Below are 57,528 nucleotides of genomic sequence, written 5' to 3'. Positions count from 1 at the left end.
CCGGCTGGGCCAGCGGTGAGGTGTGCAGGCTGACCACGGCCAGCCGGCGCACCTGCGGAACTCCCATGCCCGCACGGTACCCATCCGGCGCGCGGTCACCGACGCCCGAGGGGTCGGCGGCCGGCGTCACATCGCCGAGCGGGACTTCCACTCCTCGGCGCTGAAGATCCAGTCGTAGAGGGCATCGCCCTCGCCCATGGCCGGGCCGCCGGTGTTGCTGACCACCACCGGGTCGCCGTACATCGCCGAGTTGTAGTAGTTCTGCGCGTCCGGCTCGTTCATGTTCACGCAGCCGTGCGAGACGTTCTCCTTGCCGAAAGCAGCCTTGGCGGCGAGGTTCTGGTGGATGAACTCACCGTTGTTGTTGATCCGGACCGCCCATTTCTGCAGCGAGTTGCAGTAGTCGAACTGCTGGTTGCACATCTTGTACTCGGGGTGCTTGGCGGTCACCACGTGCACGCCGGTGACCGTGGCGCGGCCGGGTACGGAGTCCTTGCCGTAGGAGACGGCGTAGTTCTTCTGGATCTGCCCGTTGACCATGACCAGCAGGTGGAAGGTGGAAGCGTCGGCCAGCACGATCTGCTGGTCCTTGCGGATCTTGAAGTTCTTGATCAGGTCGCTCTGGCCCCACAGGTTGCCGCCGTAGTTGACACCCTTGAGCTTGAGGTCGACCCGGACCACGGTGCCCGCCGGCCAGTACGGCACGCCCTCGTAGGCGCCGGTGGACTTGGTCGGCCGCCAGTGCACCTGCGACTGCAGGCTGCCGAGCTTCTGGAAGTCCTCGTCCTGCACCCAGGCCCAGTTGCCCTCGACCTTGTCGCCGGCCGAGGTGGTCACCTGCAGCGCGGCCTCGACGTCGGCCTTGTTGGTGACCTGGCCGAGGAAGGTCACGATGATCGGCGCCGCGATGCCGACCTCGCCGCCGTTGGGGATGTTGACCTGCACGCCGAGCTTGCCCGCCGGGATCACCGTGGCGAAGCTGCTGCTGACCTGGGCGGCGCTGCCGTCCAGGTTCGAGGTGGCGATGGCGTCGATCGTGTAGGTGGTGCCGAACTCCAGCCGCTCGTTCGAGGTCCAGGTGGTCTTGTCCTCGTTCAGCGCGCCGGTGATCGTGGACCCGTCGTCGCCCGTCAGCGCCAGCTCGGTGATCTTGGCGGCGAACACGCTGATCACCACCGGCTCGTTGGGGCCGATGCCCTTGGCCTTGTCCAGCGGCTTGAGCGTCCACTTCACCGCCGACCCGGTGGCGGTCGGGGTGGTCACCTCACCCGAGGGCGAGGGATCCGAGGAGGAGACGACCGGAGCCGACGTGGTCGGGGTGTCCAGCCCAGGTACACCCACCTGCGTCGTCGCCGGGGCGTTCTGCGCCGGCACCGTGACGGTGACGACCTCCTGGTCCGCCTCGGTCGACGCACCACAGGCGCTGACCACCAGCGACAGCACCGCCACCGCACCCAGCCACCGCGACGCCCGGCCGATCCGTCCGCTGCTCAACACTCGCACCCTCATGACTCCTTCACCCGCTGACACCGCCCCCGCGCACCGTGCACCTGCTCGACGGCGGCGCGGCGGAGATCCCGCCGTTCACCGGCAGGACACCGCATCAAAGGTAAGGCCTACCGGTGAAGTCGGTGTTCCGCGCCGGACACGACGCGGTCTCGAAGCGTGCGGTCAGCCGGCCCCGAAGCCGATCAGAGAGTGACGCCGACCAGGATCGGCTCGGGGTGCAGCTCGACGCCGAACGCGGCGAGCACGCCGTCCCGGATCTCCCGGGCCAGCACGAGCAGATCGGCGGTGGAGCCGGCGCCGCGGTTGGTCAGCGCGAGCGTGTGCTTGCCGGACACCGCGACCCGGCCACCCGGGCCTTCAAACCCCTTGTGGAACCCGGCCCTCTCGATCAGCCAGGCCGCGGACAGCTTGACCAGCTCGCCGTCCTCGCCCGCCGGGTACCGCGGGTAGCTCGTGTCCGGGCCGCAGCGGTCCCGGATCCGGGCGTCCACCTGCCCGGCGGCGGCCGGATCCAGGATGGGGTTGGTGAAGAACGAACCGGCACTGCGGGTGTCGGCATCGGTGGGGTCGAGCACCATGCCCTTGGACCGGCGCAGCTCCAGCACGGCCGTCCGCACCTCAGCCTCCGGCGCGGTCTCCCCGACCTGCACGCCCAGCACCCGGGCCAGCTCGGCGTACCGGACCGGTTGCGGATCCGCGGGCAGCCGGAAGGTCACCGCGGTCACCACGTGCCGGGCGCTGCCGCGGAGCACCGAGGTGCGGTAGCCGAGGCCCAGCTGTGCCGCCGGCACGGCGGTGATCGCGCCGGTGACCCGGTCGAACAGCGTCACCTCGTGCAGCAGGTCGCCGACCTCGGTGCCGTAGGCGCCGACGTTCTGCACCGGGGTGGCGCCGGTGGACCCGGGGATCCCGGAGAGCGGGCCGAGGCCGCAGCGGCCGGCCGCCACCAGTTCAGCGACGGCGGTGTCCCAGTCCACGCCGGCGCCGATGGTCACCAGGTCGCCGTCGATCCGCAGCCCGGGGATCGCGATGCGCACCACGGTGAGGTCGACACCCGCGTCGGCGATCACCAGGTTCGAACCGCCGCCCAGCACCAGCAGGTCGTCCCGGCCGACGATCGCGGCCAGGTCCGCCGGCGACTGCACGGTGATCAGGCCGCGGCAGGGTCCGCCCAGCCCGAGCGTGGTGAACCCGGACAGGTCCGGACCGGTGGTCGGGGGCAGGTGCGGCACCGGGCAAGGGTAGAGGCTCGGTAGGTTGGGGCTGTCCCGATCGCCGTCCGAAGGAGAAGCCCCCGTGCCCAGTCCGCTGAAGGTCAGCCACTCCCTGCCGGGTGCGCCCGCCGCGGTGTACGCCCTGCTGACCGACCGGGATTTCCAGGAGGGCCGGCTGACCGAGACCGGTGGCAACGACCCGCAGGTGGTCGACCTGAGCACCACCGACGGGAAGACCACGATCGTCACCCGGCAGTCGATCCCGGCCTCGGTGCTGCCGTCGATGGTGGCGTCGATGATCCCGGGCGACCCGGTCACCGAGCGCACCGAGGTGTGGGCGGCCGACGGCGACGGCTATACCGCCACGTTCTCCGTGGTGGTCAAGGGTGCCCCGGCCTCGCTGAAGGGCACGATGACGCTGAGCGCCGACGGCGAGGGCTCGACGCTGGCCGTCGACGGCTCCGCCGTCGTGCCGATCCCGCTGTTCGGCAGCAAGGTCGAGGCGATCATCGTCGAGCAGGTCGGCGCACTGCTGGACAGCGAGGCGGCCTACACCGCCGCGCGTCTCTGACTCCGACACCAACGAATCACCCGGCGTCCGGGCAGGAGGGGCAGTGGCCGAACGGCAGTACGTGCTGACCCTGGCCTGCCCGGACAGCACCGGGATCGTGGCCCGGATCTCCACCTTCCTGGCGGACCTGGGCGGCTGGATCCTGGAGGCCGGCTACCACTCGGAGACCGCGACCGGCCGCTTCTACACCCGGCAGGCGGTCCGGGCCTCGTCGCTGACCATCGGCATCGACGAGCTGCGCGAGCGGTTCGGGGTGATCGCCGGTGAGCTGGCCGCCGAGCGGTGGGCGTTGACCGACACCGCGGTGCCCAAGCGTGCGGTACTGCTCGTCTCCACCGAAGGCCACTGCCTCTACGAACTGCTCTCCCGCTGGCACGCCGGGATGCTCGGTGCCGACGTCACGACGGTGATCGGCAACCATCCGGTGCTGGCGCCGGTCGCCGAGATGTACGGCATCCCGTTCGTGCACGTCCCGGTGCCGGCCGGTGACCCGGCGGGGAAGTCTGCGGCCTTCGAGCGGATCCGCGAGCTGGTGGACGCGCAGGAACCGGACGCGATCGTGCTGGCCCGGTTCATGCAGGTGGTGCCGCCGAAGCTATGCGAGCGGTGGACCGGACGGCTGCTCAACATCCATCACGGGTTCCTGCCGTCGTTCAAGGGCGCCAGGCCCTACCACCAGGCCTACGACCGCGGCGTGAAGATGGTCGGTGCCACCTGTCACTACGTCACACCGGACCTGGACGACGGCCCGATCATCGAGCAGGACGTGGTCCGGATCGACCACACCAGCTCCGCCGCCGATCTGGCGATGCGCGGCCGGGACATCGAGAAGGCCGTGCTGGCAAGGGGTCTGCAGTACCACCTGCAGGACCGGGTGCTGCTGGACGGTCACCGCACCGTCGTCTTCGCCTGAGCCCGATCAGCGGCGCCTGCACCCGGCCACCCCGGGGACGGCGGAAAGTTCGGCGATCGCGGAATGCGACGATGGGACCGGATGGTTGACCCCGAGGATGGAGGTGGCGGAATGACTGCCGAACCCGGCGACCTGTACGAGCTGCACCTCGAGGTCCCGCAGCTCGACGAACTGAACGAGCCGGTGCTCGTGCACGCCCTGGACGGGTATGTGGACGCGGGCTCGGGCGTGTCCCTGGCCGTGGCGCACCTGCTGGAGAAGCTGCCGCACACGGTGATCGCGACGTTCGACGTCGACCAGCTGCTGGACTACCGGTCGCGCCGCCCCACGCTCACCTTCAGCCGCAACGCCTTCACCGACTACGAGACCCCGCAGCTGGTGATCCACCACGTCACCGACGAGGCCGGTGTCCCGTTCCTGCTGCTCACCGGCCCGGAGCCGGACGTGCTGTGGGAGCGGTTCGTCAGCGCGGTCGGGCAGATCGTCGACCGGTTCGCCGTGCGGCTGACCGTCGGCCTGATGGCGATCCCGATGGCCGTCCCGCACACCCGGCCCACCGGGATGTCGGTCCACGCCACCCGCTCCGACCTGTTGCCGCCGGACCAGCAGGACTGGGTCGGCACGGTGCAGGTCCCCGGGCACGCGACCGGGCTGCTGGAGTTCCGCTTCGGCCAGGAGGGCCGGGATGCGATCGGCTTCGCCGCCCATGTGCCGCACTACGTCGCCCGCTCCGAGTTCCCGGAGACCGCCCGGCAGCTGATCCAGGCGCTGTCCGACACCTCCGGCCTGCTGCTGCCGACCGCGGGCCTGGACGAGGAGGCCGCGAAGGTGCAGCTGCAGCTGGCCGAGCAGCTGCGCGACAACCCCGAGGTGGCGCAGGTCGTCGAGGCGCTGGAGCAGCAGTACGACACCTTCGTCTCGGCCACCGGCCGCGGCCTGCTGGCCCGTTCCGCCCCGCTGCCCACCGCCGACGAGCTCGGCGCGCAGTTCGAGGCGTTCCTGGCCGAGCGGGACACCCGCGGCTGAGTCACGTCCGGGCCACGGCCCGGCCCGCAGAAGTGCGCCGGGTGATCTGCGGCGTCCTGGTAGGTGACCGGCCCACCGCTGGGTAGTCTGCCGCTTTGTGACGCAGAACGTCGGGCGCATCATCTTCCCGGAACGCGACCGCGGTCCGGTGCGGGCGATCAGCATCCGGATCGCGATCGCGCTGCTGTGCGTGGTGGTGACGGCGACCGTCGTCTACATCGAGCGGGACGGCTACCGCGATGTCGAGGACACGGTCGACACCTGGCTGGACGCCTTCTACTACGCGACCGTCACCCTCTCCACCACCGGCTACGGCGACATCACCCCGCTGTCCGACTCCGCCCGGCTGACGAACATCCTGCTCATCACGCCGCTCCGGTTCCTCTTCCTGATCGTGCTGGTCGGCACCACCATCGAGGTGCTGACCGAGCGCAGCCGGCAGCAGTTCCGCTACCACCGCTGGAAGGCACGCGTGAAGAAGCACACCGTCGTCATCGGTTTCGGCACCAAGGGCCGCTCGGCGGCGCAGGCGCTCATCGACCAGGGCTACCCCGCCGACCACATCATCGTCGTCGACACCAACGGCGGGAACGTGAAGACCGCGACCGCGATGGGCTGCATCGGGGTGCTCGGCGACGCCCGGCGTGAGGAGGTGCTGCGGCAGGCCGCGGTGCCCGGTGCGCAGCGGGTGGTCGTGGCCGCCGACCGGGACGACACCAACGTGCTGGTCACCCTGACCGCCCGCCGGCTGGCCCCGCACGCCACGATCGCCGCGGCGGCCCGCGAGGAGCAGAACATCGGGGTGCTCCGGCAGGGCGGCGCCGACGTGGTCATCCCGACCGCGGAGTCGGCGGGCCGGCTGCTCGGGCTGTCGATCGCCGCGCCCAACGCCGGCGAGCTGATCGAGGACCTGCTCGAGCCGGTCGCCGGCCTGCAGATCACCGAGCGGGTGGTCCGGCCGGAGGACGTCGGCCTCTCCCCCGCCCGGCTCACCGCGCAGGGCGAGATCGTACTGACAGTGATCCGCAACGGCGTCTCGCACCGCTTCGACTCCGGCGGGGTCAAGGTGTTCCAGCCCGGCGACGTCATCGTGGTGATCTCGTCGAAGGACCAGAAGTAGGGCTGTGAGCCGCCGTCGTCGACGGCCAAGTCGCTCCGGGGCCGGCGAACGGGCTGAGCCGCCGGACCACTGAGTAGCGGTCCCTGGAGCTACACGGAGCGTCGCTGGAAGGACCGGGAAGGTTCAGGGCCCTGACCCGGCCGCCGGGCGCTGATCGAACGAACGGTCCCGGTCCTTGTACCTACAAGGAGCGTCGGTGGAAGGACCCGGAACGTCCGGGCACCTGACCTGGCCGCCCGGGGGCCGATCGAGCGGACGCCCCGCGCTCAGGCGGCGGGCATCAGTCGGATCGAGCGCAGCATGTCGGCGAGCACCGGCAGGTCGTCGTCCCGGCCGGGGGCCGTGCTCGCGGAGACCGCGAAGAGCCGGCGGGCGGAGGCGCTGATCCAGGCGCGCACCTGGGACACCGACGGCTCGTCGCCGCAGTAGGTCAGCGCGGTGACCGCGGTGTCGTCGTGCAGATCGAAGTCCTCGCGGCCGATCTCGCGGTAGCCGGGCACCGCACCGGCCAGCAGCTCGACCTCGCGGCCGAGGAACCGCCGGTGCCAGCTGATCCCGTCGGCCGCCTCGGACGTCACGGTGAAGGTGGTGCGGCGGCCCCGCGGGTCCGGCGGGCCGATCAGCCGCAGCGACTCGGGGCTGCGGTGCACGGCCCATCCGGCCGGCGCGACGAGGCTGACGCCGAGCTCGCGGTCGCCGAAGAACACCGGGCGCGCGGTGCGGCCGCGGCGGTCGTGCCCGCGGCTGGTGAGGAACCGGGCGGAGTCCAGCGCCCGGTGGAACTCGGGCAGCTGCTCGTGGACGTGCTCGTCGCCGGAGAGGAACGCCAGCGTGTGCACGGCACCGCCGAACGTCACCGCCGCCAGCACGATCACCGCGCCGGGGCCGGACACCTCGTCGGCCGGCAGCGCATCGGCGGGGTCCGGCAGGCCGTCCGGGTACCGCAGGTGCACACCGGTCACCACGGCACCGTCGATCACCCGCTCGAAGGGCTCGAACGGCTCGCCGCCCATCGCGGCCAGCGTGCGCAGCACCGAGCCGGCGGCGCCGGCCTCGTGCTCGGCGGGCACCTTCGCAACCCGGTCGATCTCCAGTCGTGCGGTCACCGCACCGTCGACGCCGTACCGCACATAGCCGGCGGCGGCGAGTTCCTGGCCGGGCAGCTGGTCGGCGCCCAACGGCAGCTCCACGAACCCGGTCGGCAGCTCCAGCTGCACGCCCACGGCCAGGGCGTGGAACAGCATCGGTCGGTCGGTCGCGGTGGTCATCGCGACCTCCGGGGTGCCGGCGCGGGGGCGACGGTCCGTGGGGTCGTGCGGGACACGGATACCTCACTTCGCAGGGTCTCTGCGTTGCGCTGCGACGAGGGCAGGAGCACGGCAGTTCGGGTGGTGCGCTTCTCGCCGGACGGGGTCCGGATGGTGCGTGAACTCCGGGTACATCCGACTGCATGGACCCGGACCTCCATGGTAAGCACGTGACCCGGCGTGACGGGGTCGACCGATCGGTGATGGATCGGCACCCTTTCCGGTGGTCCTGCACGGCCGGATCGCGCCGTCGGAGTGCCGATCGGACACTTGCGGTAGCGAATTCGCCGGATTCGGCCGGATCGACGTCCCGGACGGGTGATGCCCGCGGCCGTCCGGGTTCTGCCGGAGGGGCGTGCGACTCCGTCTGGCGGGCAGGCGATCCCGGCCCGTTGATGATCAACAGGATGCACTCGCGCGCGTTCCGGTGCTGGGCCTCCCGGAGTCCACGCCACCCCAAAGGGTGTCGGCGGCGGTGGCTGGTGACGGGAGAACCACGGTGCGTCACCGGGTTCCGGTGCGCCATCGGTGTCGCAGCGTAGGTCCGGACGGATGTTCCGTCCCGCGGAGACCTGCAAGGGAGCCCGATGGCACCGTCCCGGCCCGGCTGCCCCGGCCCGACTGTCCTACCCGGCGACCTGGGCGGCCCTCCGGGGTCGTCGCCGCTGCGACCGTCAGCCGCGCACCGCGATCGTCAGCCGCCCGCTGCGACCGTCACACGTCCGCGCGGTCCGGCGCGGCCAGCGCGTCGAGCTCGCCGCCACCGCGGGACAGCACCTCGCGGATCCACGGCGACCACCGCTCGTGCGCGGACTGCCGGGACACCCCCGCCGCCCGGCCGACCAGCTCCCAGGTGACCCCCCAGCGACGCAGCGCCAGCACGTCCCACCGCGCGTCCAGCCCGGCCTGCAGGGTGAGGCGCAGCGCCAGCAGCTGCCGGGCCCGCTCGTACCGGCCACCGTCGTCGGCGACCGCCTCGTGCTCCGGGGTGCCGGGCACCGGCCGCGGCCCGAGCAGGGCGTCAACCTGCCGGTTCACCTCGGCCAGCGCGACCGCCTGCACCTCGCCGGCGCCGTCGCCCACACCGACGGTCAGGGCACGTTCGATCAGCTTGTCCATACCCGTCAGGATCACCCTGACACGTCACCTTGTCAAGGTAACCCTGACAAGCCCGGTGACTGCCCGCGGTGGGAGGATCAGGCACCACGCACCCGCGCCAGGAGGACCAGTGCCGTCAACATCCCGCACCCTCGTGCTGCTCCGCCACGGCAAGTCCGGCTATCCGCCGGGGGTTCCCGACCACGACCGCCCACTGGCCCTGCGGGGCGAGCGGGAGGCCGCCCTGGCCGGTGCGTGGATCGCCGCGGAGCTCGACCCGGTGCAGGCGGTGATCTGCTCGACGGCCGTGCGGACCAGGCAGACCCTGGAGCGCACCGGACTGGCCGTCGCCCCGGACCGCATCGACGTCTCGTCCCGGGTCTACGAGGCCGATCCGGAGGATGTGCTGGCGGAGATCCGGCTCACGGCAGCGGATGTCGCCGTGCTGCTGGTGGTCGGACACGCACCCGGGTTGCCCGGCCTGACCGAGCAGCTGGCCGGGCCGGGCAGCGATCCGGCGGCCCTGCGAGCGGCCACCGAGCACTTCCCCACCTCCGCGATGGCGGTGTTCGCCGTCGACGGCGACTGGGCGGATCTGGGCCCCGGTGGCGCTGCCCTGCAGCACTTCGAGGTCGCCCGGGCGTGAGCGGCTTTCTCTTCCGCGTCGGGGTGACCACCGCGGCGACGGCGGTCGAGGGCGCCGCCGGCCGGTCCGCGACCATCTGGGACGTGGTGGCCGCGGCGCCCGGCCGGATCGTCGACGGCAGCGCGGGACCGGCGGCCGCCGACCATCTCTCGCGACGGACCGAGGACCTGGCCCTGCTGGCCGGTGCCGGCGTGCAGGCGCTCCGGTTCACCCTGTCCTGGGCCCGGTCGCTGCCCGGCGAACCGGGCGACGGTCTCGACCCGGCCGGGTTGGATGCCGCCGACCGGTGGGTGGACGACCTGCTGGCCGCCGGCATCGAACCGTGGCCGGTGCTCTACGACACCGAGCTGCCGCTGGCCCTGATGCTGACCGGCGGTTGGCTGGACCGCGACACCGCCTCCTGGTTCGGCGATTTCGCCGCTGCCTGCGGTGAGCGGCTGGCCGATCGCGCGGCCGGCTGGACCACCCTCGCCGACCCGTTCCAGCACCTGGCGTTCGGCCATGCCGCGGGCGTCGACGCCCCGGGGCTGACCCTGCTGGACGAGGCGTTCCCGGTCACCCACCACCTGCTGCTGGGCCACGCGGTCGCACGGGACGCGTTGCACGACAACGGTGCCCGCGTCGTGGGGATCTCGAACCAGCACTCCCCGGTCCGACCGGCCACCGACTCCGCCGCAAACCGGCGGGCGGCGCTGCAGTTCCGGATCTACCGCTCCGACCAGTTCGCCCAGCCGGTGCTGCGCGGCCGGTACCCGCGGGCGATGCAGGAGGCGGTGGCCGAGTCCGGAGTGGTGCTGGACGGCGACCTGCAGCGGATCCACGGCCGGCTCGACTTCTACGGCGTGGAGCACCCGCACCCGATCACCGTGGCCGCCGCCCCGGACAACACCCGGGTGCCGTTCAGCACCGTGGAAGCGGTGCCGGACGGTCCGGCCACGGAAGGCGGCTGGGAGGTGGATCCGGCCGGCCTCGCGGACACTCTCCACGCGCTCGCCCGGCGGTACCCGGACCTGCCACCGCTGGTGGTCACCGAGAACGGTGCGGCCTACGACCCGACCACGGACGCCGGCGATGCCGCTCGGATCGCCCACCTCACCGCACATCTCGAGGCGGTGCGCGCGGTGGCGGAGGCCGGGGTCCCGGTGCTGGCGCACTTCCACCGGTCGCTGATCGACGGCTGGGAGGGCTCCGACGGCTTCACCCGGCACCACGGCCTGGTCGCCGTCGACCCGGTCACCGGCGACCGCACCGCCCGCCCGTCCCTGGCAGCACTGGCCCGCCTGCTGGACAGCTGAGCGGAGCGGAAGACCGTCAGCGACGCAGCAGTCGGCTGATCACCATCCGCTGGATCTGGTTGGTGCCCTCGAAGATCTGCATGATCTTCGCCTCCCGCATGTACCGCTCGACCGGGAAGTCGTGGGTGTAGCCGTACCCGCCGTAGACCTGCACCGCGTCGGTGGTGACCTTCATGGCGTTGTCGGTGGCCACCAGCTTGGCGACGCTGGCCTGCTTGCCGAACTTCATCCCGGCGTCCCGGCGCCGGGCGGCGTCCAGGTAGGTGGCCCGGGCGGAGACGGTGGCGGCGTCCATGTCGGCCAGCAGGAAGCCCAGCCCCTGGTGGTCGATGATGGCGGCGCCGAACGCGGTCCGCTCCTTGGCCCAGCCGACCGCCGCGTCCACCGCCGACTGGGCGAGACCGGTGGCCACCGCTGCGATCCCGAGCCGCCCGGAGTCCAGCGCGGACAGCGCGATGGCCAGCCCCTGACCCGGGGCGCCGATCAGCCGGTCGGCCGGCACCCGGACGGCGTCGAGGTAGAGCGCGGCGGTGGTGGAGCCGGTGAGGCCCATCTTGCGCTCCGGGGCGCCGAAGGACAGACCCGGTGTGCGGCCGTCGATGTGGAAGCAGCTGATGCCCTCCGGCAGTCGCGCGAACACCGTGTAGAAGTCGGCCTCCCCGCCGTGCGTCACCCAGGCCTTGCTCCCGGTCAGCTCGAACGAGCCGTCGTCCAACCGGACCGCGCGGGTGCGCATCGCCGCCGGATCGCTGCCGGCATGCGCCTCGGACAGGCTGTACGCGCCCAGCAGTTCGCCGCCCAGCATCTCCGGCAGCATGGTCTCCCGCTGCTGCGCCGACCCGAAGGCGGCGATCGGGTAGCAGGACATCACGTGGACGCTGACCCCGACACCGACGCTCGCCCAGCGGGCGGCGATCTCCTCCAGGCACTGCAGGTAGGTCTGGTAGTCCAGCCCGCTGCCGCCCCACTGTTCGGGGTAGGGCAGGCCGAGAACCCCGGCGGCGCCGAGGATCCGCATCACCTCGCGGGGGAAGTCACCGGCCTCCTCCGCCTTGGCCGCGCGTGGCGCCAGTTCCCGGTCGCAGATCTCCCGGACCAGCTCGAGCAGTGCGACCTCGTCCTCACCGGACAGCAGACGCTCCACCGTCATCCCGCCGACTCCTGTTCTCTCGTACCCGTTCCGCTCCGACCGATCGGGCGCACCGACCGACCGCACACCGGCGTCGTCCCAGCAGGTGGGATCATCCTCCGTCCCGCCGGGGAACGCACCCCTGCTCCGGCCCGCGCGTGTCGGTCCGGACGTCGCACACCCCGGATCAGTACTTCCGGACCGCCTCCACCGCGTCCAGCAACCGGTCGACCCCGGGCAGCCAGTCCTGCTCCAGACGGCTTGCCGGGTAGGGGGTGTCGTAACCGGTGACCCGGAGCACCGGCGCCTGCAGATGGTAGAACGCCTCCTGCTGCACCCGGGCTGCGATCTCCGCGCCGATGCCGTGCGAGCGGGACGCCTCGTGCGCCACCACCAGCCGCCCGGTGCGCCGGACCGACTCCACCACGGTGTCCGAGTCCAGTGGCGAGATGCTGCGCAGGTCGATCACCTCGACGCTGGTGCCCTCGTCCGCGGCGATGCCGGCGGCCGAGAGTGCCGTGGCCACCAGCGGTCCGTAGGCGACCACGGTGACATCGGTGCCGGCGCGGACGATCCGGGCGCGGTGCAGCCCGTCGGTGGCGAGCGGTCCGGCGGCGACGCCCGACCCCGCCACCGGGGTGACCGGGCCCTTGGTCCAGTAGCGGTGCTTGGGCTCCAGGAAGATCACCGGATCGGGCGACCCGATCGCCTGCCGGAGCATCGTGTACGCGTCCTGCGGCGAGCCCGGGGTCACCACCTTGATGCCGGCGGTGTGCGCGAAATAGGCCTCGGGCGACTCGGAGTGGTGCTCGATCGCGCCGATCCCGCCGCCGTAGGGGATGCGGATGACGACCGGCATGGCGGTGCGGCCGGCGCTGCGGTGCCGGATCTTGGCGAGCTGGGTGACGATCTGGTTCACCGCGGGGAAGACGAACCCGTCGAACTGGATCTCGCACACCGGCCGGTAGCCGGCCATCGCGAGACCGACGGCGGTGCCGACGATCCCGGCCTCGCCCAACGGCGTGTCGACCACCCGGTCGGACCCGAAGTCCTTCTGCAGCCCGTCGGTCACCCGGAACACGCCGCCCAGCCGCCCGACGTCCTCGCCGAGCAGCAGCACCTTCGGGTCGCGCTCGAGCTCGTGCCGCAGGCCCAGGTTCAGCGCGCCGACCATCGTCGTGTCCGTCACGGGGTCACCTCCAACGACGCGACGAAGGCCAGGTGTTCGGCCCGCTGCCGCTCCAGCTCCGGGGTGATCTCGGCGAAGGTGTGGTCGAACGGCGCCGCCGGATCGGGCTCCGGCAGGGCGCGGCAGCCGGCCCGGAGCCGGGCCGCCACCTGCTCGCACTCCTGCTCCACCTCGGCCAGCAGCGCCGCCCGGCCGTCACCGGTCTCCATCCCGTCCAGGGCCAGGGCCAGCGGGTCCCGCGCCGCCCAGCGGTCGTTCTCGGCACCGCTGCGGTAGCGGCCGTCGTCGTCGGAGGTGGTGTGCGGGTTGCGCCGGTAGGTCAGCGCCTCGACCAGGGTCGGACCGCCGCCGGCCCGGGCCCGCTCCAGCGCCTCCCGGGTGGCGTCCAGCACGGCGTGCACGTCGTTGCCGTCGACCCGGATCCCGGGGAAGCCGAACCCGTCGGCCCGCCGGGCCACCGGCACCCGGCTCTGCACGCTGAACGGCGCGGAGATGGCCCACTGGTTGTTCTGGCAGAGGAAGACCACCGGCAGGTCCTGCGCGGCCGCCCAGACGAAGGCCTCGTTGGTCTCGCCCTCGCTGATCGATCCGTCGCCGAGGAACGCCAGCACGGCGCGGTCCCGGCCCGGCTCGCCGGTGCCCACGTCGCCGTCCCGCACGATCCCCATCGCATAGCCCACCGCGTGCAGCAGCTGGGCGCCGATGACCAGGGTGTAGGTGTTCATCCGGTGCTGCTGCGGGTCCCACCCGCCGAGCGTGGTGCCGCGGAACAGGCCCAGCAGCTCGACCGGGTCGATACCGCGCACCCAGGCCACCCCGTGCTCGCGGTAGGTCGGGAAGACCATGTCCTGCGGCTGCAGCGCGTGGGCGGCGCCGACCTGGGCGGCCTCCTGTCCCAGCAGGGACGGCCAGAGCCCGAGCTCACCCTGCCGCTGCAGGGCGATGGCCTCGGTGTCGATGCGCCGGGTGATCGCCATGTCGCGGTACAGCCGTGCCGGGTCCACCGGCTCCGGGGGCGCGGTGGGATGGTCCGGTCCGGGGGCGTCGGCGATGACGGGCATGACCCCATGGTGCCCGGAGTGCGCCGAGCGCTCCGGCACCCGCCCCCCGGGCAGCCGCCCGGACACCGTCTCCGCCATGCACCGACCCCTGTCCTACCCGATCCGGCCCGCATCGGGCGTGTCCGCGGGCCCGTCGTCGGGCGCCCGTACGACCCTCCCGCACCGCCGGGGCGGACACAAACATCTCGCACGATCCGAGAGCAGCGCGCAGCTTTCTCGCGTCCTGCTCCCGAATGGCGCGGAATCACTGCGCCCTGTCGGCGGTGTTCGCGAGACCACCCCGTACCGTTGGTCGGCATGACCGCCCCGGAGGAACTCGATGCCGTCGACCACGCCATCCTCGATCTGCTGGTGGAGAACGCCCGCCGCAGCGCCTCCGACATCGCGCAGCGGGTGAACCTCACGCCCTCGCCGGTGATCCGCCGGATCGAGCGGCTGGAGCGGCTCGGGGTGATCACCGGTTACACCGCGACCCTGGACCACGGGAAGCTCGGCGCCGGGCTGGAGGCGTTCGCCGAGCTGCGCTTCGCCGGCAACACCAAGGTCGAGGACATCACCCGGACCGCCGCGGACCTGCCGGAGGTGGTCGAGGTGCTGACCGTCGCCGGCGACCCGGACGCGCTGGTGCGGTTCCGGGTCACCGGGGTGCAGCACCTGGCCGACGTGGTGGACCGGCTGCGCCGGGACGGCAACGTGATCGGCACGAAAACCCTGATGGTGCTGGGCTCCTGGCGCCGCACCGGGCACTGACACACCGGAGAACGCACCGAGGCACCGGAGGACACCGCAGAGACACCGACGGGCCGCGGGCAGGACGCCCGCGGCCCGTCGGCCGGTCGTGCAGCTGGTGTCAGCCGTCGTCACCGCCTCAGCGGCGGACGACCACCGGGACGGTGTTCGACACCGAACCCGCCACGTTCGGCGAGGACGGCACGAAGGTCACGGTGAACCGGTAGGTGCCCACCGGGGTGTTCGCCGGCAGCTTGTAGGACAGCAGCCCGCCGGTGGTGGCGGCGCGCGCCACCTCGGTGCCGTTGGCCTTGAGCACCAGGGTGCCCGCGACCGGGTTGAACGGCACCAGGGTGCCGCCGGACAGCGTCACCTGGGAGGTCCCGTACTTCTGGACCAACCGGTTGGTGAGCAGCAGGGTCGCCGACGGCGCCTTCTGCACGGTCAGCGTCACCGGTGCCGACTCCGACGCCTGCAACGCCTCGGTGCCCGCGTAGACCGCGGTCACCGGCGCCGAGCCGGCCGGGGTGCTCGCCGGCAGGGTGAACCGGGCGACCCCGCCGCTGATCGGTGCGGAGCCGAGTACCAGGTCACCGGCGCGGAACTCGACGCTGCCCGGGACGACGGAGCCGTCACCGGCCACCACGGTGGCGGTCAGGGTGATCCGCACCGGGTAGCCGTACACCTGGCTGGTGCGGTTGGCCGACAGGGTGGTGGTGGTCTCCACCGTCGAGGCGGCGGCCGCGATCTGCAGCGGCACCAGCACCACCGTGCCGGTCGTCGTGCCGGTCACCGTCAGCACCTGGGCGCCGGCCTCGGTGCCCGCGGGCACCTCGAAGGTGACCGATGCCTTGCCGTTCTCGTCGAAGACGTCGGTACCGATGGTGTTGTCCACCGTTGCCGTGCCGACGACCGTGCCACCCAGCGACAGCTCGACCGAGGTGTCCTTGCGGTCGGCCGCCGTGGTGTAGGCCAGCGAGCTGAGCGAGAACGAGACCGTCTGTCCCGCTTCGTACTCCGCCGGGGCGTCGGCCGGGAAGCTGACGCCGACGGCGCGCTGGGTGTAGTCGACCGGGAGCGGGGTGTTGGCCGCCATGTAGTCGACCATCGCCTGCAGGTCGGTCTTGCCGGTGTCCCGCTTGTCCGTCCCGCCGGACAGCGCGGTGAAGTTGTCACCGCCGGAGGACAGGAACGAGTTGACGGTCACCGAGTACGCCGTGGCATCGGCGATCGGCTCCCCGTCCAGCCACATACCGGTGATCCGGCTGCCGGCCGCCTTCGCGGGATCGTAGGTGTAGGTGAAGCCCTCGGAGATGCCCAGCTTCAGGAACGGCCGCGACGCGCCGGCCGGCTGCCACTGCTGCTCCAGCACCTGCTTGATCTGCGCACCGGTCAGGTCCATGTTGACCAGGGTGTTGGCGAACGGCTGCACCGTCGCCGCCTGCTTGTAGGTCAGCGCAGCGGGGTAGGTGCCCGCGGCACCGGCGTTGCCGACCATGTCGGCACGCAGGCCGCCCGGGTTCATGAAGGCGATCTGCGCGGCGCCGGACTCCGGCGCCGTGGTCGCCCACCGCTGCACCTCGGCCACCAGGTTGCCGAGAGTGGACTCGCCACCCCGGTTCTCGCTGGTGCCGTTGGCCAGCTTGGCCCGGTTGAACGGCCCCTCGATCTGACCCAGCTCCTGCGCCCCGAGCACGTCCGCCTCGGCGACCGCCGCCGCGACGATCGGCGTGACCTCCGGGTCGGCCGGGTAGTTCGGGGTGTAGGTGGTGGTGCTGGTGCCGTCCGGGTTCTGGGTGACCGTGGTGGTCACCAGCGGCAGGGTGTTCGACTCGACCCCGGTGACATCGCCGGTGGCGTTGTCCACGGTGAACAGCAGCTGGTCCAGGTTGTACCCGTACTGCCCGGCCGAGACGACCGGACGGGTGGTCACCGCGCGACCCTCGTCGATCCAGGACTGCACCGGGATCTGGTGGTTGTAGGTCAGGTGGGTGTGACCGGAGACGATCGCATCGATGTCCTCGCTCGCACCGGTGACGATGCGGCCGAAGTCGGTCGACGGGTCGGTGGCCGCGGACAGCGCGGTGGTCGCCGCACCCTCGTGCACCAGCATCACCACGATGTCGGCGCCCTCGGCCTTCAGCTCGGCCGCGGTCCGGTTGGCCGCCAGCACCGGCGCCTCGATCTCCAGGCCCTCGATGCCGGCCGGGGAGACCAGCTCGTCCAGGTGGTCGGTGACCACGCCGACGAAACCGACCTGCACGGAGCCGAAGTCCTGCACCCAGGACTCGGGCAGTGCGGCGGAGTGGTCGTCCTCGTGACGCACGTTGGCGCCCAGGTACTCCCATTCGGCGCCGCCGTAGGGGTTGGTCACCGGGTCGTACGGCGCCATGATCCGCTCGGTGAGATCCTCGTAGCCCTGGTCGAACTCGTGGTTGCCCACGGCCGACACCTCCAGGCCCGCGGCGTTGAGCGCATCGATGGTCGGCTTGTCCTTGGCGATGAACGACTCGAAGGTCGAGGCACCCACCAGGTCGCCGGCGGCGGCGAAGACGGTGCTGGGGTACTCGGCCCGCAGCTGGTCGACCGCACCGGACAGCACCGCGGCGCCGGCCTCGGTCTGGTTCGCCTGGATCCGGCCGTGGAAGTCGTTGATGCCCAGCACCTGCACCGTGGTGGAGGTGGAGACCGCACCTGCGGTGAGGCCGACGACGACCGGGTCGTGGTCGGAGGCCGCGAACGGCGTGGCCGGGTCCCAGAACAACGTGCCGTGGTAGTTGTACCGGCTGTAGTTCAGCGCGATGGACTCCGCGGCGTTGATGTTCCAGATGTCCGCACCGGTGGTGCGGTCGAGTGCCGCCGAGTTCACGAACACGTGGTCCAGCGAGCCGGACAGGCCGCTGAAGGAGTACGAGTACTCCCGCTCGCCGGTCTCCGCGGCGACGTGCGCCTCGACGTCGACGTAACCGGCGTCGGTGAGGACCTTGACCGGGTCCTCCTGGCCGTAGGAGTTGTAGTCGCCGACCATCACGACCGCCTGGGTGGCGGTGTCGTCGAGCACGGTCGGGATCCAGGCCACCAGCGCGGCCGCCTGCCGCTTGCGCGACTCGTTCGAGGCGCCCTGGCCGTCGCCGGCATCGGCGTCACCGGCGAACGGTCCGGCCGAGCCCTTGGACTTGAAGTGGTTGACCACGAAGAAGAACGACTCGCCGCCACCGACCGGGGTGAAGACCTGGCCGACCGGCTCGCGGGCGTTGGCGAACGCACCGGAGTCGGCACCGTTGTCGGCGCTCTCGGTGCCCAGCGCGCGGGACTCGCCGGTGCGGGTGACCGCGGCCGGCTTGTAGATGATGGCGCTGGTGATGACGTCCATCGTGTCGGCGGCCGGCAGCTCGGTGGAGGACGGGACGTAGGCCCAGACCTCGGAGCCGGCGTCGGCGTTCAGCGCGTCGACCAGGGTGGCCAGCGCGCTGTCGGCGGGCTTGCCCAGGGTGACCGAGTTCTCGATCTCCTCGAGACCGGCGACGTCGGCGCCGGAGTCGTTGATGGCCCGGACGATCTTGGCCTGCTGCCGCTCCAGGTTGGTGGCGTCCCAGGCACCGCGCGGGCCGTTGCCCGGGCAGGTGTTCACGGTGATCGGGGTGCCGGTGCGGTCCTTGTAGGACGAGCAGCCGGCGACGTCCGCGCCGAGGGTGGTGAAGTAGTTCTGCACGTTGAAGGAGCTGACCTTGAGGTCCGCGGCACCGATCTTGGCGGTGTCCGGGGTGGCCTGCCGGGTGTTGCCGAAGGTCGCCGGGTAGGCGGCGGTGTCGGCCGGGGTCACCTGGGACACCGGCTGGAAGCGCCAGTCACCGAACTGGTAGTCGACGACCACCGGCGAGGCGAAGGTCGCCGGCGCGCCGACGCGCACCGGAGCGGTGAGCGACAGGTACGGCGGGGTCTGCGACGAGTTCGCCGCGGACAGGAAGTTGGTGGACGCCCCGTCGTCGAGAACCACGGCACGGGAGGCGTTGTCGGCGGTGACCGCGGCGGCCTCGGTGCTGCCCGGGCGGGCCACGTCGGTCGGCTGGATCAGCGGGGTGGTGCCGGAGGCCAGGCCGACCTCGCCGTACTGGTTGGTGCTGTAGACGTCGCTGACGGTGAAGTCACCGGTCGGCAGGTAGAGCATCGACTCGAGCGCCTCGCGCTGCGCGTCGGTGGTCGGCCAGCCGTCGGTGGTGGTCGGGGTGACCGGCGCGGCCTCCTCCGCCAGCACGGTCAGGCCGCCGGCGGCCACCGACAGCTCGGTCCGGCCGGAGAACTCGCCCACCGTGCCGGTGACCTCGACGTGGTCGCCGATGGCGACGTCCGCGACCGTGGCGGCGGAGAAGACGAACAGGCCCTGCGAGGCGACCGCGGCACCGCTGACATCGAGCGGTCCGCCGGTGCCCGGGGTCTGGATGGTGTAGGCGTTGAACCCGCCGACCGGGTAGGCGGCGGTGACGATGCCACGGGTGGTGGCCGACTGCCCGGCCAGCGGGCTGGCGGCACCGGTGCCCTGGATCTCGGCGATGGTCACCGTGCCGGCGGCCGGCGGCTCCTCCTCGCCCGGGGTGGGCTCACCGGGAGTCGGTGCGCCGGCGGTGAAGTCGTCGGCGTTCTCGCCGGTGTTGGTCGAGTCGGCATCCCGGAAGACGGAAGTCGTGTTCGACGGGGCGGGCGTGGGGGCGTCGCCCGCATGGCTGGCGGCGGTGCTGCCGTAGCCCACGAAGTCGACAACCTCGGCAGCCTCCGGGCAGGCGTTCCCGCAGGTGAGCCCGGTGGTACCGGAGGACACCAGGGCGACCTTGCCGGCGGTGCCGCTCATCGCGATGGTGCCGGTGACGTCGCCGGTGACCGGGACGGTGCCGCCGGCGCCCTGGGCCTCGACGACCACGTAGTACTGGCCCGGGGCGATCGAGCCGGTCAGCGCGGTGCGCTGCCAGCTGGTGCCGGCTGCGGAGGCGTACTGCACCGACCAGCCGGTGAGATCCACGGCGGCGTCGGTGGTGTTGTAGAGCTCGATGAAGTCGTGCTGCAGGGTGGCACCGCTGTTGCCGCCACCGCCGTAGACCTCGTTGATGACGACCGCGGCAGCCGGGTCGACGGCCGCGGAGGCGGCGGGTGCCAGGGTGACCGATCCGGTCAGCAGCACGGCGGTGAGGGCGGTGGCCCCCACGCTCCGTGCGCGTGTGCGTCGGGGTGTGCGCACCGGTGCTCCGTTTTCTCTTCGGGCACACGCCCCGATGGGCGCGGCCGGGTTCTCCGGCCACAACAGCAGCGACCGCGGAACGAGCGTGTGTGAGTCGTGTGAACCTAAGCCACGGTCGCGGTGAACGTCCAGTGAGGACGGAAGGAATGTCCGTGGTGCCTGCGCCGGAAATCGGCCACCGTTCGGGGCGATCCACCGGAATTCTGTCGCTCCGAGCAGCGACGGCCGGAACAGCTGCACAGCAACAGATTCCGTACGGGTGACAGCCGGCAGGCGCACCATTGGGCCGATCGTGGGGCAACGCCGTGATGCATCGAAGAACTCACACCCGATGGTTCAACGACACGTCAAGGACGATCCTCCGAAATGCCATCCATCGTCATGAAAGGTGCAATCAAGAATTATCGGGCGATTCGGGCGATCGCCGCCGCGGCTGTCCCCGGACGTCAGAGCGCCCGGTGCACGTCCTCCAGTGCGGCGGAGATCCAGGTGTGCACGTCCGGCCCGGCGACGAGCCAGCCGGTCTCGGCGCCGGTGAGGCCGATCGGTGTCATCAGGGCACCGGCCTCGCGGGCGATCAGCCCGCCGGCGGCGACATCCCAGTGCTGCACGCCCTCCTCGTAGAAGGCGTCGATCCGGCCAGCCGCGACGGCACACAGGTCCAGGGCCGCGGAGCCGATCCGGCGGATGTCCCGGATGCTGGGCAGCAGCCCGGCGACCAGCGCCCCCTGGGCCGCCCGGCGCTCCGGGCTGTAGCCGAAACCAGTGGACAGCAGTACCTTCTCGAGAGATGCGGGTGCACTGACCTGCAGCGGGGTCCCGTCCAGGAAGGCGCCACCGCCGCGCACGGCGGTGAAGGTGATGTCCCGCCGCGGGTCGTGCACCACGCCGACCAGCCCGCCGTCGGCGTCCTCGGCGGCGATGCTCACCGAGAAGTTGTCCAGCTCGTAGAGGTAGTTCACGGTGCCGTCGAGGGGGTCGATGACCCAGGTGATGCCGGTCCCGGACGGCCGGTCCGCACCCTCCTCGCCGATCATCCCGTCGTCCGGCCGCTCGGCCAGCAGCTCCCGGACGATGAGCGCCTCGGCGGCCCGGTCGGCGTCCGAGACCGGGTCGGTGGCCGACGACTTCGTGTCCAGTCCCTCGACGTGACCGTAGCGCCGCAGCAGCTCGGCGCCGGCGGCGCGCGCGACCCGGATCGCCAGGTCCAGCAACGGGAGCGGGTCCACCCCGCCGGCGGTCGGGACGGCAGGATCGGGGGTCTCGGTCATGGGGAGCATTCTCCCCGACCGGCGCCGTCACCCCGGTGGTGGGTCCCGCCGGGGCGGGACCCACCGGAGGAGTCGGTCAGGCCTGCTCGGCCAGCACCGGGGACGGCTTGATCCCCACCGTGACGGGCAGACCGACGCTGAGGTCGGCGATCTCGTGCGTGCCCATCTGCGCGATGACCACGTCGCCGGCACCGAACCGCACCTGCACCCGGCCCATCGACCCGAGGAAGCTGGTGGCCGCGACCACGGCCGAGGCCGGTCCGGACACGGCGTCACCGGCCGGCGCCAGGGTGATGGCCTCCGGCCGGACCAGGGCGGTGATCGCCCCGGAGGTGGGTGATCCGGGCAGCAGCGGCACGGTGGATTCCAGCACCCGGGCCGAGCTGCCGTCGGCCGTGCCGGCCAGCCGGTTGGTCAGGCCGATGAAGCTCGCCACGAACGGCGTCACCGGCCGCGAGTAGATGACCTCAGGTGCATCGATCTGCTCGATACGGCCCGACCGCATGACGCCGACCCGGTCGGCGACCGCCAGGGCCTCCTCCTGGTCGTGCGTGACGAACAGCGTGGTGATCCCGAGTTCCAGCTGGATGCGCCGGATCTCGTCCCGCAGCTGCACCCGGACCTTGGCGTCCAGCGCGGACAGCGGCTCGTCCAGCAGCAGCACCTGCGGCTGGATCGCCAGCGCCCGGGCCAGCGCGACCCGCTGCTGCTGGCCGCCGGACATCTGGTGCGCGTACCGGTCGGCCTGGGTGCCCAGCCCGACGAGATCCAGGTACTCACCGGCGATCCGGTTCCGCTCGGCGGTGCCCTTGCCCCGCAGCTGCAGGCCGAAGGCGACGTTCTGCCGGGCCGTCATGTGCGGGAAGAGCGAGTAGGCCTGGAACACCATGCCCATGTCGCGCTTGTTGGTCGGCACGCTGGACAGGTCCTTCCCCCCGACCACAACGGCGCCGGAGTCGGCGTCCTCCAGGCCCGCCAGCACCCGGAGTGCGGTGGTCTTGCCGCAGCCGGAGGGGCCGAGCAGCACGACCATCTCGCCCGGCGCGATGTCCAGGCTCATGCCGTCCAGGGCGTGCACGTCGCCGAACGACCGGCGCAGGTCCTGGAGCTGCACCCGGACGCCGGCCCGGGTGGTCTCGATACCGATGGCTGTAGCGGTCACTGGATCCCTCTCATGACAGTCCTACTCACGACGGCGAGGTCTCGGGCTGCAGGGCGGCGATCCCGCCCGGGGTGGTGGGGGTGGAACGCTTGCGTGTGCGGCGCTTGCCGTTGCCGACGAAGGTCAGCAGGAACATGAAGACGAACGCCAGCACCAGCACGATCATCGACATCGCCGTGGCGAAGCGGGGATCGGCCGCATTGAGCGCGACCAGCGAGACCTGCAGGTTGTCCTTGAGCAGCAGCGCGGCGAGGGTGTACTCGCCGAGCACCAGGGCCACCGCCAGGAAGCTGGCGCCGGCCACCGCGGTCTTGATGTTGGGCAGCACGATCCGCCACATCACCCCGGCCCAGGAGCTGCCCAGGCTGCGGGCCGCCTCGGACAGGGTCTTCACGTCGATGGCCCGGAGGCCCGCGTCGATCGCCCGGTAGGCATAGGGCAGCACCAGCACCACGTAGGCCAGGCAGAGCCAGACCGAGTTGGTGCCGAACTCGCCGAACGTGGTGCCGAGGAAGCGGTAGATCGGGTAGTAGCCGACCACCAGCACGATGGCCGGGATGGTCAACGGCAGCAGACAGATGAACTCGACCAGTCCGTTCACCTTCTGCACCCGCAGCCGCACCCAGGTCATGGTCGGCACCAGCAGCACGATGGTGATCACCACGGTGAGCACCATCAGCACCAGCGAGGCGACCAGGCCGTCGGTGAGCTTGTCCCGGGCGTCCGGATCGAGCTTGCCGAAGTCGATGATCTTCTCCCAGGCGACCCAGATCCGTTTGCCGGCAAGGTTCCTGGTGGAGAAGTCGAACATCGACAGCAGCGGGATGATGAAGAAGGCCATCACCATGACGACGACCACCCAGCGGGTGATCGCCTGCTGCCGCCGGCGGGCGGCCCGCAGCTGACGCGGGACCTTGGTGCCGGCCGGGGTTCTCGGTCCGCCCGGCTCGGCGACGGCGGTACCGGTGCTCATCTCGACCATCGGGACGCCCTCCGCTGCAGCCAGTAGTAGAGCACCATCAGGATGGCCACCACGAGCACCATCAACAGGGCCAGCGCCTTGGCGACGTTCGGTGCGCCCAGCCCGGTCTCGGCGATCAGCTTGCCGCGCACCTGCAGTGCGATCAGCGGGTTGTACTGGCTGATCAGCGCCGCGGCCGTGGCGTACGCGGAGAAGGCGTTCGCGAACAGCAGCAGCAGCGAGCCCAGGAACGAGGGCATCAGCAGCGGGAAACCGATCTTGCGCCAGTACACCCAGGTGGACCCGCCCAGGGTCTCCGCCGCTTCCCGCCACTGCGGCCGCAGGCCATCGACGGCGGGGAGGAACACGATGACCATCAGCGGGATCTGGAAGTAGAGGTAGACCGGGATCAGGCCGCTGAGGGTGGACAGCAGGTCGGGGGCGACCTTGGTGCCGAGGGAGTCCTCGAGGAACCGGCTGATCAGGCCGTTGGCGCCGATGGTGGCGATGAACGCGAAGGCCAGCAGGGCCCCGCCGAACTGGGCCAGCACGGAGCAGGCCGCGGTCACCAGCCGGCGCATCGCCCCGGTGGGCGAGGTGGTGGTCAGCACGTAGGCCAGCACGCCGCCGACCACGGCGCCGATGACCGCGGTGACCAGGGACAGCACGACCGAGTTCCACAGCGCGTCCAGCACGCTGGCATCGCCCAGTTCGGCGATGTTCTCGAAGCTGAATCCCCCGTCCTTGTCCTGAAAGGCGCCGATCACCACGATGGCGGTCGGCAGCAGCAGGAAGAGCGCGGTGTAGAGGAAGAACGGCACCGTCCCGAGGAACGGGCCCGCAGCCCGCAGGCCCCGGCGCTGCGCCGGGGCCTGCGGGATGGTCGCGGTGGTCATGACCGTGAGCCGGTGTGTCGGCTCAGCTGCCGACGGCCTTCGACCAGTTGTCGGCCAGGTAGGTGTTGACCGCCTTGGCCTGGTCCTGGCTGAGCTGCACGACCGCGGAGTCGATGGTCGGCAGGTTGGCCTCGGACGCGGCGTCGACCGTGCCGGAGGCCTTCATCGCCTCGTAGAGCACCGGCGAGGCACCGCCGCTCATCCAGATGTTCTGCGCCTCGGACGAGAACAGGTACTCCTGCCACAGCCGCGCGGCGGCCGGGTGCGGGGCGTCCTTGTTGATCGCCTGGTTGTAGAACGAGCCCAGGGCGACGCCGGACGGGGTGAAGGTCTTCCAGGTCACGCCCTCCGCCTCGAGCTGCTTGGTGACGCCGAGCTGGTTGTAGGACCAGTCGAAGACCACACCGACCTGGCCGGAGGTGATGGTGGCCGGGGTCGGGTCGACCGACGACAGGGTGCCGGCGTCCTTCAGTCCCTTGAAGTAGTCGACACCGGCGGAGATGTCGTCCAGCGATCCGCCGTTGGCCAGCGCGGCGAAGACGACACCGTTGAGGGCGGCGTTCGCCTCGGTCGGGTTGCCGTTCAGCGCGACCGCACCCTGGAACTTGGCGTCGGTGAGCTGGTCCAGCGAGGTGATCTCGCCGTACTCGTCGGAGTTGTAGCCGACGGTCATGACGCCGGTGTAGTCGTTCACCCAGAGGCCGGTCTCCTCCTTGTTGCCCTCGGGGATCGCGTCCCAGGTGGTGACCTTGTACGGGGCGAAGTAGTCCAGCGACTCCAGCGCGACGGCGGTGCCGACGTCGAACACGTCGGGGGCATCGGTGGTGCCCTTGGCGGCCTCGGCGGCCTGGATCTCCTGCGCGGACGAGGCGTCCGGCTGCTGGGAGTTGACCGTGATCTCCGGGTACTTCTTCCTGAACGTGTCGATGACGGTGCCGTAGTTGGCCCAGTCCGGCGGCAGCGCGATGACGTTCAGCGCGCCCTCGGCCTTGGCCGCGGCGATGAGACCGCAGATGCCGCCGAGGTCCTCGGCAGAGGTGGCGGTCTTGGCGTCACCGGAGGCCGGGTCGGAGCAGTCCGCGCTGTTCGGCAGGGCGGCCTCGACGGTCGCGCCGGAGCCGCCGCTCGTGGAGGTGGAGGCCTCGCCGGAGGTGGAGGACGCACCACCCGAGGTGGGGGCGGAGCTGGAGTTCGCCGAGCTGGCGGCCGAGGTGGCAGGTGTGGTGGCGGCAGCGGTCGTGCTGGTGGTGCTGCCGCTGTCCGAGCCGCACGCGCTGGCCGCGAGCGCGACGACCGCGAGCCCGGCGAGCAGGCCCTTGCGCCGCAGTGCAGCGGTGGTGGGAACGAGACGCACTTCTTCCTCCTTGGTCAACGGAACGGCAGGAGCGTCACGGGCGCGCATGTCACTGGCGGGATGGAGCGGCGTCCGCGGGGTGAACCGCAGCTGAACGTAGCAATGCAATCCACAGGTCGGAACGCCCCGAATGTTTCGATTGCGCAACGGGATGCGCGATGCGCAACAGTTCACGGGCCGTTGGTGCGGCGTTGTCCGGTTGGTCGTCAGGGCCACCCTGACGTCGATCGGGTGCATCCGGTGAACAGCAGGCGCCCGGAGGACGCCGGTGCGGACGGGCCTACTGTGGGCGATCATGGATCTGCGCATCTTCACCGAACCCCAGCAGGGCGCCTCGCACCCCGATCAGCTCGCCGCCGCGAGAGCGACCAGGGAGCACGGTTTCTCCGCCTATTTCCGCTCGGACCACCTGATGGCCATGGGATCCCGCAGCGGGCTGCCCGGACCTTCCGACGCGATGGTCTCGCTGGCCGCGCTGGCCGCCCAGGTGCCCGACATCAGGTTCGGCACCCTGGTCACCTCGGCCACCTTCCGCCATCCGGGCATGCTCGCCGTGGCCGCCGCCAACATCGACGACATCTCAGACGGACGGCTGGATCTCGGCATGGGTGCCGGCTGGTTCGAGGTCGAGCACACCGCCTACGGCATTCCGTTCGGCAACTCGTTCGGCGACCGCTTCGACCGGCTGACCGAGCAGCTGGAGATCCTCACCGGACTGTGGGCGACGCCGGAGGGCGAGCGGTTCTCCTACTCGGGACGGCACTGGACGCTGACCGACTCCCCCGCTCTGCCGAAGCCGGTGCAGCGGGCGGCCGACGGCACCCCGCGGATCCCGCTGGTCATCGGCGGACACGGCCCGAAGCGCACCCCAGCACTCGCCGCCCGGTTCGCCGCCGACTTCAACGTGGCCTTCTCCGACCTGGCGGTCACCACCGCGCAGTTCGCCCGGGTCCGCGCGGCCTGCGAGGCGATCGGCCGGGACCCGGCGGAGATCGTCTACTCCGCGGCCCAGGTGGTCTGTGTCGGCGCGGACGAGGCGGAGTACGAGCGCCGGGCCGCGGCGATCGGCCGGGAACCTGCCGAGCTGCGGGAGACCGGGATCGCCGGCACGCCGGACCAGGCGCTCGCCAGGATCCGCGAGTGGGCGGACGCCGGTGTGCAGCGGCTGTACCTCCAGGTGCTGGACCTGTCCGACCTGGACCACATCGCCCTGCTCGGCAGCGACGTCCGCGCCGCGCTGTAGTCGCAGGTCAGGACAGGGCCACAGGCAGGTCAGGGCGCGACCGGGCGGGCCAGCTCCTCGATCACCTCGGCCCGCGGGAGCTTCGCGAGATCGGCGCCGTCGATCAGCACCTTCGCCCCGCGGATCCCGGCCCCGATGATGACCGGTCCGGCGGCGGCGACCGCGGCGTCGATGAGCACCGGCCACTCGGCGGGCAGCCCGACCGGGGTGATCCCGCCGTACTCCATGGCACTGCGGGCGACCGCGTCCTCCTGAGCGGCGAAGGAGATCTTGCGGACGTCGACCCGGCGGCGCACCGCGCCGTTGACGTCGGCACGGGTGGTGGCGAGCACCACAGCGGCGGCCCAGCGCTCGACGCCCTCCCGCTTCCCGGTGACCACCACGCAGTTGGCGGACGCGGCCATCGGTACGTCGTAGGCCTCGCAGAACGCCGCGGTGTCGGCCAGCCCGGCATCGATCGGGGCGACCCAGACCGGTAGGTCGGCCGGGAGCAGCGCCAGCGCGGCGGTGACCGGTGGTGCCAGCAGCTCCGGGTGCTCGCGGGCGGGCAGGAACGTCAGGGACCCGAAGGTGGTGCTCTCGCTCACCCGGTCGACTCTTCCACAGCGCCTGCCGCAGGTACCCGGACGGGCGGCGGTGGGTCGCCGCAGACCGCGGACCGGCCGGGATGCGGGACAATGACCGGGTGAGCACCACCCTCGACCACCCCACAGGCACCGCGCCGACAGCACCGGCCGCACCGCCGGCAGCGGCACCGCTGATGTTCGGCCCGCACCAGGTCTGGCCGCCCGTCGTGCTGGCGCCGATGGCCGGCATCACCAATGCATCGTTCCGCGGACTGTGCCGGGAGTCCGGGGAGGCCGGCCGGGATGCGGCACTGGCCGCGGGCGCGGTGCCGCCGCCCGGGGGTGCGGCCGCGACGACGAGTGCCGGGCTGTACGTCTGCGAGATGATCACCACCCGCGCGCTGGTCGCCCGGGACCGCAAGACCATGGAGATGATCCGGTTCGGCGAGCAGGAGCGGCCGCGGTCGCTGCAGCTGTACGGGGTCGATCCGGAGGTGGTCGGCGCCGCGGTCCGGATGATCGTCGACGAGGACCTGGCCGACCACATCGACCTGAACTTCGGCTGCCCGGTCCCGAAGGTGACCCGCAAGGGCGGCGGGTCGGCCCTGCCCTACAAGCGCAAGCTGTTCACCTCGATCCTGCGCACCGCCGTGCGGGAGGCGGGCCCGGTGCCGGTGACCATCAAGATGCGGATCGGCATCGACCCGGAGCACATCACCTACCTCGACGCCGGCCGGATCGCGCAGGACGAGGGGGTCGTCGCCGTCGCGCTGCACGGGCGCACCGCGATCCAGCACTACTCCGGCACCGCCGACTGGTCGGCGATCGCCCGGCTCAAGGAGACGGTCACCGATATCCCGGTGCTGGGCAACGGCGACATCTTCGCCGCCTCCGACGCACTCGACATGGTGCGCGAGACCGGTTGCGACGGCGTTGTTGTCGGCCGCGGCTGCCAGGGCCGACCGTGGCTGTTCGCCGAGTTGGCGGCGGCCTTCGCCGGAACCCCGGCACCGGTCCCGCCGACCCTGGGCGAAGTGGCCGCGGTGCTGCGCCGGCATGCGGAGCTGCTCTGCGAGGAGATGGGCGCCGACCGCGGCATCCGCGACCTGCGCAAGCACATCGCCTGGTACCTCAAGGGTTTCGCCGCCGGGTCCGATCTGCGCCGGGAGCTCGGCATGGTCCACTCGCTGGACCAGTTGGACGAGCTGCTGGCCCGGCTGGACCACGACCAGGAGTTCCCGCCGGGGGCCGAGGGCCCGCGCGGCCGGCAGGGTTCGCCGCAGCGCAAGGTGGTGCTGCCCTACGGCTGGCTGGACGACCCGGACGAGGACGTCGTGCCGGACGCCGATGCGGAACTCGACACCAGCGGCGGGTGAACCCCGGTGCGTGCTGACCGGCGGTCCGGAACCGTCCTCATCGGGCTGCTGCTGACCGGGCTCGCCGGATGCACCCCGTCCGGGCCCGCGGATACCGGATCGGCCGCCGTCCCTGCGGAAGTGCGCACCGCACTGGAAGCGACGATCGCGGCGATCAACGCCACGGCGAACGGCCCGGTCGCCGGTCAGCGGGCGGTGCTCGACGACCGCGCCGACCCCGGGCAGGCCGCGCTCCAGTCGTCCTGCGGCGCCGCGACCAGCACGCTCTCCTTCGAGCCGGTGTGGACCGACCTGCAGGCCGCCGACTTCGCCCCCACATCCGGCACCCTCACCGGGCCGGTCTACTCACTGCCCACGCTGATCCGGATCCACCGCGGCGGCCGGATCGTCGGCACCGATGTGGCCGAACTGCACCTCACCGCCGTCGACGGAGTCGGCCGCACGACGGCGCTGTGCGTGGGCTGATGCCGCCGCACGCGTCCGGACATGTTCGTCGGCACATGTTCGTCGGCAGCGCAGGGCCTGGGCCGACGGCGTGGCGGACGGTGACCCCGCACGGCTGCGCGCCCACGCCCCCGTCACATCGCCCGTGATCCGGCTCGTGGTCGCACGTCCGGCGCAGTGACTGTAGAGGAGCAACGCGGTCAAACAGCCCTGGAACCACATCGAAGATTGCGCCGAACGGGCGCTTCGATACGCGTGTCGTACAGGACGTGAGGCACGATGAAGGTGTAGTGCGGGCAACCCGCGGGGACAGGTGTGCGTCCTTGCGGGTGCCGGGCGTGCGCGTCGACCGGAGGGATCCGGTCGGGTGATACGTCCCACCCGACCCATCCGCCACACGGGTGCTCATTCGTACGATGAGCCACGCAGACCTTCGGCCCCACGCCGCAGGTCGATGGCGGGCGCGTCGGGGTACTCGCCGGCAGATGTCCGGCGAGTGCGAGAGAAGAGGAGGTCGCGTGAGCGACGAGCCACGTGACGATGCCGCGAACGGCGCCGGAGCAGGTGCCGACGAACCCGGTGTCACCGCTCCCTGGGAGCGCCCCCGCCGCTGGCGGGAGGAGCGCCTCGAGGCGACCCGCGTGGACGACCTGCTCGCCCGGCTGGGCGCCGCCGACGACGAGACCCCGCGGCGCCGCCGCCGGCGGGATCGCGACGACGAGGCCGCGGCCACCGTCTCCGCCGGCGAGCTGATCGCCTCCCTCGGCGACTCCTCCAGCGCGCCCAGCACCCATGCCGTGGAGCCGACCGGTGCGGTCGTCCCCGCGGACGCACCGGAACCGGCCACACCCGAGCAGACCGGGCCGACCGCGCCGGGGTTCACCGCGACGGAGCCCGCCGTTCCCGTGGCCACCCCGACCGACGACGCCACCACTGTCCTCCCCCCGGAGCGGTCCGGGTGGGTCCCGGCGACCGACACCCCCGAGCCCGTCGTCGCGCTGGCGGTCCCCGAGCAGCCCACTGCCGAGCCGCCCGCTGCCGAGCCGGCACCCGGCGACGAGGCGACCACTCTGCTGCCGGAGCCGTCCAGATGGACGCCCACCGACGTTGACGCCACACCCGTTGCGGCAGCAGCGGTTCCGGCCGCGTCGGCCTCCCCGGTCAACGACGACGCCACGCGCGCCCTGACACCCGACGAGCTCGCCGCCGTCCGGGAGCAGCAGACCCCACCTGCAGCGCCGGACACCCCCGCGGCTCCGGCGGCACCGGTGGCGGCCGCCGTCGCAGCGCCCGCAGTCGCCTCACCCGCCGCCACCACTCCCGAGGACGCCACCCGCGCCCTCACCCCGGACGAGCTCGCCGCTGCCCGCGGGGCACAGACCCCGGCCGCGGTCGACCCCGAGGACCACACCGTCCTGCTCACCCACGGCCTGGTGGCCGAGGCGCGGGCCACCGAGGACGGCGCCACCGAGATCATCCCGAAGATCGTCGTCGGTCCCGGCGACTACGAGGCGCAGTCGATCCGTGAGCAGCTGGCCCGGGACAACGGCGGCACCCCGCCGCCCCCGGTCGGACCCGGCGTGCCGGGCGGATCCGGCGGTGGCGGCGACGACCACCGGCGGCGGAAGAGCTGGCTCTACGCCGGCCGGTCGGCGATCGCCGTGGTGTCCGTGGTGACGGTCGCGATCATGGCCGTGGCCTGGACCATCCGGGTGCGCGCCGATGCCGCGATCACCAGCAATCAGACCTCGGCGGTGGCTACCGCCGACCCGAACATCAAGACGGCGACGAGCACCACCTTGCCGACCGGCACCACCACGACCACCAACGGCGTGAAGGTGTACGCCCCTGAGAACATCCTGCTGCTCGGCTCGGACACCCGGGCCGGCCAGGTCAGCGAGGAGTACGGCGGGACCGGCGAGGACTCGGCGAACTCCGACACGCTGATGATCGCGCACCTGTCGGCGGACCGGCAGCACGTCAGCATCCTGTCCATCCCGCGGGACACGATCATCGAGGCCCCGGACAACTGCCACAGCTGGGACTACCTGACCGGCAACGTGTCCGACTCGGTGTACGACGTGCCGGAGGGCCAGACCTGGTCCATCAACTCGGCCTACGCCGTCGGCGGGCCGGCCTGCACCGTGCTGGCCGTGCAGAAGTTCACCGGGATCCGGATCGACCGGGTGATCGGCATCGATTTCAGCGGTTTCAAGGCGATGGTGGACGCCCTCGGCGGCATCACCGTCAACGTCTGCGGCCGGATCGACGACGCTGAACTCGGCCTTGTGGTCGCCGAGGGCGGCACCCAGTTGATCCAGGGCGACCAGGCGCTGTCCCTGGTCCGCGCCCGCAAGGTGTTGACCGACAACGGCCTGTCCGACCCGGCCCGGATCAAGCGCCAGCAGCTGGTGCTGTCGGCCATCCTGCGCCAGGTGACCGATGCCGGCACCCTGCTCAACCCGGTCAAGCTGGACGCGTTCCTGCAGGCCTTCGCCACCAACACCTTCACCGACAACGTGAGCCTCGAGGACCTGATCACCCTGGCGGGTTCACTCGGCGACCTGACCCCGGGCAAGGTCACGTTCTACACGCTGCCGACCGTCCCGTCGGAGTACCAGGACGGCAAGCTCGACCCGGACCCCACCAAGGACGAGGCGATCTTCAGCGCGTTCATCAACGACACCCTGCTGCCCGGCCAGACGGCCGTCACGACCAGCAGCTCGGCGTCGGCAAGCGCGTCGTCGGCCACCCCCACGACCCCGACCACCACCGCCCCGCCGGCCCCGGAGACGCTCACCGTCTCCCCGGCCGACGTGGACCTGCGGATCTACAACGTGGCCGGCCGCAGCGGTGTCGCCGGCGAGGCGCAGGCCGCGCTGACCGGCGACGGCTTCCAGGTGACGGAGGACGACCTGGTCCGGCTCGACGACCAGGTGCAGGACAACCTGTCCGTGCAGTACTCCGAGGGCAACCGGGAGGCCGCGCTGACCGTGGCCAGCGCCGTCCCGGGCACCACCCTGGAGGTCGTCGACGGACTGGGCACCGAGGTGCGGCTGATGCTCGGCACCAGCTGGGACGGCGACACCGCCCCGGTGTCGATCGGCCAGTCGGTGGCCTCGTCCCTGGCCACCGCCGGCACCGGCTCGGCAGCCACCTCCACCCCGGACAACGGCAACGGCAACGGCAACGGCAACGGCAACGGCAACGGCGAGGTCACGACGCCCTCGGCGCCGGCCACGACCCTGCAGTCCACCGATGTCGAGCAGGTCAACGCCGGCCAGGAGGCCTGCGTCTGATCCTCGGATCGGACGCGCAGTCACCCGCCGGTCGCCGACCGGTCGGGTGACCGCCGTCACGCCGATCGTCGCCCCGGCGGCGATCCCGGCCTGCGCGGCAGCGGGTGCCGACACCTGGTGGACCACCGGATGGTTTGCATTCACCCGCAGTTCATTGCGCGGTCCGGTGAGGTGGTCGTGCCGCGACTATCCTGACGCCGTGCGACAGGCCTATCAGATCCAGCTCAACGACCTCGGCGACCACGGTGCACGCATGTGCAAGGTCGCCAGCGACGCGCTGCGCGATGCCACCAAGTCCCTGCTCACCGCGGACCTGAGCCTCGCGGAGCAGGTGATCGCCACCGACGTCGTGCTCGACGAGATGCGGGCCAGCGCGGAGACCGCAGCACTCGAGCTGCTGGCCCTGCAGGCCCCGGTCGCCGGCGACCTGCGCGCCGTGGTGTCGGCCCTGTGGATCGTCGCCGACCTGCAGCGCATGGGTGCGCTGGCAATCCACGTGGCCAAGGCAGCCCGCCGCCGGCACCCGGCGCAGGTCATCCCGATGGAGATCCGGCCGATCATCGAGCGCATGGGCCGGGTCGGCGTGCACCTGGCCGATCAGGCCGCGATCGTGCTGCGGGACCGGGACACCACGCTGGCCCGGACGCTGGAGACCGAGGACGACCTGATGGACGACCTCCACCAGGAGATGTTCGCCGCGCTGCTCTCCCCCAGCTGGACCCACGGCGTCGCGCCTGCGGTTGACATCTCGCTGCTCGGGCGCTTCTTCGAACGGTTCGCCGACCACGCGGTGGCCGTCGCCCGGCGGGTCATCTTCCTGGTCACCGGCGAGAACGTCGGTGGCGACACCACACCCGCCTTCTCGCCCCCGGAGCGCTGAGAACCGCCCAGCTGCAAGGGATCAGCACAGCCTCGACGCGGGATCATTGCCGGACCGGAGGCCTCCGCCGGGAGGCCGGCAGCAGGTACATGGCGAGGGCGGCCACCGCAACGGTGACGATCGGTGTCAGCACGAGAAACAGTTCCATGGGCCAACGCTGCGCCTGGATCTTGTGAAATCGCTGATCAGCGGCCCGTACCGGGATGTGGGCGGGTCGCAGGCGCCCACTGTCACCCGGGCAGGTGACAATCGCTCCCGTGGACTTCTTCTACTCCCCGGGCTTCGGCGGTGCCTGCGCGCTGCTGGCGGCGGTGATCGCCTTTTTCGCCGCCCAGTCGTCCACCCGGCAGCGTCGCCGTTCCGACGAGGCGACCCTGCTGGAGGCGGCGCGGCTCCGGCAGAACGCGGAGCGCGCCGAAGCGGTGCAGCGCAATTGGGACCGGTTCACCTGGCTCGTCGATCGGGCCGGTGAGATCGACCCGGCGTTGACCGTCGGCCTGCTGGCCCGGGTCACCGATACCGCCGAGGCGCTCGGCGACCGTGACCTGGTCGAGTTCTCCCGGGAGTTCGCCGCGGACCTGTTCGAGGGCCTGGAACTGGAGGACGACGCGGTGGACGCTACCGAATCCTGGACACCTCCCGGCGGCCGGGCGGATACTGGGGACGAAGCAGGTCCCGACAGCACGGCACACGAGGAGGCACGACCATGACGGCTTCGACCAGGGACGGTGCCCTGCAGTCCGCGATCGCCGACATGCCGGACGCCAAGCGCGAGCGCACGCGGCTGCGGCTGGCCCGCCTCATCGAGCGGCAGAGCGACATCCTGGACAGCCCGGTGCCCGAGCAGGTGGCCGAGTTCCTGAGCCGGCACGACCGCCGCCGCCCCGCCTGAACCAGGCCCCACGCACCGGGCCGGCAGGCACCGCACAAGCACGAAGGGCCGCCCACCCGGAGGTGGACGGCCCTCATGCGATCAGGAACGGATCAGCCGAAGCGACCGGAGATGTAGTCCTCGGTGGCCTTCTGCGACGGGTTCGAGAAGATCTTCGGGGTCTCGTCGTACTCGACCAGACGGCCCGGCTGACCGACGCCGGCCAGGTTGAAGAAGGCGGTCCGGTCGGAGACGCGGGCGGCCTGCTGCATGTTGTGGGTGACGATCACGATGGTGTAGCTCGCCTTGAGCTCGCTGATCAGGTCCTCGATCGCCAGGGTGGAGATCGGGTCCAGGGCCGAGCAGGGCTCGTCCATCAGCAGCACCTCGGGCTCGACCGCGATGGCGCGGGCGATGCAGAGCCGCTGCTGCTGACCACCGGACAGGCCCGCACCCGGCCGGTTCAGCCGCTGCTTGACCTCTTCCCACAGGTTCGCGCCACGCAGCGACCGCTCCACGATGTCGTCGAAGTCGTTCTTCGACTTCCGCGTCCCGGCGATCTTGTAGCCGGCGATCACGTTGTCGTAGATCGACATGGTGGGGAACGGGTTCGCCTTCTGGAACACCATCCCGACGGTCCGGCGCACGTTCACCGGGTCGACCCCGGGGCCGTACAGGTCCTCGCCGTCCAGCTCCACCTTGCCGGTGACGCGGCCGCCGGGGATGACCTCGTGCATGCGGTTGAGCGTCCGCAGGAAGGTCGACTTGCCGCAGCCGGACGGGCCGATGAAGGCCGTCACGGTCAGCGGGGCGATGTTGAGGGCGGCACCCTCGACCGCGAGGAAGTCACCGTAGTAGACGTTGAGGTCCTCGACGTCGATACGCTTGGCCATATCAGTTTCCTTGTCCGCTACCGGGTCTCGGTGATCACTTGGTCTTGGGCTTGGCGAGCCGGGCGAGCAGCCGGGCCACCACGTTGAGCAGGAGCACGAGCAGCACCAGGGCCAGCGCCGCGCCCCAGGCACGGGCCTCGCCGAACTCGCCGCTGCTACCGGTGCGCTTGCCGAGCTGATCCCAGATGAACATCGGCAGCGTGGCCTGCGGGCCGTCGAAGGGGTTCTCGTTGATCCGCGAGGTGTAGCCGACCAGCAGGATCAGCGGGGCCGTCTCGCCGGCCACCCGGGCCACGGCCAGCAGGCCGGAGGTGATGAGGCCGGAGAGCGCCGTCGGCAGCACGATCTTCAGGATCGTCCGCCACTTCGGCACACCGAGCGCGTAGGACGCCTCGCGCAGGTCGCGCGGCACCAGCCGGAGCATCTCCTCCGAGGACCGGACGACCACCGGGATCATCAGGATCGCCAGCGCCACGGACCCGGCGGCACCGAACGGCCGCATGCCGAAGCCGAGCAGCAGGAAGGTGTAGACGAACAGGCCGGCGACGATCGACGGCACACCGGTCATCACGTCGACGAAGAAGGTCACCGAGCGGGCGAACCTGCCCTTGCCGTACTCCACCAGGTAGATCGAGGTGAAGATGCCGACCGGCAGCGCGACCAGGGCGGCCAGGCCGACCTGCTCCAGGGTGCCGAGCAGCGCGGCGTAGATGCCGCCGCCCTCCTGGGACGCGCTGACCCCGTTCATCGAGTGGGTCAGGAAGTCCATCGACAGCGCCGGCGCGCCCTGCACGATGATGTAGCCGATGATCAGCACCAGCGGCACCATCGCGGCGACGAAGCAGGAGTAGATCAGCGTCGAGGCGAGCCGGTCCTTGGCCCGGCGCTTGCCCTCGACGGAGAACGACCAGCCGGTCAGCACCACGTTGAACAGCAGCGCCGCGGTGAAGAACGAGGTCAGCCAGCCGGTCCAGCCGAGCAGGAATTTCAGCACCAGGGCGAGCACGATGCCGGCCGCGGCCGCCATGATCGGCGCACCCTTGGGCAGACGGGCGCCGACCAGGGCCGACGGCGCCGGCGACGGTCGCTTGGTGAGGGTGGTCGTCACGCCGAGAACTCCTTCTTGCGGGCCACGACGGCACGGGCGATCGAGTTGACGATCAGCGTGATGGCGAACAGGCACAGGCCGGCGAAGATCAGCGCCGGGATGCCGTTCTTGGAGCCGCTGGCCTCACCGAACTTGAGCGCGATGGTGGAGGCGAAGGTGTCGCCACCGGGTTCGGTGAGGTGCCAGTTGATGGTGAAACCCGAGTTGAGGACCAGTGCCACGGCGATGGTCTCGCCCAGTGCCCGGCCCAGGCCGAGCATCGACGCCGAGATCATGCCGGCGCGGCCGAACGGCAGCACCGCGGTGCGGACCATCTCCCACTTGGTGGCGCCGAGGGCCCAGGCGGCGTCCATCGTGTCCTTGGGGACCTGGAGGAAGACCTCACGGGTGACCGCGGAGATGGTCGGGATGATCATGATCGACAGCACGATGCCGGCCATCAGCAGGCTCTGCCCGAACTGGGCGGCGCTGGTGGCGTTCCGGTTGTCGAAGAGCGGGATCCAGCCGAAGTACTCGGACAGCCAGCTCTGGAAACCGCGGGTCTGCGGGATCAGGAAGTACAGGCCCCACATGCCGAAGATCAGCGACGGGACCGCGGCGAGCAGGTCGACCAGGCCGCCGAGCACGGTGGCCAGCCGGCGCTGCGCGTAGTGCGCGATGAACAGGGCGATCCCGATCGCGATCGGCACCGCGATGAGCATGGCGATCACCGACGACACGATGGTGCCGAAGGCCAGCGCGGCGATCCCGTAGCGGGGCGGGTTGCTGCCGGGCAGCCACTGCTGGGTGGTGAGCAGGTTGCCGGCGTTGCCGCTGAAGGCCGGCAGCGCGCGCCAGATCAGGAAGACCGCGATGGCGGCCATGATCACCAGCAGGAAGCCGCCGGCGCCCGCGGCCAGGCCGCGGAACACGGTGTCGCCGACGCGGACCGAGCGGCCGGCGATGGCCACCCCTCGGGAGCCACCGCCCCCGGTCCCGGCGGCGGTCTTCGGCGCCACGGTGGGCGGCGGCACGTTGCGGTGGGCAACGGTGTCGCTCAACCGGCTGGTGGCGGCCTCGGTGGCGGCGGTGGCGTGCTCGTCGGCGGCGGCGATGAGCTCGCGCTCGGCCTGCAGCCGGGCGGCCTCGTCGGCCGGACGCGGTGCGCCGTCAGGATGTTCGTCGGTCACCGGACCGGACCCCGGGGTGTTCGGCATGGCTCCTCGGTCGCTGCGGGAGTCGGGTGGTACATGGCGTCATGCTCCTGCACGGGCAGGTGGTTCGGAAAGGCCTGACCCCGACCCGGCCCCGGTGACGTCCCTCATGAGGACGTCACCGGGGCCGGTGTCAGGGGCGATGGAGCATCAGGCGATGGACTTGATCGACTCGACGACCTGGGCCTGGATGTCGGCCGGCAGCGGCGCGGCACCCAGCGAGTCCAGCTCGGTCTGGCCGTCGGTGGCGGTCCAGCCCAGGAAGGACTTGACCAGCTCGGCCTTGTCACCGTTGTTGGCGGAGCAGACGATCTCGTAGGTCACCAGGATGATCGGGTAGGCACCGGCCTCCTGCGTGGCGTAGTCCAGCGAGAGGGTCAGATCCGGGGCGGTGCCGGTGATCTCGGCGGCGCCGACGGCCTTGCCGGCCGACTCGCCGGTCAGCTCGACCGCGCCGGAGCCGTTGTCGATCTGCGCGATGTTCAGGCTGTTGTCCTTGGCGAAGCCCCACTCGACGTAGCCGATGGAACCGACGGTGCCGGCGACGGCCTTGGCCACGCCGTCAGAACCCTGGGCGCCGGTGCCGCCCGGGGCGGTCCAGGCCTGGCCGCCCTCGAAGCTCCACTCGCCCGCGGCGATCAGGTACTTGGTGAAGTTGTCGGTGGTGCCCGAGTCCTCGGAGCGGTGCACCGACTGGATGCCCTCGGCCGGCAGGGTGGCATCCGGGTTCAGCGCGGCGATGGCCGGGTCGTTCCAGGTGGTGATGGTGCCACCGAAGATGCCGACCAGGGTCTTGGCGTCGAGGACCAGGTTGTCCACGCCGGTCACGTTGTAGGCCAGCGCGATCGGGCCGGTGACCATCGGCAGGTTGATGGCGTCGGCGCCGCCGCAGCGGGTGTCCTTGGCCTCGGTCAGCTGGTCGTCCTTCATGGCCGAGTCGGAACCGGCGAAGTCCGTCTGGTTGGCGATGAAGTCGGTCCGGCCCTTGCCCGAGCCGCCGCCGCCGTAGTCGTTGATGGTGGCGTTGCACTTGGTGTTGTAGTCGCTGATCCACTGCGCCATGACCTTGCCCTGTGCGGAGGAACCGCTGGAGAGCAGCTCGCCCTCGGCGCAGGTGAAGCCCTCGCCCTCGAAGGTCAGGGCGGCGCCGGACGCACCGGAGGTCTCGGACGCGGAACCGGTGGCCGAGCCGGCGGACGAGGTCTCGGAGCCGGCCGACGAGGCGGCGGAGGAGGACTCCGCCGAGGTGGCGGCAGCGGTCGTGGTGCCGGCGGTGCTGCTGGTCGACGAGTTGTCGTCGGTGCCACAGGCGGCAAGGGTCAGGACGCCGACGGTCAGCGCCGCCGCAAGTCCACCGAATCGCGCGAGCTTCACGCTGGGATCTCCTCTGGAGTCTGGTACCGGATCACCCCTGGGCGAGGGGTCCCGTGGCCGGGCTGTCTGCCTCGTGCCAGGGGCGACGCTAAGGGCCGGAGGTGTCCTGATGGGAGGACGAAGGTGAACCAGGGGTGAACGGTCCCTGTTGCGCTGGGTGCGTCCGGGAACCGAAAATCCCTGATCAGCACCGGTACCGGCGCCGATCAGGGATTCGGACATACATCACAGCGGCCGCCGCCGAGGTGGGGACGGCGGCCGCTGCGCGGGAACCCGGTCCGGGTGGGACCGGGACAGCGGTGGGCGGCCCGGGTCAGCCGCGGTAGACCTGCACCACCGAAGGCCGCGGGCCGGCGAACTGGCCCTTCGGCGCCACGGTGCCGGCCGGCACGAAGTCCGGCCAGAAGGAGTGCTGCTCGGCGAAGCTGCCGTCCTCGCCCGGGTGCTGCACGGCGACGAACACCGAGCCGTCCCGGTCGTGGATCACCGGGCCGCAGGTCTCGGCCTCGGTCGGCACGGCCAGGAACTGCTGCACCCGGCCGCGCTCCTTGCCCACCAGCGGCACCTTGAACAGGCCGTCGTTCTGGTTCAGCGTGCTCGGTGCGCCGTCGGTGGAGATCCACAGGTTGCCGTCGGAGTCGAAGGCGACGTTGTCCGGGCAGGAGATCGGCGACACCTTGTCCTTCGGGTAGCCACCGAAGTAGGTGTGCGGTTCGGCCGGATCACCGCAGACCAGCAGCAGGTTCCAGCGGAAGGTGGTGGCCAGCGGGTCGGCGTCCCCGGTCAGCCCCTCGGTGAGCTCCACGATGTGACCGTCGCGGTTGGCGTTGCGCGGGTTGACCTCGGTCGGGCCCTCCTTGTCCACCTTGCCGCGGTCGGTGTTGTTGGTGCAGGCGACGTAGACCTTGCCGGTCTTCGGCGACGACTGCACGTCCTCGCAGCGGTCCATCTTGGTGGCACCGGCCTTGTCGGCCGCGAGCCGGGTGTGCACCAGGACCTCCGGCACGGTCATGCCGGGGATCTGCGACGTGCCGGCGAGCACCAGCGGCAGCCAGACGCCCAGGCCGTCGAACACGCCGTCGGCGGGAAGCGTTCCGGTGCCGTCGATCTGGGCCGCCGGCGAGTCGCCGATGAAGCGCGCGACGTAGAGGTCACCCTCGGTCAGCAGCGTCATGTTGTGCTTGCGGTTGGCCAACGAGGTGAGCGGCCGCATCTTGTTCTTCGAGACGAACTTGTAGAGGTAGTCGAAGCGCTCGTCGTCGCCCATGTACGCCACCACCCGGCCGTCGGGGGCGACCTGGACGTTCGCGCCCTCGTGCTTGAGCCGGCCCATTGCGGTGTGCTTGCGCGGGGTGGAGGTCGGGTCGAACGGGTCGATCTCGACGATCCAGCCGTACCGGTTCGGCTCGTTGGCGTAGTCGGCGGAGCGGGCGTCGAACCGCGGCTCCAACGACTCCCAGTTCCGCGAGGTGGCGCGGTCGGTCAGCCCGTACCGCTTCTCCGAGTCGGTGGTGCCGGCGGCCCGGAAGTAGCCGTTGAAGTTCTCCTCGCCGGAGAGCACGGTGCCCCAGGGGGTGGTGCCGCCGGCGCAGTTGCCGAGGGTGCCGAGCACCTTCTTGCCGGTGGGATCCGCTGCGGTCTTGAGCATGTCGCTACCGGCGGCGGGGCCGGTGACGGCGAACGGGGTGGAGGTGATGAAGCGCCGGTTGAGCTTCCCGGTCGGCTTGTAGGTCCACGGCTTGCCCGGTCCGGTGCGGGTCAGCTCGACGACCGAGAAGCCGTGCGCGTTCATGCCGATGCGCTTCTGCTCGTCGGCCTCGGCCGGCGTGGCGGCCACCGGGAACATGATGTTCTCGTTGGTGTACTCGTGGTTGCAGACGAGCAGGGCCGACGTCGACGTGATCGGGATGATGTCGAGATAGTCGTTGTTGTAACCGAACTGGCAGGCCTGTGCGGCGGCGGTCTGCTTCGTCCCGTCGAAGGCCGGTGCCCCGGGCAGGATCGGGTCGCCCCAGCGGATGATCGGCTGCGACTTGTACCCCTTGGGCACGGTGAAGGTGTCCTGGTCGGCGGCGACCGGCCCGATGGCGGTGAAGGGCAGGTTGCGGTCGGTGGCCTTCCCCAGGATCGGGTCACCGCCCTCCGGGATCGCGAGACCACCGGCAGGGATAGGGATCTCGGGCACGGCCGGAGCCGGGGCGGCCGCAGCGGTGCCGGCCAGCAGCGACGGCCCGGCGACCAGGGTGAGGGCACCGGCACCGGCGACACCGAGCGCTGCCCGGCGGGACAGTGCGGCGGCGGCGATGTCCCGGAAGGTCTCGTTCGACGAGACGTTCGGCACCGGGTGCGAACAGGCATCGGCACACTTCAGGTGACAGGTGACCGGGCTGCGCTTGCCCCTGGTCATCCCGACCATGGGCAGCAGGCGGCGCTGACGGGGAGTGACTTCTTCGGACACGTTCGGGTTCTCGTTTCGGTCGGCGGCGGACGACGGTGGTGACCCTAAGGAGCACACAGGCTGCTGCGGTGGCACCGTGGTGAACGGCGGACGAACCTCCGGCGTCCGGCGGGTGCGGGCTGCGCCCGTTGGTGTGACGCCCTGCTGCAGGCCATGATGCGAACGGTTCATCACACCGTCACCGACACCGCACCCGGTGGTCGACGTGCCGTCGGGCGCGGATGTGGAGATGGGCACGTGCGTGTCGCGATCGTCGCCGAGTCGTTCCTGCCCGAGACGAACGGCGTCAGCGGGTCGGTCGTCCGGGTGCTCGAGCACCTGGAACGGCGCGGCCATCGGGCCATGGTGATCGCCGCCGCCACCGGCGCGCCGGAGACGGTGCACGGCGCACCGGTCGTCGGCCTGCCGTCGGTCGGGGTGCCCGGCTACCACCAGCTGCGGGTGTGCCTGGTCCGGCAGCGCCGGATGGCCGAGCTGTTCGCCGACTTCCGGCCGGACATCGTGCATCTCGCCTCGCCGCTGGTGCTCGGCCGGACCGGTGCCCGCGCCGCCGCCGATCTGGGACTGCCGACCGTCGCGGTGTTCCAGACGGACGTCGCCGGGTTCGCCCGGCACTACGGTGTCCCCGGCACCGGCCAGCGGATGTGGACCCGGCTGGAGGAGATCCACGGCCTGGCCGACCTGACCCTGGCGCCGTCCCGGTACGCCACCGACCTGCTCACCGCACACGGCATCCCGCGGATCGCCCCGTGGGGCCGCGGTGTGGACCGCAGCCAGTTCCACCCCGGCCGCCGGGATGCCGACCTGCACCGCACACTCGGCGACGGGCAGGTCCTGGTCGGCTACGCGGGCCGGCTGGCCGCGGAGAAGGAGCTGCACCAGCTCGCGGCCGCCACTCCGCCGGGCAGCCGTCTGGTGGTGATCGGCGACGGGCCGGAACGCGCTGCGCTGCAACGACTGCTGCCGGACGCGGTGTTCACCGGCCGGTTGTCCGGCGCCGAGCTGGCCCGGCATGTCGCCACCCTGGACGTGTTCGTGCACCCCGGCCGGCACGAGACCTTCTGCCAGGGCGTCCAGGAGGCGTTGGCGTGCGGGGTACCCGCGGTGGTCGCCGCGGGAGGCGGTGTGCAGGAACTGGTGTCGAGCTCACGGACCGGCTGGTGCTACCGGCCCGGTGACGCCGGCGAGCTGCGCCGGGCCGTTGCCGACCTGGTCGGGGACGACGCCAAACGCCGCGCCTTCGGCCGGGCGGCCGCCGCCTCGGTGGCCGGTCGCAGCTGGGCCCGGCTGGGCGACGAACTGCTCGCCCACTACGAGTACGCCCGCACCCGGCTGCCGATCGGCTGAGACATGCACATCGTCCATCTCGCGAACTTCTACGGCCCCACCTCCGGTGGGCTGCGCACCATGGTGCGCGCGCTGTCCGCCGGCTACCGGGCCGCCGGCCATCGCTGCACCGTGATCGTGCCCGGCAGCACCGACAGCTGGTCCGGCGACACCGACGGCGGGCTGGTCACTCTCGCCTCGCCGTTGCTCCCGGGCTTCGGCGGCTACCGGATGATCACCCGGCCGCGCCGGGTCGCCGCCCTGCTGGAACGGCTGGCCCCGGACCGGCTCGAGGTCTCCGACCGGACCTCGCTGCGCCGGTTCGGCCGCTGGGCCCGGGCGCGCGGGGTGCCCAGCGTCTTCTTCGCGCACGAGCGGCTGGACGGGGTGCTGCGCACCCACGGGCTGCCGGCCGCGCCGGCCCGGCACGTCGCGGATCTGCACAACCGCGGCACGGCCGCCGCTTTCGACACCGTGGTGGCGACGACCCGGTTCGCCGCCACCGAGTTCCACCGGATCGGCACCGACGACCTGCGCATCGTCCCGCTGGGGGTCACGACCACCCCCGCGGTCACCACCTCCCCGCGCCGGCGCGGGACCGAACTGCTGCTCTGCAGCCGGCTGTCCACGGAGAAGCGACCGGAGCTCGCGCTCGGGGTGCTGCGCGAGCTCCGGCGGCGCGGGCACGAGGTGCACCTGGTGGTCGCCGGGACCGGGCCGCTGGCCGCCCGGCTGCAGCGGGAGTCCACGGATCTGCCGGTGCTGTTCCACGGGCACGTCGCGGACCGGCAGCGGCTGGCCCGCATCCAGGCCTCCGCCGACATCGCACTGGCCCCGGGGCCGGTGGAGACCTTCGGCCTGGCGGCCCTGGAGTGCCTGGCCGCCGGGACCGCCGTGGTCGCCGACGGGCGAGCCGGGGTGCCGGAGGTGATCGGTACCGACCCGGCCGCCGGCCGCGCCGCCCCGGGCACGGTGCACGGCTTCGCCGACGCGGTCGAGGACCTGCTGGCGGTCCCGGTCGAGCTGCGGCGCAATGCCGCGCTGGCCCGGGCCGCGGAGCTGCCGTGGTCGGCCACCGTACAGCGCATGCTGGACCTGCACCTGGGCGCCGTGCGATGACCCGACCGACGGTGCTCGCCCTCGGCGACTCGCTGTCCACCGGGGTCGGTGCCGACCGGTCGTGGGCCGCCCATGTCGCCGACGGGCTGGCCGGAGTCCTCGCCTGCGGGGCGGTCAGCGGTGCCCGGGCCCGGGATCTGCCGTCGCAGCTCGGGGCGGTCGGGGAGCTGCGGCCGGCGGTGGCCTGCCTGCTTGTCGGCGGGAACGACGTGCTGCGCGGGGATTTCGATGTGCGGCAGGTGCGGGGCGCGGTGGCCGCCACGGTGGCGCAGCTGCATGCCGGCGGCACCGTCGTGGTGCTGGCGCTGCCGTTCTCCCGGGTCGACCTGCGTCGCGTGCCGCTGCCCGCGGACCTGCGGCGCACCATGTGGCTGCGACTGGCGCAGCTGCGGCGTGCGCTGTCCGAGGTACGCCCGGCCGGCGGCACGCTGCTCCGGGTGGACCTGGACGACGTGCTCGCCACCGGTGGCCGCGCCGCCCTGCACGTCGACCGGATCCACCTGTCCTCGCTGGGCCAGCGGCTGCTGGCGGTGCGGGCCCTGGAACTCCTTCGCCGGCACGGGTTCGCCGTGGCCGGCACGGTCAGCCGACCGCCCGCTCCCCCGCCGCCGGGCTACCCGCTGTGGTGGCTCACCGTCCGTGGGGTGCCGTGGGTGGTGCGGCGCAGCCGGGATCTGCTGCCGGAGTTGTGGCGGCAGCGCCGAGACCCGGGCGGACCGGCCGGGGTGGCGGCAGCACTGCGCCGGGTCGGCTGAGCCGGCGGTCAGGGCTGCGCGAGTGCGGCGACCGTGGCCTGCAGGACGGCGGCGTGCTGCCCCACCCACTCGGCGACGGTGGCGTCGACGGCGTCGATCTCGGACTCCTGCACCAGCAGTGACGGCACCGGCCGCACCGCGCCGAGTTCGCTCAGCACCGCCGCCAGCTGCAGGTCCGCCAGGTGGCGATGGGCCGGGCCGGCGGACAGCACCACCGGCACCGTCACCGTGTGGTCCAGCGACCCCGCCGGCAGGGTGTCCAGCAGCAGTTTGAGCAGGCCGGTGAAAGATCCCTTGTAGGTCGGGGTGGCCAGCACCAGGACCGTCGCCTCACGGACCTGCGCAACCGCGTCCTTTGCCTCCGGCGAGAGGGTCCACGGGGCCAGCAGTCCCGGTCCGAGCTCGGCGAGATCGTAGGTGTGCCGGTCGATCTCCCCGAAACTGGCGGCGATGCCGTCGGCCAGGCCGGAGGCCACCGCCAGGGTCCGCGAGCCCGCCTTCGGGTTGCCGACCACCGTGACCAGGGACGCCATCACTCCACCTCCGCCGTTCCGCCCCTCCGGGCGCTGCTGGTTGTTGTGCCGCTGATGCGATCGTGCCAGTCGGGCCGGCTCATCCCGCCGCCGCGGTGCGCCGACGGTCCAGGGCGAACAGGCCGGTGACCGCACGCCGGTCCTCGACCAGGTCCACCACCAGGTCGCCGATGGCCGGGCCGAACTTGAACCCGTGACCGGAGAACCCGGCCGCGACCGTGACCGGGCCGACCCGGTCGATCAGGAAGTGGTGGTCCGGGGTCGTCGTGTACAGGCAGCTGACCGCGGACGGCCGCTCGGCATCGACGCCCGGCAGCCACTCCCGGGCGTAGGCCTGCACCCGCTCGACGCCGGCCGGCCGGGTGTCCGGGCGGTGGTCGGGGTCGACCTCCGGCCCGGTGCCGTGCTCGCCGGCCTTGACGCCCTCGGCGGAGGCGAGACCGTAGATGCCACCGGGGATGTCGAGACCCGCGCCGGAGTGATGGATGAACGACGGCCAGACGTCGAGCGGCAGCTCCGTCGGGAAGTGCAGCGGCTGCTCCTGGGTGGTCCGCACCCGCGGCAGGTCCAGCAGGCCATCGGCCAGTGCCGGGGTCCAGGCGCCGGCGGCGATCACCACCTGGTCCGCGATCAGCACCTCGTCACCCAGTACCACCTCCGCCCGGCCGCGCGGGGTGCGGACCGCCTGCACCTTCGTGCCGGTGCGCAGTACCGCGCCCGCCTGTCCGGCCGCCTGCCACAGCCCGGCGATGGCCTCGTCGGCCAGCAGCCGCCCGGCGGACGGGTGGTGCACCGCCACGGTGTCGAACCGCAGCCCCGGCCACCGGCGCTGCGCCGCCCCCGGCGACAGGATCTCGAACTCCAGGCCCGCCGCACCGAGCACACCGGCCAGTCGCTGCACGGTGACCGGGTCACCGTGGTCCACGGCCCCGGTGCGGTCGTACACGTGCCGTCCGGTGAGCCGTTCCAACCGCGCCCAGCCACGCCCGGCCCGGGCCGCGAGGTCGACGTAGCGCCGGTCCTCGTAGGCGTGCCGGAAGATCCGGGAGGTCCCGTGCGAGGCGCCCCGGTCGTGCCCGGGTTCGAACTGCTCGACCAGGGTCACCCGGTGCCCGCGGGCAGCCAGCCGCCAGGCCGACGAGGCCCCGGCCAGGCCGCCACCGATCACCACCACCGAACGCTGCTCCGTCATCACTGCTCCCTCTGGTCCTGCTGGTGTGCCTGCTCCTGGTCATCCTGCCGGGCGGGGCTGTGCGCCCCGCCCGGCAGGTCCGCATCAGGTGTCGCTCTTCGGCAACCCCGGCGGGTTGATCTCCGAGGACGGCACCGCTTCGCCGGCGAGGTTGTAGGCGGCCAGCCACTTCTCGTACTGGCCGTTCTCGATCAGGTAGTTGATCGCGGCGGCCACCGGCTCGTTCAGCCCGGATCCCTTCTTGCTGGTCGCGGCGATCAGGCCCTGCAGGGTCTCGCCGGCGCCGGAGTACTGCCCGGCGAGCTTGTACTGCGTGGCCGTCGACTCCGCGAGCCGCACCTGGTAGGCCGAGGCCGGGTTGGGCCCGAAGTACAGGTCCAGGTTGCCGGCCTTCAGCGCCAGCAGCGTCGAGTTCAGGTCCGGGAAGTAGACGACATCGAAATTCTTCCCTTCTCCCTGGAGCTTCTTCTGCCAGGCCAGCAGGATCCGCTCCTGGTTGGTGCCCTGACCCACAGCGACCCGCTGCCCGGCCAGGTTGGCCGGGTCGTCGCCGAACTCCCAGGCGTTGGACGCCAGGGTGAGGAACGCCAGGTTGTCCTTCCGGTAGGAGGCGAAGTCGTACTTCTCCTTGCGTTCCTCGGTGTCGGTGATGTTGGAGAAGCCGATATCGGTGCGCCCGCTGTCGATCCCGACGAACAGGTTCTCCCACGTCGAGTTCCTGATGTCCGGGGTCAGCCCGAGCACTGCGGCCACCAGTCGGCCCAGGTCGGGTTCGGCGCCGGTCAGGGTCTGCTGATCGTCGCCGACGTAGGCCAGCGGTGGGAAGCCGGCCGGCAGCGCACCGAGCCCGATCACCAGGGTGCCGCGCTCCTTGACCGCGGCCGGCAGCTGGTCACGGATCCCGGCGACGGTCGGGACGTCGATGCTGGTCTCGGTGGCCGCGCCGTTGGACACTGCGCCGACCACCACCGCCGTGCTGCCGGGCGCGGCGGTCGCGGTGGCGGAACCTGCCGCCGGGTCGGCCGCCGCGGTCGAGCCGCACGCCGCGGTCCCGGCGAGCAGCAGGGTACCGAGTCCGAGGGCGAGGGATCTCCGGATGGTGCGTGGTACTGCGCGGGACATGCTGGTGCTCCTCGTGTCCGGGCCGGCGTCGTGCCGGGCCTCTGGGTGGGTGCTGCGGAATGGATGTGACGTGCGGGACTACAGGACGCGGGACAGGAAGTCCCTGGTCCGGGGGTGGGAGGGGTGGTCCAGGACGGCCGCGGGGGTGCCGTCCTCGACCACCGCCCCCTCGTCCATGAAGATCACCCGGTCGGCGACCTCACGGGCGAAGCCGATCTCGTGGGTGACGACGACCAGGGTGGTACCGGTGGCGGCGAGATCCTTGATGACGGCGAGCACCTCGCCCACCAGTTCGGGATCGAGCGCTGAGGTGGGCTCGTCGAACAGGAGGACCGACGGCTCCAGCGCCAGCGCCCGGGCGATTGCCACCCGTTGCTGCTGGCCGCCGGACAGTTGACGCGGGTAGGCATCGGCCTTCTCCGCCAGACCGACCCGTTCCAGCAGGGTGCGGGCGAGTGCACGTGCCTGCGTGGGGGTGGTGCGCCGCAGCGCGATCGGCGCCTCGACGACGTTCTCCAGTACCGTCAGGTGCGGGAAGAGGTTGAAGTGCTGGAACACGAACCCGATCCGGGCCCGTTGCCGCAGGATCGCCCGCTCCGGCAGTTCCTTCAGCCGGTCGCCGTGCCGGCGCACACCGATGGGCTCGCCGTCGACCAGCACCACACCGCTGTCCGGCCGCTCCAGGTGGTTGACGGTGCGCAGCAGCGTGGACTTGCCGGAGCCGGACGGTCCGATCACCACGGTGACGGTCCCGCGGCGGATCTGCAGGTCGATGCCGCGCAGTACCTGGTGCGTGCCGAATGCCTTGTGTGCGCCGATGATCTCGACGGCCGGCGCCTCCGGGGTGGCGCTCATGCCTGGCCTCCGAGAGTGCGGCGCAGCGCCGATCGCAGCTTCTGCAGCGGGGTCGGCGGCAGGGTGCGGAGCGCACCCTTGCTGTAGTGGCGCTCCACGTGGAACTGCACGACCGAGACCGCGCTGGTGAGAATCAGGTACCAGACGCTGGCCACCAGCAGCAGCGGGATGATGTCGGTCGGGTAGGTGCTGCTCATCGACTGCACCTGCCCGAAGAGGTCGAGCACGGAGACGTAGAAGATCAGCGACGTCCCCTTGATCAACCCGATCAGCAGGTTCACGTACGACGGCACGATGGAGCGCAGCGCCTGCGGCAGCACGATCCGGCGGAACTGCCGTGACCTCGGGATGCCCAGTGCCGCAGCGGCTTCGCTCTGGCCCTGGTCGACGGAGAGGATGCCCGACCGCACCACCTCGGCGGCGAAGGCGGACTCGTTCAGGCTGAGCGCGATCACCGCCATGACCGTGACCGGCAGCAGATCGTTGATCCCGATCGAGGCGAACACCGGGCCGAAGGGCACGCCGATACCGAGGTGGGTGTACAGCGCGCTGAAGTTGTAGACGAACAGCAGCACCACCATCAGCGGCACCGACCGGAAGAACCAGACGTACGCCCAGCTCAGCGCGCGCAGCAACGGGATCTCCGACAGCCGCGCGAGGGCCAGCAGGATGCCGAGCAGCAGACTCAGAACGGCGGAATAGAAGGTGATCTCGAGGGTGCGCAGCAGTCCATCGAGGATCACCGGACGCAGGAACCAGTAGCCGAACCGGTCCCAGGAGTAGAACGGGTTGGTGACCAGGCCGTGCACGACCTGCGCGAACACCACGACAACTGCGGCCGTGACGATCCAGCGGATCGGGTGCCGCAGCGGGATCACCCGTTGCCGGGCAAGGGATGTCAGTCCGGGGTCGGCCGGTGTCACGGCGGCACCGGGCGGCGATGGATGGGTCGGGGCACTCACAGGGCACACTCCGAGGAAGGGGTTCGGGCAGTCGTCGGCCGTCGGGCAGGCCGGAACGGTCGACGGGACAGGGGATGTCGGCGACGGACGAGGCATTCACCGGCGCGGATTCACGCCGAAGGTGCGGGGTGGATCAGCGACAGAGTGCGCTGCAGGTGCGGTGCAGGTCGATGTGCCGGCGCAGCACGGCGGGCACGGCCGGCAGCAGGCCGATCCGTCCGCGGCTGGTCCCGTTCACGTCGCCGTCCTCACCACCAGGGGAAACGCCGCACGGCGCATCCACGCTTGCCGGGCCCGAACGGGCCGGCCAGGTCCTCATCCGGAGCACCCCACCGTGGTGGAGGGTTGCCGTCCAGCGAGCCGGAGCTTGGTGCTGGAACTCATGACCTGCGCTGAACCTAACCCGCATCCGGGTCCGGGTCAAGTCACCGGAACCGCTGCAGATCAGCACTTCTCGGGACCGGACCCACCGACGGTCCGGTGAACCGATTCACCGGACAGGTCGCCGGAGAGCGAGGTGTACGGTCCGAGGACCTACGAGAGACCGTCCTTCATCGCCCCTCTCGCCGACCGTCACAGAAGGATCTCCCATGTCCGCGGCAGACCCCACCGTCCTGGCGGATCCGACCCTGGGCGCCCCGGTCCTGGACAACCCGGCCTGGGCCGCCCTCACCGGACCGCACGCGGCCTTCGCCCAGCGGCTCGGCCACGCCGCGCGGTACCACCCGGACGTCGCCGGATTCGCTGCGGTGCAGGACATCTCGGACCCGGCGCACTGGGCCGATCTGCGCCGGCTGGTCGGCCCGGGTGCGGAGGTGTCGGTGTCCGGCGAGTTCACGGCACCGGCCGGATGGCGGGAGACGTTCGCGGTCCCGGGTGTGCAGTTGGTCGACGTCGAGCTGGTCACGGAGCCGGACGCCGAGGCGGTGCGGTTGGGCGCTGCCGACGTCCCGGAGATGCTGGACCTGGTCGCCCGCACGCAGCCGGGCCCGTTCCGGGTCCGCACCGTCGAGCTGGGGACCTATCTCGGCATTCGTCGCGACGGGGTGCTGGTGGCGATGGCCGGGGAACGACTGCACCCGCCGGGCTGGACCGAGATCAGCGCCGTGTGCACGGCTCCCGAGGTGCGTGGGCAGGGCCTGGCCACCCGACTGGTCCGTGCCGTGGCCTTCGGCATCGCCGGGCGCGGCGAGCGTGCCTTCCTGCACACCTCGGCGGCCAACACCACTGCGATCCGGCTGTACACCTCGATCGGGTTCCGGCTGCGCCGGACCACCCGGTTCCGCGCCTTCGTCAGTCCTGGGTGATCGGCCGGTACACCACGTCGCTGCGGGAGACGGTGAAATCCAGTGCGTCGTAGAGCTTCCGGGCCGGGACGTTGTCGCCCTCGACGTAGAGCAACACGTCCTGCAGGCCATGGCCCTCGAGGTGCCGCAGGCCGGCCAGGGTCAACGGGCGCCCCAGGCCGCGCACACCGGACTCCGGGTCCACGCCGATGACGTACACCTCGCCGGCCGCCGGCGTGCCGGCCTCCGCCGGATGCACCTTGGTCCAGTGGAAACCGACGACGGTCCCGGCCTTCTCGGCGAGGAAGAAGCCGGCCGGGTCGAACCAGTCCTGGGCCATCTCGCCGGCCAGCCCGGCGCGGTCCAGCCGGCCCTGCTCCGGGTGCCAGGCGAAGGCGCGACCGTTGACGGCGAGGAAGGCGTCCTCGTCCCGGCCCGGCTCGAAGGTCCGCAGGGTGATGCCCTCGGGCAGGGTCAGCGGCAGCGCTGTCGACCCGGCGAGCGGCCGCCGCATCTGCAGCAGTTCGCGGGTGCGGACCAGACCGAGTGCGGTGGCCACCGCCTGCGCCGCGGGCAGGTCACCGTGCGCCCACACCCCACCGGCCTCCGCGATCGCCGCCGCGGCCAGCCGCCGTCCGAGGCCCTGGCCCCGGCGCTCCGGTGCGACCACCAGTTCCGCGGGGTCGCCGGGCTGCACCACCGCGACCGCGGAGAGTCCGCCGCCGGCGGTGATCGTCAGGAAGCGGCCGTGCGGCAGCGCCTCCAGCACATGCCCGCCGAGGGCCGCGACCCCGTCGACCGCAGCCGCGTCGGCCACCAGCGCACGGACCTGGGTCGCGGCGTGGTCCGACAGCCCGTCGGACCAGTCGTCAGGCGCGTTCACGCCCCGGCGCCGCCCGCGGCCGAGCCGGCCCGGGACGGCGGGACCATCTTGTAGCCGACGTTGCGGACGGTGCCGATGAGCGCCTCGTGCTCGGGGCCGAGCTTGGCGCGCAGCCGCCGCACGTGCACGTCGACGGTGCGGGTGCCGCCGAAGAAGTCGTAGCCCCAGACCTCGGTGACCAGCTGCTCCCGGGTGAACACCCGGCCCGGGTGCTGCGCGAGGAACTTGAGCAGCTCGAACTCCTTGTAGGTGAGCTCGAGTGGCCGGCCGCGCAGCCGGGCGGTGTAGGTGTCCTCCTCGATGGTCAGCTCACCGAGGCTGATCATCCCGGAGTTGGCCGAGGAGGAGGTGCGGGCGGCGAGCAGCCGCAGCCGGGCGTGCACCTCGGCCGGGCCGGCGCTGGCCAGCACCACGTCGGCGACCCCCCACTCGGGGCCGATGGCGACCATGCCGCCCTCGGTGACGATGGCCAGGATGGAGACCGCGAGCCCGTCCGAGCCGAGCAACCGGCAGAGCGTGCGGGCGGCGGCGAGATCGTGCCGGGCGTCGAGCAGCACCAGGTCGTACGGGCCGGAGGTGACCAGGGAGGCCGCCTCGGGTGCGGCGGCGCGCACCTTGATCGGCAGCAGATCGACCGCGGGCAGAACGCCGGCGGGTTGCGGGTCGGCGGTGAGCAGCAACAGGTCCATGCGACACCTCCCACCGGTTGTCGGGGATCGCCTCGGCGGGGTTTCCACCCGTCCGGAGCGGTCCCGGTACGGGGGGATACTAACCGCCCGACCTGGACAATCCGGCATCGCCGGTCGATCACCCGGCGTCACACCCCCGACCACCTGTGCAGGTCATGGTCGTCCAGGGGTCACACTCATGACATGAGCGCGTCATCCCGCGGCCGGTCCGGACGGGCCGCACTCCCCCCGTCGGCCGAGCCGTTGCGGCTGGTCACCACGGACGGAGTCGCCCTGGCCGGGGTGCACCTGCCGGCCGCGGACCGGGCGCTGGCGGTGGTCGTCGGGCACGGTTTCACGCACTCCACGGGCAAGCCGGGCACCCGGCGGATCCTGCGCCGGCTGCACCGCGGCGGGGTCGGCGTGCTGGCCGTGGACTTCCGCGGTCACGGCCGGTCGGGCGGCCGGTCCTCGGTCGGCCGGGACGAGTACCTGGACCTGGACGCAGCGGTCGCCGCGGCCCGGCAGGCCGGCTACCGCCGGGTCGTCACCCTCGGCTTCTCGATGGGCGGCTCGGTGGCGCTGGTGCACGGGGCGCGGGGATCGCATCTGCCGGATGCGGTGGTGTCGGTGTCGGCCCCGTCCCGGTGGTTCATCCGGGAGTCGGTCGCCATGCGCCGGGTGCACTGGCTGCTGGAGCACCCGCTGGGTCCGGGCGTCGGCCGGGTGATGGGGGTCCGGCTGTCCGACCCGTGGCCGGACGTCCCCGACACCCCGCTCGAGCTGGTCGCCGGCATCGCACCCCTGCCACTGCTGCTGGTCCACGGCACCGCCGACCACTACTTCGGTCCGGCGCACGGTGTGGCCCTGCACCGGGCCGCCGGGCACGGCGAGCTGTGGCTGGAGCCGGGCATGGGACATGCGGAGTCGGGCGCGAGCCCGGACCTGATCGACCGGCTGCTCGGCTGGATCCGTCTGGTTCCGGTCAAGGCCGGGTGACGGACCGGTCACAGCCGTCGCAGGTCCGCCCCGGCAGGCGGTCCCACCGGTCAGAATCGGCGACGTGCGCGCCCTGCTGATCACCCTCGTCGTCCTGCTGCTGCTCGTGGTCGGTGCCGACATCGGCGGCCGGGCGATCGCCGAGTCGAAGGCCGGCGAGGCCATCGCCACCCGCAGCGGGAACCAGGTGGCGCCGGACGTCGACATCCACGGCTTCTCCTTCCTCGCGCAGGCGCTCCCGGGCGACTACGGGCAGATCACCCTGAGCACCACCGACCTGGTGCTCGGCCCGTTGGCGCCGGTCGCGGCGACGGTGGAGCTGTACGACGTCACCTACCCGCTGTCCGACGCCTTCGCCGGCAGCACCGACGGGCTCGCCGCCGAGCGCGCGACGCTGACCGCAACGGTGCCGGTGTCGGCGCTGGGCGACGCGCTGCAGGTGCCGGACCTGCAGCTCGGGTCCACCGCGAACGGCGACCTGCGGCTGTCCGGCTCGGTGTCGGTCGCCGGTAACGAGGTCCCGGTGACCGCCGACCTGGGTGTCTCGATCACCGACGGCGCGCTCGCCCTGTCCGCCTCCGGGGTGTCGGCCGCCGGGGTCGACGTGCCGCTGCCGGCGTCGCTGGCCGACGATCTTTCGCTCACCGTGCCGCTGGATGCACTGCCGATCGACATCACCTCCGGCACGGTCGGGGTGGACGGGGCGAACCTGACCCTGCAGGCCAGCACCGGACGGATCACCGCCGACTCCCTGCGCTGAACCCTCCCGCGCTGACCGCGTTGCGGTGATCGGGTGGTACCGCTGGGCCGATCGGCTGGAACCGGCACCACCACCTATCAGGCCCGGCTCCCGGGCTTCCTGTCGGACGCAGGAGCGGCGGTCGGGTCGCCGTTCCCCGACGCCCCGGGGGTCCCCGTGCGCACCGTCCGTGCCCTTCCTGCCCTGTTCGCCACCGTCGCGTTGCTGGTCTCCGGGGTGATCGCGGTGCCCGCCGCCGCCGCTGTTCCGCCCGGGCCGGCCGCAGCGGCCGCCCCGCCCCCGCTGGGCACCGCCGTGGCCTGGGGGTTGGGCGGCAGCGGACAGATCGGCGACGGCGGGCTGGTCACCCGGGCGGCACCGGTGCCGGTCGCCGGTGTCCCGGGCGGTACCCCGGTGTCCGCAGTGTCCGCCGGCGGGAGCCACACCTGCGCGGTGAGCGGCGGCGCCGCGTACTGCTGGGGCGACAACACCTACGGTCAGGTCGGTGACGGGACCACCACCCGGCGGACCGCGCCCGTCCGGGTCGGCGGCCCGCTCATCGGGCGGCAGGTCACCGCGATCGCGGCCGGTGGGTACCACACCTGTGCAGTCGCATCCGGCGGCGTCTACTGCTGGGGCTACAACTTCTACGGCGAACTCGGCAACGGCCTGTCCGGCAGCGGTTCGGCCACCAGCCTTGTCCCCGTGTCCACCGGGATCACCTCCGGGGCCACCGCCGTCGACGCCGGGAAGTACCGCAGCTGCGCGATCGTCGGCGGAGGGGCGCTCTGCTGGGGCAGCAACTCCGGCGGCCAGACCGGCCGGCCGTCGAACATCGCGGTGTCGGCGACACCCGTGTCGGTGGCCGGGTTCCCGGGCGCGGTGACGCTGATCGGCGGTGGTGACGAGCACATGTGCGCGGTCGCCGGAGGTGCGGTCTACTGCTGGGGCGACGGTTCCTACGGCCAACGCGGCGACGGCACCCGCTCGTCGTTCCAGAACGTGCCCACGAAGGTCGACGGTGGGGCGATGACCGGCCGGGTGGCGACGGCGGTCACCGGCGGGCAGACCCACACCTGCGCGGTCGGGTCGTACCGGGTGGTGTGCTGGGGCGGCAACAACGTCGGGCAGCTCGGCTCCGGCAGCACCGATGCCGACTCGACGGTCCCGGTTCTGGTGTACAACGACGCCTTCGAGGAGAACTGGCCCGGACCCGCGACGGAGTTCCCGGTCATCGATGCCGGCGAGGTCCACACCTGCGTGCTGTTCGTCCGCAAGCCGTACTGCTGGGGCGGCAACACCAACGACCAACTGGGCACCGGCGACCCGGCGACGGGGAACCTCCGGCGGACACCGGTCGCGACCGATGCGGAGCACCTTCTCGCGGGCCGCGACGTGGTGCTGCTGGCCGCCGGCGGCGCCACCACCATCGTCGCGGCCGAGCCTCCGATCCCGGCCTCCTTCCGCGCCGTCCGGCCCGCACGCCTGCTCGACACCCGTTCCGGTGCCTCGATTCCCGCCGGCGGAACGGTCACCGTCCAGGTCACCGGGCGGGGGCCGGTCGTCGGCTCCGGGATCAAGTCCGTGGCCCTGACCATCACCGCAATAGGCCCCTCGGCCACCGGTTCGGTCAACGGCTGGGCCGCCGGGGCGGCCGTGAGCAACACTCCGCTGCTGCACTTCACCCCGGGCAGCACGGTGGGCAACCAGATGATCCTCCCGCTCGGTTCTGGCGGGAAGGTCGTGCTGCGCAACAACTCCCAGGGCCGACTGCACCTGCTCGCAGATGTCACGGGGTACTGGTTCAGCGGGCCACCGACCAAGCCGGGCACGTTCGCCAACAGCGTCCAGTACCGGGTGCTCGACACCCGTGCGGCCGGCCGCTCGCCGATCCCCGCCGGAGGCTCGGTGGCCCTGGTGCCGGCGAGCGGGGGCGGGTTCGGGGCACCGGTGACATCGCCCATGCTGCTGAACCTCTCGGCCGTGGCGCCGGCGGCCGCCGGCAACCTGGTGGTCGACTGCGACGGCCGGCCACGGCCGGGGGTGGCCACCGTTCAGTTCGTCGCCGGGCGGACCGTCGCGAACATGGCCGTCACACCCTCCTGCCCCGCCGGCCGGATCCGGATCTGGAACACCTCGTCGCGCCCGGTCCAGGTGATCGTGGACCGGTTCGGCTACTTCCTGCCCGGGACCGGCGACACACCCGGCGCCTACGTCCCGGTGGGCCCGAGGCGGATCCTCGACACCCGGCCCGGGGCGCTGCTCGGGTCCGGCCAGGTGGTCGTGGTGGAGGCCTGGGCCGCCGTGGGCACGAACGACCGGCGGGAGGGGATGCTGCTGACGCTGTCGGTGACCGGGCCGTCCAACACCGGCTCGATCGCGGCCTACCCGACCGGGATCGATCCGGCGACCGTGCGCACGGTCAACTTCCCGATCGGCCGCGGGGTGTCCGGTGCGGTCGCGGTCGGCGACTGGAGATTCGGCGCGGTCGACGTCCGTAACGACTCCCCGGGACCGATCGACCTGATCGTCGATCTGTCCGGCTGGTTCCGGGCCAACCGCTGATCGTTCCCGCATGCCGGGGCCGGGTCGGGGAACCCGTGGCCCATGAGACCCCGACCACTGCCGGCCGGCCCCGGACAGGAGTCCGTCTGGGACTACCCGCGTCCGCCACGGATCGACCCGTCACCGCTCGAGGTGACGGTGCGGGCCGGTGGGAAAGAACTCGCCCGGACGTCGGCAGCGGTGCGGGTGCTGGAGACCAGCCACCCGCCGAACTGGTACCTGCCGGCCGACGCCGTCGCACCCAGGGCGCTGACCCGATCGGCGGTGCGCGGCACGGTCTGCGAGTGGAAGGGCCTGGCCACCTACTGGGACGTGCGGATCCCGGACGGGGTGCTGGAGGCGGCGGCCTGGAGCTACGAGGACCCGACGCCCGGGTTCCGGTCCATCGCCGGCATGGTGTCCTGGTACCCGGCGCTCGTCGAGTGCACGGTCGGCGGCGAGCGGGTGCAGCCGCAGGACGGCGGCTTCTACGGCGGCTGGATCACCGCTGACGTGGTCGGCCCGTTCAAGGGATCACCGGGCAGTTTCGGCTGGTGACGGTGGTCGTCCCAGATGGTGGGACGACCGTCCCAGCGGCTCCGGGCCGGCTGCTACCCTCGATCCCATGGGCCCGCTGCTGACCTCCCGGCGCGCGGTCGACCTGGTCAGGGTCGGCAGCGCGCTGTGTTGTGTCACCGGGTGCCCCGCCGCGTCCTGATCCCTCCCGATCCGACCGGCTCCGCGCGGTGATCCCGCGCGTCCGCCGCACCCGCCCCCTGCCTGGTGGCGCCCGTGTGCGCTGTCAGGAACCGCACTCCCTGAGCACAGCACACGAAGAAGGAGCGTCATGAGCCGCGAGGCATCCCTGGTCAGCACCGACTGGGCCGAGCAGAACCTGAACACCCCGGGCCTGGTCTTCGTCGAGGTCGACGAGGACACCAGCGCCTACGACGCCGGTCACCTGCCCGGTGCCGTGAAGATCAACTGGAAGACCGAGCTGCAGGACCCGGTCCGCCGCGACTTCGTCGACAAGGCCGGCTTCGAGAAGCTGCTGTCGGAGAAGGGCATCTCCAACGACGACACCGTCGTCCTCTACGGCGGCAACAACAACTGGTTCGCGGCCTACGCGTACTGGTACTTCAAGCTGTACGGCCACGAC

51 protein-coding genes and 1 riboswitch (2 of these 52 cut by a window edge) are annotated in these 57,528 nt (G+C 71.9%); of the genes, 24 read left to right on the top strand and 27 right to left on the bottom strand.

The features are described 5' to 3' along the window. From mshA to GIS00_RS19595, 3 genes are all read right to left on the bottom strand, one after another. Window positions 1-67: the 5' portion of a D-inositol-3-phosphate glycosyltransferase gene (gene mshA / locus GIS00_RS19605; protein WP_154770110.1), read on the bottom strand. Its footprint begins 1,196 nt before the window's first position; 67 of the gene's 1,263 nt are visible here — the first part of the coding sequence; its start codon is at window positions 65-67; its stop codon lies beyond the left edge, outside the window. Window positions 68-126: 59 nt separating this feature from the next. Continuing rightward, window positions 127-1,503: a L,D-transpeptidase gene (locus GIS00_RS19600; RefSeq protein ID WP_322098173.1), complete on the bottom strand. Its 1,377-nt coding sequence runs from the start codon at window positions 1,501-1,503 to the stop codon at window positions 127-129. 188 nt (window positions 1,504-1,691) lie between these two features. Further along, a complete protein-coding gene (locus tag GIS00_RS19595; protein WP_322098172.1) occupies window positions 1,692-2,741 on the bottom strand; it encodes a UDP-N-acetylmuramate dehydrogenase in 1,050 nt (349 codons plus the stop codon). Between the two features lie 64 nt (window positions 2,742-2,805). Here GIS00_RS19595 and GIS00_RS19590 point away from each other — a divergent pair, with 64 nt between their 5' ends. From GIS00_RS19590 to GIS00_RS19575, 4 genes are all read left to right on the top strand, one after another. Beyond that, entirely contained in the window at window positions 2,806-3,294 is a 489-nt protein-coding gene (locus tag GIS00_RS19590; RefSeq protein WP_196073367.1) for a DUF2505 domain-containing protein, read from the top strand. Between the two features lie 43 nt (window positions 3,295-3,337). Next, entirely contained in the window at window positions 3,338-4,207 is an 870-nt protein-coding gene (gene purU / locus GIS00_RS19585) for a formyltetrahydrofolate deformylase (RefSeq protein ID WP_322098171.1), read from the top strand. A gap of 111 nt (window positions 4,208-4,318) precedes the next feature. Further along, window positions 4,319-5,233 (top strand): PAC2 family protein, encoded by a 915-nt coding sequence (locus GIS00_RS19580; protein WP_154770107.1) that lies wholly within the window; start codon window positions 4,319-4,321, stop codon window positions 5,231-5,233. A gap of 97 nt (window positions 5,234-5,330) precedes the next feature. Then, the gene (locus GIS00_RS19575) at window positions 5,331-6,353 is read left to right on the top strand and encodes a potassium channel family protein (protein ID WP_154770106.1); all 1,023 of its coding nucleotides are present in this window, start codon (window positions 5,331-5,333) and stop codon (window positions 6,351-6,353) included. Between the two features lie 266 nt (window positions 6,354-6,619). Here GIS00_RS19575 and GIS00_RS19570 read toward each other — a convergent pair whose 3' ends face one another. Together GIS00_RS19570 and GIS00_RS19565 are read right to left on the bottom strand one after the other, a co-directional pair. Beyond that, the gene (locus GIS00_RS19570) at window positions 6,620-7,621 is read right to left on the bottom strand and encodes a hypothetical protein (protein ID WP_154770105.1); all 1,002 of its coding nucleotides are present in this window, start codon (window positions 7,619-7,621) and stop codon (window positions 6,620-6,622) included. A 753-nt stretch (window positions 7,622-8,374) separates the two neighbouring features. After that, on the bottom strand, window positions 8,375-8,794 hold the full coding sequence (locus tag GIS00_RS19565) for a hypothetical protein (RefSeq protein WP_154770104.1): 420 nt from the start codon (window positions 8,792-8,794) through the stop codon (window positions 8,375-8,377). Window positions 8,795-8,888: 94 nt separating this feature from the next. Here GIS00_RS19565 and GIS00_RS19560 point away from each other — a divergent pair, with 94 nt between their 5' ends. Together GIS00_RS19560 and GIS00_RS19555 are read left to right on the top strand one after the other, a co-directional pair. Continuing rightward, window positions 8,889-9,404 (top strand): SixA phosphatase family protein, encoded by a 516-nt coding sequence (locus tag GIS00_RS19560; protein WP_322098170.1) that lies wholly within the window; start codon window positions 8,889-8,891, stop codon window positions 9,402-9,404. Beyond that, window positions 9,401-10,699 (top strand): glycoside hydrolase family 1 protein, encoded by a 1,299-nt coding sequence (locus tag GIS00_RS19555; protein ID WP_196073366.1) that lies wholly within the window; start codon window positions 9,401-9,403, stop codon window positions 10,697-10,699. Before GIS00_RS19560 ends, GIS00_RS19555 begins: the two co-directional genes overlap by 4 nt. A gap of 16 nt (window positions 10,700-10,715) precedes the next feature. Here GIS00_RS19555 and GIS00_RS19550 read toward each other — a convergent pair whose 3' ends face one another. The 3 genes from GIS00_RS19550 to GIS00_RS19540 all read right to left on the bottom strand — a co-directional run bounded on the left by GIS00_RS19550 (window position 10,716) and on the right by GIS00_RS19540 (window position 14,117). Further along, on the bottom strand, window positions 10,716-11,849 hold the full coding sequence (locus GIS00_RS19550) for an acyl-CoA dehydrogenase family protein (RefSeq protein WP_154770102.1): 1,134 nt from the start codon (window positions 11,847-11,849) through the stop codon (window positions 10,716-10,718). A gap of 166 nt (window positions 11,850-12,015) precedes the next feature. Next, a complete protein-coding gene (locus GIS00_RS19545; RefSeq protein WP_322098169.1) occupies window positions 12,016-13,017 on the bottom strand; it encodes an alpha-ketoacid dehydrogenase subunit beta in 1,002 nt (333 codons plus the stop codon). Next, complete coding sequence (locus tag GIS00_RS19540) at window positions 13,014-14,117, bottom strand: thiamine pyrophosphate-dependent enzyme (protein ID WP_407666894.1); 1,104 nt, start codon at window positions 14,115-14,117, stop codon at window positions 13,014-13,016. The genes GIS00_RS19545 and GIS00_RS19540 overlap by 4 nt, the downstream gene beginning before the upstream one ends. 258 nt (window positions 14,118-14,375) lie before the next feature. Here GIS00_RS19540 and GIS00_RS19535 point away from each other — a divergent pair, with 258 nt between their 5' ends. After that, a complete protein-coding gene (locus GIS00_RS19535) occupies window positions 14,376-14,828 on the top strand; it encodes an Lrp/AsnC family transcriptional regulator (protein ID WP_154770100.1) in 453 nt (150 codons plus the stop codon). A 118-nt stretch (window positions 14,829-14,946) separates the two neighbouring features. Here GIS00_RS19535 and GIS00_RS19530 read toward each other — a convergent pair whose 3' ends face one another. From GIS00_RS19530 to GIS00_RS19505, 6 genes are all read right to left on the bottom strand, one after another. After that, window positions 14,947-20,004, bottom strand: a complete 5,058-nt coding sequence (locus GIS00_RS19530) for an ExeM/NucH family extracellular endonuclease (protein WP_322098168.1) — start codon at window positions 20,002-20,004, stop codon at window positions 14,947-14,949. A gap of 479 nt (window positions 20,005-20,483) precedes the next feature. Next, on the bottom strand, window positions 20,484-21,308 hold the full coding sequence (locus tag GIS00_RS19525) for an inositol monophosphatase family protein (RefSeq protein ID WP_154770098.1): 825 nt from the start codon (window positions 21,306-21,308) through the stop codon (window positions 20,484-20,486). A 76-nt stretch (window positions 21,309-21,384) separates the two neighbouring features. Further along, window positions 21,385-22,470 (bottom strand): ABC transporter ATP-binding protein, encoded by a 1,086-nt coding sequence (locus GIS00_RS19520; protein WP_322098167.1) that lies wholly within the window; start codon window positions 22,468-22,470, stop codon window positions 21,385-21,387. A gap of 25 nt (window positions 22,471-22,495) precedes the next feature. Continuing rightward, window positions 22,496-23,443 (bottom strand): ABC transporter permease, encoded by a 948-nt coding sequence (locus GIS00_RS19515; RefSeq protein ID WP_154770097.1) that lies wholly within the window; start codon window positions 23,441-23,443, stop codon window positions 22,496-22,498. Next, a complete protein-coding gene (locus tag GIS00_RS19510; RefSeq protein WP_154770096.1) occupies window positions 23,440-24,327 on the bottom strand; it encodes an ABC transporter permease in 888 nt (295 codons plus the stop codon). Before GIS00_RS19510 ends, GIS00_RS19515 begins: the two co-directional genes overlap by 4 nt. A gap of 22 nt (window positions 24,328-24,349) precedes the next feature. Continuing rightward, entirely contained in the window at window positions 24,350-25,639 is a 1,290-nt protein-coding gene (locus GIS00_RS19505; protein ID WP_456094176.1) for an ABC transporter substrate-binding protein, read from the bottom strand. 337 nt (window positions 25,640-25,976) lie between these two features. Here GIS00_RS19505 and GIS00_RS19500 point away from each other — a divergent pair, with 337 nt between their 5' ends. Beyond that, complete coding sequence (locus tag GIS00_RS19500; RefSeq protein ID WP_154770094.1) at window positions 25,977-26,924, top strand: LLM class F420-dependent oxidoreductase; 948 nt, start codon at window positions 25,977-25,979, stop codon at window positions 26,922-26,924. A gap of 29 nt (window positions 26,925-26,953) precedes the next feature. Here the strand turns inward: GIS00_RS19500 and GIS00_RS19495 are convergent, their stop codons facing one another. After that, on the bottom strand, window positions 26,954-27,511 hold the full coding sequence (locus GIS00_RS19495; protein ID WP_322098165.1) for a YbaK/EbsC family protein: 558 nt from the start codon (window positions 27,509-27,511) through the stop codon (window positions 26,954-26,956). A gap of 80 nt (window positions 27,512-27,591) precedes the next feature. Between GIS00_RS19495 and dusB the strand changes: the two genes are divergently transcribed. From dusB to GIS00_RS19465, 6 genes are all read left to right on the top strand, one after another. Further along, entirely contained in the window at window positions 27,592-28,866 is a 1,275-nt protein-coding gene (dusB, locus tag GIS00_RS19490; protein ID WP_154770093.1) for a tRNA dihydrouridine synthase DusB, read from the top strand. Window positions 28,867-28,872: 6 nt separating this feature from the next. After that, the gene (locus GIS00_RS19485) at window positions 28,873-29,331 is read left to right on the top strand and encodes a hypothetical protein (protein WP_154770092.1); all 459 of its coding nucleotides are present in this window, start codon (window positions 28,873-28,875) and stop codon (window positions 29,329-29,331) included. A 497-nt stretch (window positions 29,332-29,828) separates the two neighbouring features. Then, window positions 29,829-32,609 carry an LCP family protein gene (locus tag GIS00_RS29090; RefSeq protein WP_154770091.1) on the top strand — a complete coding sequence of 927 codons (2,781 nt, stop codon included), beginning with the start codon at window positions 29,829-29,831 and terminating at the stop codon, window positions 32,607-32,609. 199 nt (window positions 32,610-32,808) lie between these two features. Beyond that, window positions 32,809-33,489: a phosphate signaling complex protein PhoU gene (gene phoU / locus GIS00_RS19475; RefSeq protein WP_322098162.1), complete on the top strand. Its 681-nt coding sequence runs from the start codon at window positions 32,809-32,811 to the stop codon at window positions 33,487-33,489. Between the two features lie 257 nt (window positions 33,490-33,746). Next, on the top strand, window positions 33,747-34,199 hold the full coding sequence (locus tag GIS00_RS19470; protein WP_154770089.1) for a hypothetical protein: 453 nt from the start codon (window positions 33,747-33,749) through the stop codon (window positions 34,197-34,199). Then, entirely contained in the window at window positions 34,196-34,381 is a 186-nt protein-coding gene (locus GIS00_RS19465) for a hypothetical protein (protein ID WP_154770088.1), read from the top strand. The genes GIS00_RS19470 and GIS00_RS19465 overlap by 4 nt, the downstream gene beginning before the upstream one ends. A gap of 92 nt (window positions 34,382-34,473) precedes the next feature. Here the strand turns inward: GIS00_RS19465 and pstB are convergent, their stop codons facing one another. The 5 genes from pstB to GIS00_RS19440 form a co-directional block, all read right to left on the bottom strand. Beyond that, a complete protein-coding gene (gene pstB, locus GIS00_RS19460) occupies window positions 34,474-35,253 on the bottom strand; it encodes a phosphate ABC transporter ATP-binding protein PstB (RefSeq protein ID WP_154770087.1) in 780 nt (259 codons plus the stop codon). Window positions 35,254-35,287: 34 nt separating this feature from the next. Next, the gene (pstA, locus tag GIS00_RS19455) at window positions 35,288-36,361 is read right to left on the bottom strand and encodes a phosphate ABC transporter permease PstA (protein ID WP_322098161.1); all 1,074 of its coding nucleotides are present in this window, start codon (window positions 36,359-36,361) and stop codon (window positions 35,288-35,290) included. Beyond that, window positions 36,358-37,557: a phosphate ABC transporter permease subunit PstC gene (pstC, locus tag GIS00_RS19450; RefSeq protein ID WP_196073365.1), complete on the bottom strand. Its 1,200-nt coding sequence runs from the start codon at window positions 37,555-37,557 to the stop codon at window positions 36,358-36,360. Before pstC ends, pstA begins: the two co-directional genes overlap by 4 nt. A 147-nt stretch (window positions 37,558-37,704) precedes the next feature. After that, the gene (gene pstS / locus GIS00_RS19445; protein WP_322098160.1) at window positions 37,705-38,928 is read right to left on the bottom strand and encodes a phosphate ABC transporter substrate-binding protein PstS; all 1,224 of its coding nucleotides are present in this window, start codon (window positions 38,926-38,928) and stop codon (window positions 37,705-37,707) included. Window positions 38,929-39,241: 313 nt separating this feature from the next. Continuing rightward, on the bottom strand, window positions 39,242-41,335 hold the full coding sequence (locus GIS00_RS19440) for a PhoX family protein (RefSeq protein ID WP_230313806.1): 2,094 nt from the start codon (window positions 41,333-41,335) through the stop codon (window positions 39,242-39,244). Between the two features lie 288 nt (window positions 41,336-41,623). Here GIS00_RS19440 and GIS00_RS19435 point away from each other — a divergent pair, with 288 nt between their 5' ends. Genes GIS00_RS19435 through GIS00_RS19425 form a run of 3 tightly spaced genes read left to right on the top strand, consistent with a single transcriptional unit; the run spans window position 41,624 to window position 44,586 of the window. Then, window positions 41,624-42,733, top strand: a complete 1,110-nt coding sequence (locus GIS00_RS19435) for a glycosyltransferase family 4 protein (RefSeq protein ID WP_322098159.1) — start codon at window positions 41,624-41,626, stop codon at window positions 42,731-42,733. A gap of 3 nt (window positions 42,734-42,736) precedes the next feature. Next, window positions 42,737-43,831, top strand: coding sequence for a glycosyltransferase (locus tag GIS00_RS19430; RefSeq protein ID WP_154770085.1), 1,095 nt, complete (start codon window positions 42,737-42,739; stop codon window positions 43,829-43,831). Continuing rightward, the gene (locus tag GIS00_RS19425; RefSeq protein WP_154770084.1) at window positions 43,828-44,586 is read left to right on the top strand and encodes an SGNH/GDSL hydrolase family protein; all 759 of its coding nucleotides are present in this window, start codon (window positions 43,828-43,830) and stop codon (window positions 44,584-44,586) included. The genes GIS00_RS19430 and GIS00_RS19425 overlap by 4 nt, the downstream gene beginning before the upstream one ends. An 8-nt stretch (window positions 44,587-44,594) precedes the next feature. Here GIS00_RS19425 and GIS00_RS19420 read toward each other — a convergent pair whose 3' ends face one another. The 5 genes from GIS00_RS19420 to GIS00_RS19400 form a co-directional block, all read right to left on the bottom strand. Then, window positions 44,595-45,119, bottom strand: a complete 525-nt coding sequence (locus GIS00_RS19420; RefSeq protein ID WP_154770083.1) for an NADPH-dependent FMN reductase — start codon at window positions 45,117-45,119, stop codon at window positions 44,595-44,597. A gap of 79 nt (window positions 45,120-45,198) precedes the next feature. Continuing rightward, a complete protein-coding gene (locus GIS00_RS19415; protein WP_154770082.1) occupies window positions 45,199-46,311 on the bottom strand; it encodes an FAD-dependent oxidoreductase in 1,113 nt (370 codons plus the stop codon). An 84-nt stretch (window positions 46,312-46,395) separates the two neighbouring features. Continuing rightward, window positions 46,396-47,433, bottom strand: coding sequence for a transporter substrate-binding domain-containing protein (locus tag GIS00_RS19410; RefSeq protein WP_154770081.1), 1,038 nt, complete (start codon window positions 47,431-47,433; stop codon window positions 46,396-46,398). 78 nt (window positions 47,434-47,511) lie between these two features. After that, the gene (locus GIS00_RS19405; protein WP_154770080.1) at window positions 47,512-48,288 is read right to left on the bottom strand and encodes an amino acid ABC transporter ATP-binding protein; all 777 of its coding nucleotides are present in this window, start codon (window positions 48,286-48,288) and stop codon (window positions 47,512-47,514) included. Next, window positions 48,285-49,211: an amino acid ABC transporter permease gene (locus tag GIS00_RS19400; RefSeq protein WP_322098158.1), complete on the bottom strand. Its 927-nt coding sequence runs from the start codon at window positions 49,209-49,211 to the stop codon at window positions 48,285-48,287. Before GIS00_RS19400 ends, GIS00_RS19405 begins: the two co-directional genes overlap by 4 nt. Window positions 49,212-49,526: 315 nt before the next feature. After that, window positions 49,527-49,638: riboswitch (SAM riboswitch) on the bottom strand. A gap of 202 nt (window positions 49,639-49,840) precedes the next feature. Here GIS00_RS19400 and GIS00_RS19395 point away from each other — a divergent pair. Continuing rightward, window positions 49,841-50,557 carry a GNAT family N-acetyltransferase gene (locus GIS00_RS19395; protein WP_154770078.1) on the top strand — a complete coding sequence of 239 codons (717 nt, stop codon included), beginning with the start codon at window positions 49,841-49,843 and terminating at the stop codon, window positions 50,555-50,557. On the opposite strand, the gene mshD is transcribed toward GIS00_RS19395, so the two are convergent. Together mshD and GIS00_RS19385 are read right to left on the bottom strand one after the other, a co-directional pair. Next, window positions 50,544-51,419, bottom strand: coding sequence for a mycothiol synthase (mshD, locus tag GIS00_RS19390; RefSeq protein ID WP_322098157.1), 876 nt, complete (start codon window positions 51,417-51,419; stop codon window positions 50,544-50,546). The genes GIS00_RS19395 and mshD overlap by 14 nt on opposite strands. Continuing rightward, window positions 51,416-52,108, bottom strand: coding sequence for a winged helix-turn-helix transcriptional regulator (locus GIS00_RS19385; RefSeq protein WP_154770077.1), 693 nt, complete (start codon window positions 52,106-52,108; stop codon window positions 51,416-51,418). The genes mshD and GIS00_RS19385 overlap by 4 nt, the downstream gene beginning before the upstream one ends. Before the next feature lie 183 nt (window positions 52,109-52,291). Here GIS00_RS19385 and GIS00_RS19380 point away from each other — a divergent pair, with 183 nt between their 5' ends. The 6 genes from GIS00_RS19380 to GIS00_RS19360 form a co-directional block, all read left to right on the top strand. Then, window positions 52,292-53,086 carry an alpha/beta hydrolase gene (locus tag GIS00_RS19380; protein ID WP_154770076.1) on the top strand — a complete coding sequence of 265 codons (795 nt, stop codon included), beginning with the start codon at window positions 52,292-52,294 and terminating at the stop codon, window positions 53,084-53,086. Between the two features lie 64 nt (window positions 53,087-53,150). Then, window positions 53,151-53,846 (top strand): LmeA family phospholipid-binding protein, encoded by a 696-nt coding sequence (locus GIS00_RS19375; protein WP_154770075.1) that lies wholly within the window; start codon window positions 53,151-53,153, stop codon window positions 53,844-53,846. Between the two features lie 156 nt (window positions 53,847-54,002). Further along, complete coding sequence (locus GIS00_RS19370) at window positions 54,003-56,390, top strand: RCC1 domain-containing protein (RefSeq protein WP_196073364.1); 2,388 nt, start codon at window positions 54,003-54,005, stop codon at window positions 56,388-56,390. Window positions 56,391-56,432: 42 nt separating this feature from the next. Beyond that, complete coding sequence (locus GIS00_RS19365; RefSeq protein ID WP_154770073.1) at window positions 56,433-56,927, top strand: DUF427 domain-containing protein; 495 nt, start codon at window positions 56,433-56,435, stop codon at window positions 56,925-56,927. A gap of 67 nt (window positions 56,928-56,994) precedes the next feature. Further along, window positions 56,995-57,087, top strand: coding sequence for a putative leader peptide (locus GIS00_RS29085; RefSeq protein WP_322098156.1), 93 nt, complete (start codon window positions 56,995-56,997; stop codon window positions 57,085-57,087). Between the two features lie 129 nt (window positions 57,088-57,216). Further along, window positions 57,217-57,528, top strand: the 5' portion of a protein-coding gene (locus GIS00_RS19360; RefSeq protein WP_154770072.1) for a sulfurtransferase. 528 nt of this gene lie beyond the right edge of the window; only the first 312 of its 840 coding nucleotides appear in the window; the start codon lies at window positions 57,217-57,219; its stop codon lies beyond the right edge, outside the window.

Source organism: Nakamurella alba, assembly GCF_009707545.1.
GTDB lineage: Bacteria > Actinomycetota > Actinomycetes > Mycobacteriales > Nakamurellaceae > Nakamurella > Nakamurella alba.
This window is presented reverse-complemented; position numbering and strand designations above follow the sequence as displayed.

Excerpts from the sequence above, each read along its gene's own strand:
- GIS00_RS19580 (WP_154770107.1), top strand. The coding sequence starts at position 4,319 with ATGACTGCCGAACCCGGCGACCTGTACGAGCTGCACCTCGAGGTCCCG.
- GIS00_RS19570 (WP_154770105.1), bottom strand. The coding sequence starts at position 7,621 with ATGACCACCGCGACCGACCGACCGATGCTGTTCCACGCCCTGGCCGTG.
- GIS00_RS19550 (WP_154770102.1), bottom strand. The coding sequence starts at position 11,849 with ATGACGGTGGAGCGTCTGCTGTCCGGTGAGGACGAGGTCGCACTGCTC.
- GIS00_RS19535 (WP_154770100.1), top strand. The coding sequence starts at position 14,376 with ATGACCGCCCCGGAGGAACTCGATGCCGTCGACCACGCCATCCTCGAT.
- GIS00_RS19525 (WP_154770098.1), bottom strand. The coding sequence starts at position 21,308 with ATGACCGAGACCCCCGATCCTGCCGTCCCGACCGCCGGCGGGGTGGAC.
- GIS00_RS19515 (WP_154770097.1), bottom strand. The coding sequence starts at position 23,443 with ATGAGCACCGGTACCGCCGTCGCCGAGCCGGGCGGACCGAGAACCCCG.
- GIS00_RS19510 (WP_154770096.1), bottom strand. The coding sequence starts at position 24,327 with ATGACCACCGCGACCATCCCGCAGGCCCCGGCGCAGCGCCGGGGCCTG.
- GIS00_RS19500 (WP_154770094.1), top strand. The coding sequence starts at position 25,977 with ATGGATCTGCGCATCTTCACCGAACCCCAGCAGGGCGCCTCGCACCCC.
- dusB (WP_154770093.1), top strand. The coding sequence starts at position 27,592 with ATGCGGGACAATGACCGGGTGAGCACCACCCTCGACCACCCCACAGGC.
- GIS00_RS19465 (WP_154770088.1), top strand. The coding sequence starts at position 34,196 with ATGACGGCTTCGACCAGGGACGGTGCCCTGCAGTCCGCGATCGCCGAC.
- pstB (WP_154770087.1), bottom strand. The coding sequence starts at position 35,253 with ATGGCCAAGCGTATCGACGTCGAGGACCTCAACGTCTACTACGGTGAC.
- pstC (WP_196073365.1), bottom strand. The coding sequence starts at position 37,557 with ATGCCGAACACCCCGGGGTCCGGTCCGGTGACCGACGAACATCCTGAC.
- GIS00_RS19440 (WP_230313806.1), bottom strand. The coding sequence starts at position 41,335 with ATGACCAGGGGCAAGCGCAGCCCGGTCACCTGTCACCTGAAGTGTGCC.
- GIS00_RS19430 (WP_154770085.1), top strand. The coding sequence starts at position 42,737 with ATGCACATCGTCCATCTCGCGAACTTCTACGGCCCCACCTCCGGTGGG.
- GIS00_RS19425 (WP_154770084.1), top strand. The coding sequence starts at position 43,828 with ATGACCCGACCGACGGTGCTCGCCCTCGGCGACTCGCTGTCCACCGGG.
- GIS00_RS19420 (WP_154770083.1), bottom strand. The coding sequence starts at position 45,119 with ATGGCGTCCCTGGTCACGGTGGTCGGCAACCCGAAGGCGGGCTCGCGG.
- GIS00_RS19415 (WP_154770082.1), bottom strand. The coding sequence starts at position 46,311 with ATGACGGAGCAGCGTTCGGTGGTGGTGATCGGTGGCGGCCTGGCCGGG.
- GIS00_RS19410 (WP_154770081.1), bottom strand. The coding sequence starts at position 47,433 with ATGTCCCGCGCAGTACCACGCACCATCCGGAGATCCCTCGCCCTCGGA.
- GIS00_RS19405 (WP_154770080.1), bottom strand. The coding sequence starts at position 48,288 with ATGAGCGCCACCCCGGAGGCGCCGGCCGTCGAGATCATCGGCGCACAC.
- GIS00_RS19395 (WP_154770078.1), top strand. The coding sequence starts at position 49,841 with ATGTCCGCGGCAGACCCCACCGTCCTGGCGGATCCGACCCTGGGCGCC.
- GIS00_RS19385 (WP_154770077.1), bottom strand. The coding sequence starts at position 52,108 with ATGGACCTGTTGCTGCTCACCGCCGACCCGCAACCCGCCGGCGTTCTG.
- GIS00_RS19380 (WP_154770076.1), top strand. The coding sequence starts at position 52,292 with ATGAGCGCGTCATCCCGCGGCCGGTCCGGACGGGCCGCACTCCCCCCG.
- GIS00_RS19365 (WP_154770073.1), top strand. The coding sequence starts at position 56,433 with ATGAGACCCCGACCACTGCCGGCCGGCCCCGGACAGGAGTCCGTCTGG.
- GIS00_RS29085 (WP_322098156.1), top strand. The coding sequence starts at position 56,995 with ATGGGCCCGCTGCTGACCTCCCGGCGCGCGGTCGACCTGGTCAGGGTC.